Genomic DNA, 56,944 nt, shown 5'->3' on the forward strand with positions numbered 1-56,944 from the left:
CAGCGCCTGGGGCTTCTGGGTGGTGGCGGCGCTGTCCAGGTAGACCTGGTCTTGCCGTTGCAGGGCGGCGATGGCCGGGAAATCGGCGCGCCAGGGAGAAGGTATCAACATGGTGTTCGGCCCTGGTGAGCGTGGGCGAGGGGGCGCGAAACCTGTAGGCACTGGTCTGGCTCGTGAAGTTTTTGCCGACCTTGAAGACCTCTTCGCGGGCAAGCCCTGCTCCTACAGTAGGGCGCCGGGCACAGGTTTTGCGTACGACATAAACCTGTAGGAGCAGGGCTTGCCCGCGAAGGCGGCCTCACAGGCACCCCCGCCAGCAAGCCGGCCCCTACAACAATCCTGCTCAGTTATGCGCGTGCAGGGCTTCGTTCAGCGCAATGGCCGACTTATGGCTCTTGCATTCCACCGCACCGGTTTCCGAGTTGCGACGGAACAGCAGGTCCGGCAGGCCGGCCAGGTCGCGGGCCTTGAGCACCTTGACCAACTGGTTGTTTTCGTCGAGCAGCGCCACTTTTGTCCCGGCGGTCACGTACAGGCCCGATTCCACGGTGTTGCGGTCGCCCAACGGAATGCCGATACCGGCGTTGGCGCCGATCAGGCAGCCTTCGCCGACCTTGATGACGATGTTGCCGCCGCCGGACAGGGTACCCATGGTCGAGCAACCGCCGCCCAGGTCCGAACCCTTGCCGACGAAGACACCCGCCGAAACGCGGCCTTCGATCATGCCCGGGCCTTCGGTACCGGCGTTGAAGTTGACGAAACCTTCGTGCATCACGGTGGTGCCTTCGCCGATGTAGGCACCCAGGCGAATCCGCGCGCTGTCAGCGATACGCACGCCGCTCGGCACCACGTAGTCGGTCATTTTCGGGAACTTGTCCACCGAGAACACTTCCAGCAGCTCGCCACGCAGGCGCGCTTCCAGTTGGTGGGCGGCCAGCTCCGACAGGTCGATGGCGCCCTGGCTGGTCCAGGCCACGTTCGGCAGCAGCGGGAACACGCCCGCCAGGCTCAGGCCGTGGGGCTTGACCAGACGGTGGGAGAGCAGGTGCAGCTTGAGGTAAGCCTCAGGGGTAGACGTCAGCTGGACGTCTTCTGCCAATACGGTGGCGACCAACGGCTTGTGGCTTTCGGCCAGGCGGGTCAGCAGGGCGGCCTGGGCGGCGTCGACGGTTTTCAGGGCGTCGGCCAGTTGCGAGGCCTGGGCGGTGCTGAAGGTGATCGCCTGGTTGCCGCCGGTGTAACCGAGGATCGGCGCGATGGCGGCGACCAGCTCGGCCGACGGCTGAATCAGGGGTTGGGCGTAGAAAACTTCCAGCCAGGCACCTTGACGATTCTGGGTGCCAACGCCGAAGCCCAGGCTGAACAGAGTAGTGGACATGCAGTTACCTCTTGCAAAATGAGTGGGGGCCTTGAGCGCTCTGGCTCAGTTGAGGGCCGCCGCATAAATATCTGGCTTGAAGCCAATCAGGGTTCGGTCACCGAGATCAAGCACCGGGCGCTTGATCATCGAGGGTTGTGCCAGCATCAGTTCAATCGCTTTCGCCTGGTCGAGATCGGCTTTACGTTCGTCGTCGAGTTTGCGAAAGGTGGTTCCGGCGCGGTTCAGCACCACTTGCCAGCCGTGCTCGTTGCACCACTGGGTCAGGTGTTCGCGGTCGATGCCGGCGGTCTTGTAGTCATGGAACGCGTAGGGCACGGCCTGTTCGTCAAGCCAGGTACGGGCCTTTTTCATGGTGTCACACGCCTTGATTCCGAAAAGGTGCAACGTTTTGCTCGAAGCGGTCACAGCAATTGCCTCCCCTTTGGAGATGCGAGGGATGAAAGGTTGAAGATTATGCCATGACCGGGCCGCTTAGGCGCCTTAGTCGTGTGCGGTTACATCTTCCCCTGCCGACTGCGACTTTGGTGCAGCGTCCGGGCGGCAGCATAAGCGGCTAATATGGCACTTCGACGGCAAACCGCTGCCAGAGATATGCTTTAAACGATTGGGAATGCCTTTTATGCAGACGGCCTACACCGTTCTGATTCTGCTGATGCTGGTCGGTGTCTCGCGTTTGCTCTGGCGGGTGATCTCGCTGCCGCTGCCTCTGGTGCAGATTGCGGCGGGGGCGCTGCTGGCCTGGCCGACCCTGGGCCTGCATGTGGCCCTGGACCCGGAATTGTTTCTGTTCCTGTTTCTGCCGCCGTTGCTGTTTTCCGATGGTTGGCGCATGCCCAAGCGCGAGCTGTGGCGCCTGCGCGGGCCGATCCTGACCCTGGCCGTGGGGCTGGTGCTGTTCACCGTGGTCGGTGCCGGCTATTTCATTCACTGGCTATTGCCGGCCATTCCCTTGCCGGTGGCCTTCGCCCTGGCCGCCGTGTTGTCACCAACCGACGCCGTGGCGGTTTCCGCCATTGCCCAGAACCGTCTGCCGACGCCGCTGATGCATATGCTCCAGGGCGAGGCGCTGATGAATGATGCGTCGGGCCTGGTGACCTTCAAGTTCGCCCTGGCGGCGGCCGTGACCGGTGCCTTCTCCCTGGCCAATGCGAGCCTGACCTTTGTCCTGGTGGCGGTCGGTGGCCTGGCCGTCGGCGTGGCGCTGAGCTGGCTGGTGGGGCGCTTTCGGGTGTGGATGATCGCCCGTGGCTGGGACGATCCGGCGACCCACGTGGTGTTCATGTTGCTATTGCCGTTCGCCGCCTATGTGCTGGCCGAGCGCCTCGGGGTGTCGGGAATCCTCTCGGCGGTGGCGGCGGGGATGATGCAGAGCTGGCTCGACCTGTTGCCGCGCCAGACCAGCACCCGGCTGCTCAACCGCAGTGTCTGGTCGCTGTTGGAGTTCGCCTTCAACGGGCTGATCTTCCTGCTGCTGGGCTTGCAGTTGCCGGATATCGTCAAGGCGGTTGCCAGTCATGAGACTTCGTTGTGGCCGACCTTGCCTTACCGCTGCCTGGAAGTGCTGGCGATCTTTCTGGCCCTGGTGGCGTTGCGTTTTGTCTGGGTGCACAGCATCTGGCGCTTGTCGGAGCTGCTGCGGCACTGGCGTGGCAAAGATCCGTTGTCAGGGATGGCCAAGGGGCGTTCCTGCTGGTTGCTGACGGTAGGTGGTGTACGTGGGGCGGTGACGTTGGCGGGTGTGATGTCGGTGCCGCTACTGATCGCACCCGGGGTGGATTTTCCCGAGCGTGACTTGCTGATTTTCATCGCCGCCGGGGTGATCCTGCTGTCGTTGGTGACGGCCAGTGTTGTCCTGCCGCTGCTGTTGCGCGACTTGCCGAAAAGCCAGGATGACAGGCACCGCGGCGAAGTGCGCGAAGCCTGGAAGAAGACCGCCGAAGCGGCGATCCATGTGCTGGAGGCCGAGGAGTTGGGCGTACCGCAGGACGCGGCCCAGGATGCGACCCAGGCCGCGTTGGCCACCGAGTTGAAAGCGCAGTTGATGGCCGAATACCGGCATCATTTGGAGGTGTTCAACGACTCCACCGAAGCCCAGGCGCTGGCATTCCAGATGGACCAGTTGGACCGCCGCTTGCGCTTGAAGGCACTGCGGGCGCAGCGCCTGGAGTTGTACCGGCTCAGTCGCCAGCACCAGATCGGCGACGATGTGTTGCGCGAGGTGCTGGCGGAGCTGGATCTGAGCGAGGCGAACCTCGGCTCGGTGAAGTAGCCGGGGTTACTGGCGGTGCTGGATGAACGCGCGAATCCGCTCGGCGGCCTCGACACACTCTGCCAACGGCGCAACCAGGGCCATGCGCACGCGCCCGGCCCCGGGGTTGACGCCGTCCACTTCGCGGGACAGATAGGAGCCCGGCACCACGGTCACATGTTCCTCGGCAAACAGATCGCGGCAGAACGCCGCATCATCGCCCTGCACATTCGGCCACAGGTAGAAGCTGCCATCCGGGCGTTGCACATCCAGCACCGGCGCCAGAATCTCCAGCACCGCATCGAACTTCTCGCGATACAACGCACGGTTGGCGCGCACATGGATCTCGTCGTTCCAGGCCGCGACGCTGGCCAGCTGGGTTTGCACCGGCATCGCGCAGCCGTGGTAGGTGCGATACAGCAGGAAGGCCTTGAGAATATCCGCGTCACCGGCCACGAAGCCCGAGCGCAGCCCCGGCAGGTTGGAGCGCTTGGACAGGCTATGGAACACCACGCAACGCTTGAAGTCCTTGCGGCCCAGCGCCACACAGGCACTGAGCAGGCCCGGCGGTGGAGTCTGCTCATCGAAGTACAGCTCGCTGTAGCACTCGTCGGCGGCGATCACGAAGTCATGCTCGTCGGCCAGGGCGATCAGCTTTTTCAAGGTCTCCAGCGGGATCAGCGCCCCGGTCGGGTTGCCCGGCGAGCACAGGAACAGGATCTGGCAACGCTGCCAGATCTCCGCCGGCACGGCGTCGAAGTCCGGGTTGAAGCCGTTTTCGTCCAGGCACGGCAGGTAGTGCGGCTTGGCCCCGGCGAGGAAGGCCGCGCCTTCGTAGATCTGATAGAACGGGTTGGGGCTGACCACCAGGGCGTCGTCGCCACGGTTGACCACGGTCTGGGTAAAGGCGAACAGCGCCTCACGGGTGCCATTGACCGGCAGGATATTGCGCGCCGGGTCGATCCAGCCGCTCGGCACGCCGAAACGTCGCTCGCACCAGCCGGCAATGGCTTCACGCAGGGCCGGTACGCCGAGGGTGGTCGGGTACACGGCCATCTGTTCCAGGTTGGCGGTCAGGGCTTCGGCGACAAACGCCGGCGAGCGGTGCTTCGGTTCGCCGATGGACAGGGCGATCGGCCGCTTGTCCGCATTCGGCGTCACGCTGCCGAGCAGGGCGCGGAGTTTCTCGAACGGATAGGGCTGCAACTGGTTCAGGGCGTTGTTCATCGGTAACGGGGCTCGCTTCATTCAGGTGTCGGCGCGTCAGATACTCAGGCGCATCGTTTCAAGGGGCGGTTCGGCGTTGACGCTCAACTGTTCGACGATGGCGTCCTGCAATCGGCTGCACAGCTGCGGGTCGGACAGCGGTTGGTTGTCGGCGTCGGTAATGAAGAACACGTCTTCCACCCGCTCGCCGAGGGTGGCGATCTTGGCGTTCTGCAGCGACAGGTCGAACTCCAGGAAGATCTTTCCAATCCGTGCCAGCAGCCCGGGACGGTCCGGCGCGCTCAGCTCCAGCACCGTCACCGGACGCTGGGCGTCGTTGTGGATGGTGACCTGGGGCGCGAAGGCGAAGTGCTTGAGCTGGCGCGGGACCCGGCGCTGGATGATGGTCGGATAGTCGTCCGGGTTGCGCAGGGCTTCGGTCAGGCCGTCGCGGATCTGCTTGATGCGCTTCGGATTGTCGCCGATGGAGCCGCCGTCGTTGTCCAGCACGATGTAGGTGTCGAGGGTGAACTGGCTGCTGGAGGTGATGACCCGGGCGTCGTGGATGTTCAGGTTGAGCTGGTCCATCGCGGCCACGGTCACGGCGAAGAAGTCGTGCTGGTCCGGGGCGTAGATGAAAATCTGCGTGCCGCCTTCGAATTCGCGCTGGGTGGTTTCCTTGATCAGCACCAGCGGGCCGCCATCGGCCGGCTGCTGGAGGATCGCGTCGCTGTGCCAGGCGACGTCGCCGGCGGTGTGGCGCAGGAAGTAGTCATCGCCCAGTTGCGACCAGAGCTGCTCGACATCGTCCGGGTCGGTACCGGCGCGCACCAGGATATCCAGGGCGGCGCTCTGGGTCTGGCGAATCTGCTCCTCGCGGTCCACCGGGTTTTCCAGGCCACGGCGCAGGGCGCGCTTGGTCTCGGTGTAGAGCTGGCGCAACAGGCTGGCGCGCCAGGAGTTCCACAGGCTCGGGTTGGTCGCGTTGATGTCGGCGACGGTCAGCACATAGAGGTAGTCCAGGTGCACCTGGTCGCCGACGGTCTGGGCGAAGTCGTGGATGACCTGCGGGTCGGACAGGTCCTTGCGCTGGGCGGTGGTGGACATCACCAGGTGGTTCTGCACCAGCCAGACGATCAGGCGGCTGTCCCACGGCGGCAACTGGTGACGGGCGCAGAAGGCCTCGGCATCCACTGCGCCGAGTTCCGAATGGTCGCCGTGGCGGCCCTTGCCGATGTCGTGATAGAGCCCGGCCATGTAGATCAGTTCGGGCTTGGGCAGCTTGGCCATCAGCTTGGCGGCCAGCGGGAATTTCTCCGAGACCTGGGTGTACTGCAGTTTGCGCAGGTGCTTGATCAGGTTCAGGGTGTGGGCATCGACCGTATAGATATGGAACAGGTCGTGCTGCATCTGCCCGACGATATCGCCGAATTCCGGCAGGTAGCGTCCGAGGATGCCGTAGCGGTTCATCCGGCGCAGGTTGCGATGGATGCCGATCTTGCACTTGAACAGCTCGATGAACAGGCTGGTGTTGCGGATATCGTTGCGGAAGTCGTCGTCGATCAGATGACGGTGTTCCCGCAGCAGGCGGATGGTGTCGGCGCGCACACCCTTGATTTCCGGCTGCTGGGCCATCAGCACGAAGATTTCCAGCATGGCGAACGGCGTACGCCGGAAGACATTCGGGTTACTCGCCTCGATATAGCCGTCGTGCAACTGGAAACGCGAGTTCAACGGCTGCGGCGGCGCTTCGTCTTCCGGGGCGAGGATGATTTCCTCGAAGTGCTGGATGATCAGGTCGCTGAGCTGGGCAATGCTCATGACCACCCGGTAGTACTGCTGCATGAAGTTTTCGATGGCCTGTTTCGCATCGTCGCCCTTGAAACCCAGCAGTCCGGCGATGCTGCGCTGGTGGTCGAACAGCAGGCGGTCTTCGGCGCGGCCGGCGAGCATGTGCAGGGCGTAGCGGACTTTCCAGAGGAACTCCTGGGATGAGGCCAGCAGGGCGTTTTCGCTCTCCACCAGAAAGCCTTCGCCGGCCAGGGCCCGCAGGTTCAGGGTGCCGTACTGGCGGCGGGCGACCCAGAGGATCGTCTGGATATCCCGCAGGCCGCCGGGCGAGCCCTTGACGTTGGGTTCCAGGTTGTATTCGGTGTCGTTGTACTTGTGGTGGCGGGCCTTCTGTTCGGCGCGCTTGGCCAGGAAGAAGTCCTTGCTCGGCCACATGTGCGCCGTGCTGGTGACATCGAGCATGCGCTGGCGCAGGCGCTCGGGACCGGCGACGGTGCGACTCTCCATCAGGTTGGTGATGATCGTCAGGTCGGCCCGGGCTTCCTCGGCGCACTCGTCGACCGAACGCACGCTCTGGCCGACTTCCAGGCCGATGTCCCAGAGCAGGGTGAGGAAACGTTCTATGGAGTCGCGAAAGATCTCGTGGTCGGCGCTGTCGAGCAGGATCAGCAGGTCGATGTCCGAGTAGGGGTGCAGTTCGCCGCGACCGTAGCCGCCGACCGCCACCAGGGCGATATCGGCGTCTTCGCTCCAACTGAACTGGTCCCAGGCCTGTTGCAGGATGTTATCGATGAACCAGGCGCGGTCTTCGATCAGTCGGCGGATATCACGCCCGGCGCGAAAGCGCTCGTCGAGCACCTCGCGGGCGTGGCGAATGGCCTTCTTGAAGGCGGCGATGGGGCTGGCCTTCAGTGCCAGTTCCGCCTGGAACTGGCCGCGGTCGAAGAGTTCGGGGTCCACCTGCGGCATCGATTGGCTTTCCTTGGGTTCTGATAGGCGTTCTGTACAGAGCGGCAGGTGCAAGCGATCAGGCCGAGACGCGCGGGATGGTCTCATCGCTGCGCAGGGTGAAGATCTCGTAGCCGGTGTCGGTGACCAGCAGGGTGTGCTCCCACTGGGCCGACAGCTTGCGGTCCTTGGTGATCGCGGTCCAGCCGTCGCCCAGCACCTTGGTGTCGGCCTTGCCCTGGTTGATCATCGGTTCGATGGTGAAGGTCATGCCGGCCTTGAGTTCCATGCCGGTACCGGCGCGGCCGTAGTGCAGGATCTGCGGTTCTTCGTGGAACACCTTGCCGATACCGTGGCCACAGAACTCACGCACCACCGAGAAGCCGTTTTTTTCCGCGTGCTTCTGGATGATTTCACCGATGTCGCCCAGGCGGCAGCCGGGTTTGACGATCTCGATGGCCTTGTACATGCATTCCTGGGTGATCTGCGACAGGCGCTCGGCCCAGACCGGCACGGTGCCGACGTGGAACATCTTGCTGGTGTCGCCGTGGTAGCCATCCTTGATGACGGTGACGTCGATGTTCACCGTGTCACCATCCTTGAGTGGCTTGTCGCCCGGGATGCCGTGGCAGACCACGTGGTTGACCGAGGTGCAGATCGACTTCGGGAAACCCTTGTAGTTGAGCGGGGCGGGGATGGCCTGCTGCACGTTGACGATATAGTCGTGGCAGATACGGTCCAGCTCCTCGGTGGTGACACCGGGCTTGACGTGTTCACCGATCATTTCCAGTACATCGGCAGCCAGGCGGCCAGCGACACGCATTTTTGCGATGTCCTCGGGGGTTTTGAGGGTGACGGTCATACAGGCTCTCTTTTACGCGCCGGGCGCGAATAAACACGGAATGGGGCGAAAACGGCGGGGCCGCGATGGCTGGCCCAGGGTTTCAGTACCCTTAAAAGCGTGATTCTACCAGACGCAAGGGGTAAACCATGAGCATCCGGCTATCGCTTCTCTCTATAAGCTGGGGCCATTCTGGCCCGAATCCAGGGCGCGCGCAAAAGCCCGGGAGGGGAAATGCGAATGCAGGTTTCGTTTTGGCCGTTCTTGTGGTATAAAATGCGCCGCTTTCCGGGGATAGCCCCGCGAAGCTTAAATCCACACACGTGTCGACACGATGACCTGGGTGCCTTCAGCTGATGCTGCTGGTTGGTCATTGGGATACGTGGAGGCCAAACCCGACTTATCAAGGAACTATCATGTCCCAAGTCAACATGCGCGATATGCTGAAGGCCGGTGTGCACTTCGGTCACCAGACCCGTTACTGGAACCCGAAAATGGGCAAGTACATTTTCGGCGCGCGTAACAAGATCCACATCATCAACCTTGAAAAAACCCTGCCGATGTTCAACGAAGCTCTGACTTTCGTAGAGCGCCTGGCCCAGGGCAAAAACAAGATTCTGTTCGTCGGCACCAAGCGTTCCGCCGGCAAGATCGTTGCTGAAGAAGCAGCACGTTGCGGTTCGCCGTACGTCGATCACCGCTGGTTGGGCGGCATGCTGACCAACTTCAAAACCATCCGTGCTTCGATCAAGCGTCTGCGTGACCTGGAAATCCAGGCCGAAGACGGTACTTTCGCCAAGCTGACCAAGAAAGAGGCGCTGATGCGCACTCGCGACCTGGAAAAGCTCGATCGTTCCCTGGGTGGTATCAAGGACATGGGCGGTCTGCCTGACGCACTGTTCGTGATCGACGTTGACCACGAGCGCATCGCGATCACCGAAGCCAACAAGCTGGGCATCCCGGTTATCGGCGTAGTCGATACCAACAGCAGCCCGGAAGGCGTTGACTACATCATCCCAGGCAACGATGACGCCATCCGCGCCATCCAGTTGTACATGGGTTCGATGGCTGACGCTGTGATCCGTGGCCGCAACAACAACGGTGGCGGTACCGTCGAGTTCGCTACTGAAGAAGCTCCGGTCGCCGCAGCTGAGTAATTGACGCCCTGGCGTTGACTCAGTAAGCAAAAAGGGGGCTTGGCCCCCTTTTTGCCACCTCGAAAACCGTTGGTTGCTGGTACCGCTACAGCCTTTGTAATGTGTAGCCGCTACAACGGGATCGGGAAGAATTGAACGCCCGTTCGATCGGGTGGAATGGTTGATAACCTATCCAAGAGGAATTTTGAAATGGCAGAGATTACTGCAGCGTTGGTCAAAGAACTGCGCGAGCGTACCGGCGAAGGCATGATGGACTGCAAGAAAGCCTTGACCAAGGCTGGCGGCGACATCGAAAAAGCCATTGATGACATGCGCGCTTCGGGCGCCATCAAGGCTGCCAAGAAAGCCGGCAACATTGCCGCTGAAGGCGCCATCGCAATCAAGGGCGACGGCACTGCTGCCGTGATCCTGGAAGTGAACTCGCAGACTGACTTCCTGGCTCTGCAAGACGACTTCAAGGGCTTCGTTGCTGCCAGCGTTGAAAAAGCCTTCGCTGACAAGCTGACCGACGCAGCTCCGCTGATCGCAGCTCAAGAATCGGCACGTGAAGCACTGGTTGCCAAAGTGGGCGAAAACGTCAACATCCGTCGCCTGGCGCGTATCGAAGGTGATGTGGTCGGCGCTTACCTGCACGGCAACAAGATCGGTGTGGTTGTGGCCCTCAAAGGCGGCAACGAAGACCTGGCCAAAGACGTTGCCATGCACGTTGCGGCAACCAACCCTGAGTTCCTGCTGCCATCGCAGGTCTCCGCTGAAGCCATTGAGCGCGAAAAAGGCGTTTTCCTGAGCCTCAACGAAGACAAGATCAAAGGCAAGCCAGCTGAAATCGTTGAAAAAATGGTCAGCGGCCGTATCAGCAAGTTCCTGGCCGAAGCCAGCCTGGTTGAGCAAGCTTTCGTCAAGAACCCGGAAGTCACCGTCGGTGCCCTGGTCAAGAAAGCCGGCGCTGAAATCGTTTCCTTCACTTACTTCAAAGTAGGTGATGGCATCGAGAAGCCAGTGGACAACTTCGCTGAAGAAGTTGCTGCTCAGCTGGCTGCCAACAAGTAAAAGACGGTTTTCAACTGTCGACCCAAGAGGCTGCCCGCTCACGCGCGCAGCCTCTTTTCAAATGGGAGGAGAGGTTTCTCTTTTTCCATTCGGAACCGACTTACAAGGTTGTGTTCTGATGGCGCTGTAGCAGCGCCAAGCTAGAGTAAGCGCAGGCTGCAAACAGCTCGCAAGTTTTTTTTAAACGCCGCAGGAGAGATTCGCAATGGCTCAGCAGGGCAGTGGCTATCAAGCTCGCTATAAACGCATTCTACTCAAACTTAGCGGCGAGGCCCTGATGGGCTCGGAAGAGTTCGGGATCGACCCGAAGGTTCTGGATCGCATGGCGCTGGAAGTCGGCCAACTGGTTGGCATCGGTGTCCAGGTCGGTCTGGTGATTGGCGGTGGTAACCTGTTCCGCGGCGCCGCCTTGAGTGCCGCCGGGATGGACCGTGTCACCGGCGACCACATGGGCATGCTGGCCACCGTGATGAATGCACTGGCGATGCGCGACGCGCTGGAACGTGCGAATATCTCGGCCATCGTGATGTCGGCTATTTCCATGGTCGGCGTGACCGATCACTATGATCGCCGCAAGGCCATGCGTCACCTCAACGCCAAGGAAGTGGTGATCTTCGCGGCTGGTACCGGCAATCCGTTTTTCACCACGGATTCGGCAGCCTGCCTGCGTGCGATCGAAATCGACGCCGATGTGGTGCTCAAGGCGACCAAGGTCGATGGCGTTTACACCGCGGACCCATTCAAAGACCCGCATGCCGAGAAGTTCGATCATCTGACCTACGATGAAGTGCTGGATCGCAAGCTGGGTGTCATGGACCTCACCGCTATCTGCCTGTGCCGCGATCACAAGATGCCGCTGCGCGTATTTAACATGAACAAGCCCGGCGCCCTGCTGAACATCGTGCATGGCGGCGCTGAAGGAACCCTGATCGAGGAAGGCCAACAATGATCAACGAAATCAAGAAAGACGCTCAAGAGCGCATGAAGAAGTCCCTGGAATCCCTGGCCCATGCATTTGGCCGGATTCGTACCGGGCAGGCTCACCCAAGCATCCTGGAAGGCGTCATGGTGCCTTATTACGGCACTGACACCCCGATCAAGCAGGTCGCCAACATCACCGTCAAGGACGCGCGCACCCTGCAGGTCGTGGCGTTCGAGCGCAACATGCTCGGTGCCGTGGACAAGGCGATCGGCAGCGCCGGCCTGAACCTCAACCCGACCAACCTGGGCGAGCTGCTGCTGATCTCGATGCCGGCGCTGACCGAAGAAACCCGTCGTGGTTTCACCAAGCAAGCGCGCGAAGAAGCGGAAAACGCTCGCATTGCCGTGCGTAACATTCGTCGCGATGTGCTGGGTGACCTGAAGGATCTGGTCAAGGAAAAAGAGATCAGTGAAGACGAAGAGCGTCGTGCGGCTGACGATATCCAGAAGCTGACCGACAAGTTCGTGGCGGAAATCGAAGTGGCCGTGAAGCAAAAAGAAGCGGACCTGATGGCCGTTTAAGGGTCAGGACGCTTCCATGGAAAAGACCAAGCAGGTTGTGCCGTCCTCGGTGCCGCGCCATGTTGCAATCATCATGGACGGCAATAACCGCTGGGCCAAGAAACGCTTTTTGCCCGGTGTTGCCGGGCACAAGGCTGGCGTCGACGCGGTGCGCGCCGTCATTGAAGTGTGTGCCGAGGCCGGGGTCGAGGTATTGACCCTGTTCGCGTTCTCCAGCGAGAACTGGCAGCGTCCCGCCGACGAAGTCAGCGCCTTGATGGACCTGTTCTTCAAGGCGCTGCGCCGCGAGGCCAAGCGTCTCAACGAGAACAATATAAGCCTGCGGATCATTGGCGACCGCTCGCGCTTTCACCCCGAGCTGCAAGCGGCGATGCGCGAGGCGGAAGCGGCGACGGCCGGCAGCAATCGCTTCATTCTGCAGATTGCCGCCAACTACGGCGGGCAGTGGGATATCGCCCAGGCGGCTCAGCGTCTGGCTCGTGAAGTACAGGCCGGGCATCTGCGGCCGGACGATATTACCCCCGAGCTGCTGCAGACCTGTCTGGCCACCGGCGACCTGCCGTTGCCGGATCTGTGCATCCGTACCGGTGGCGAACATCGCATCAGCAATTTCCTGTTGTGGCAGTTGGCCTATGCCGAGCTGTATTTCTCCGACCTGTTCTGGCCGGACTTCAAACACGAAGCCATGCGCAACGCGCTGGCCGATTTTGCTTCCCGCCAGCGTCGTTTCGGTAAAACGAGCGAACAGGTCGAAGCAGGAGCCCGGGTTTAATGCTCAAGCAACGCATCATCACGGCACTCATTCTCCTGCCCATTGCCTTGTGCGGGTTCTTCCTGCTCGAGGGCGCAGGCTTTGCGCTGTTCATCGGCCTGGTCGTCACCCTCGGCGCCTGGGAATGGGCGCGCCTGGCGGGGTTTGAAGCGCAGCCGGCCCGTGTGGCCTATGCGGCGCTGGTCGCGGTGCTGTTGTTCTTCATGTACATCCTGCCCAACCTCGCACCCTGGGTGCTGGGGGCGGCGGTATTGTGGTGGGGGTTGGCGGCGTTCCTGGTGCTGACCTACCCGCGCACCAGCGCGCACTGGTCGACCACCGCCAGCAAGCTGGTGATCGGTTTCCTGATCCTGCTGCCGGCCTGGCAAGGCCTGATCCTGATCAAGCAGGAGCCGTTGGGCAACTGGTTGATCATGGCGGTGATGGTCCTGGTCTGGGGCGCCGATATCGGTGCCTACTTTTCTGGCAAGGCCTTCGGCAAGCGCAAGCTGGCGCCGTCGGTCAGCCCGGGCAAGAGTTGGGAAGGCGCCTACGGCGGCCTGGCCTTGAGCCTGGTGATCACCGCGGTGGTCGGGGTCGTGCGCGGTTGGGGCGTCGGGCAGATGATTGCCAGTCTGCTTGGGGCGGCGCTGATCGTGGTGATTTCGGTGGTCGGTGACTTGACCGAAAGCATGTTCAAGCGTCAGTCGGGGATCAAGGACAGCAGCAACCTGCTGCCCGGGCATGGCGGCATTCTTGATCGGATCGATAGCCTGACGGCGGCGATTCCGACCTTTGCCGTACTCCTGTGGATCGCTGCATCGTGAGCCGCCCACAGCAAATTACCGTACTCGGTGCCACCGGCTCCATCGGCCTGAGCACCCTGGATGTCATCGCGCGTCACCCGCAGCGTTACCAGGCCTTTGCCTTGAGCGGTTTCAGCCGCCTGGCGGAACTCTTTGCCCTGTGCATGCGGCATCGCCCGCGCTATGCGGTGGTGCCCGAGGCGTCCGCGGCGCGTGGTTTGCAGCAACAACTGCGTGACGCGGGCCTGGCGACCGAAGTGCTGGTGGGGGAGGCGGGCCTGTGCCAGATCGCCGCTGATCCCGAAGTTGATGCGGTGATGGCGGCGATCGTCGGCGCGGCCGGTTTGCGTCCTACGCTGGCGGCGGTCGAAGCCGGCAAGAAGATCTTGCTGGCCAACAAGGAGGCGCTGGTGATGACTGGTGCACTCTTTATGCAGGCGGTGCGCAAGAGCGGTTCGGTGCTGTTGCCGATCGACAGTGAACACAATGCGATTTTCCAGTGCCTGCCCCAGGATCACGCCCGTGGCCTGGCGGCGGTCGGCGTGCGGCGAATCCTGCTGACCGCCTCGGGTGGTCCGTTCCGGCAGACGCCGCTGGGTGAGCTGGCCGATGTCACCCCCGAGCAGGCGTGCGCCCATCCCACCTGGTCGATGGGGCGCAAGATCTCGGTCGACTCGGCGAGTATGATGAACAAGGGGCTGGAACTGATCGAGGCTTGCTGGCTGTTCGATGCCAAACCGTCCCAGGTCGAAGTGGTGATCCACCCGCAGAGTGTGATTCACTCCCTGGTCGACTACGTGGATGGTTCGGTTCTGGCCCAATTGGGGAACCCGGACATGCGCACGCCGATCGCCAATGCCCTGGCCTGGCCTGAGCGGATCGACTCCGGCGCGGCGCCGCTGGACCTGTTTGCCGTGGCGCGCCTGGACTTCCAGGCCCCGGATGAGCAGCGTTTCCCTTGTCTGCGCCTGGCCCGTGAATCTGCCGAGGCCGGAGGCAGTGCGCCGGCGATGTTGAATGCGGCGAATGAGGTGGCGGTAGCGGCATTTCTCGAACGGCGCATCCGCTACCTTGAGATCGCGAGTATCATCGAGGACGTTTTAAACCTGGAGCCGGTGGTTGCGGTCAATGAGCTCGACGCGGTATTCGCGGCAGACGCCAAGGCCAGGACTCTGGCCGAGCAATGGCTGAGTCGCCACGGGCGATGAATCTGGCGTAGCCTTCGGGGCTGTCGGCACCTGGGATTGCGGAGAAAGTAAATGAGCGCGCTCTATATGATAGTCGGCACCCTGGTGGCCCTGGGTGTGCTGGTGACCTTCCACGAATTCGGCCATTTCTGGGTGGCCCGTCGTTGCGGCGTCAAGGTCCTGCGTTTTTCCGTGGGCTTCGGCATGCCGCTGCTGCGTTGGCACGATCGCCAGGGCACCGAGTTCGTGGTCGCCGCGATTCCGTTGGGCGGCTACGTGAAAATGCTCGACGAGCGCGAGGCTGAAGTCCCGCCGGAGCTGCTCGACCAGGCCTTCAATCGCAAGTCGGTGCGCCAGCGTATCGCAATCGTCGCCGCCGGCCCGATTGCCAACTTTCTCCTGGCCATCGTGTTTTTCTGGGGCCTGGCGATGCTGGGCAGCCAGCAGGTGCGTCCGGTCATCGGTACCGTGGAAAGCGGTAGCCTGGCCGAGAAGGCCGGGTTGAGCAGCGGTCAGGAAATCGTCGCCGTCGATGGCGAGCCGACCACCGGTTGGGGCGCGGTCAATCTTCAGTTGGTGCGTCGCCTGGGGGAAAGCGGCACCCTGCAGTTGCGGGTCCGTGAGCCTGGCTCGACGGCCGACTCGCCCCGCGAACTGGCACTGGACCATTGGCTGCAAGGCGCCGACGAGCCCGATCCAATCAAGTCTCTGGGGATTCGCCCATGGCGTCCGGCGCTGGCGCCGGTGCTGGCCGAACTCGATCCGAAGGGCCCGGCCCAGGCCGCCGGCCTCAAGACCGGCGACCGCCTGTTGGCGGTGAATGACCAGCCCCTGAACGATTGGCAGCAGGTGGTGGATTGGGTCCGTGTACGTCCTGATACCAAAATTGTGCTGCACGTCGAGCGTGATGGTGCTCAAATCGACGTCCCGCTGACCTTGGCCAGCCGCGGCGAAGGCAAGGCGGCGAGCGGTTACCTGGGGGCCGGCGTCAAGGCGGTGGACTGGCCGCCGGAGATGGTTCGAGAGGTCAGCTACGGGCCTCTGGCGGCGATTGGCGAAGGTGCTCGACGCACTTGGACCATGAGCGTCCTGACCCTGGACTCGCTGAAGAAAATGTTGTTCGGCGAGCTCTCGGTAAAAAACTTGAGTGGACCGATAACCATTGCTAAAGTGGCGGGCGCTTCGGCCCAGTCGGGCGTCGCTGATTTCCTGAATTTCCTGGCTTATCTGAGTATCAGCCTCGGGGTTCTGAATTTGTTGCCCATCCCGGTACTGGATGGGGGGCATTTGCTGTTTTATCTGATCGAGTGGGCGCGTGGTCGTCCCTTGTCGGATCGGGTGCAAGGTTGGGGGATTCAGATCGGTATCAGTTTGGTGGTTGGGGTGATGTTGCTTGCCCTGGTCAACGATCTGGGTCGACTGTAACGCTTCGCGAAAATTGCGAATCTGCCGCATTGTGCGGCAGTTTGTTTATTGCCAGTTGGAATAAGAAAGGACTTCATGAAACGTCTGCTGCTAACTGCGGTTCTCACCGTATTGATGATCGCCGAAGTTCACGCCGAGTCCTTCACTATCTCCGATATTCGTGTCAATGGCCTCCAGCGGGTATCCGCTGGTAGCGTGTTTGGCGCGTTACCGTTGAATGTCGGGGAGCAAGCGGATGACCGTCGCCTGGTGGAATCCACTCGCGCGCTGTTCAAAACCGGTTTCTTCCAGGATATCCAGCTGGGGCGCGAAGGTAACGTCCTGGTCATCACGGTCGTTGAACGACCTTCGGTGGCCAGCATCGATATCGAAGGCAACAAGGCGATCTCGACTGACGACTTGATGAAGGGGCTGAAACAGTCCGGCCTGGCCGAGGGTGAAATCTTCCAGCGTGCGACCCTTGAAGGCGTGCGTAACGAACTTCAGCGTCAGTATGTGGCCCAAGGCCGCTACTCGGCCGAGGTCGAGACCGAAGTCGTTCCCGAGCCGCGTAACCGCGTGGGCTTGAAGATCAAGATCAACGAAGGCACCGTCGCCGCGATCCAGCACATCAACGTGGTGGGTAACTCGGTATTCAAGGACGAAGACCTGATCGATCTGTTCGAACTCAAGACCACCAACTGGCTGTCGTTTTTCAAGAACGATGACAAGTATGCCCGCGAAAAGCTCTCCGGTGACCTGGAACGCCTGCGCTCCTACTACCTGGACCGCGGCTATATCAACATGGATATCGCCTCGACCCAGGTGTCCATCACCCCGGACAAGAAAAGCGTCTATATCACGGTCAACGTCACCGAAGGCCAGAAGTACAAGGTCCGCGACGTGAAGCTCAGTGGTGACCTGAAGGTGCCGGAAGACCAGGTCAAGTCCCTGCTGCTGGTGGAGAAGGGCCAGGTGTTCTCGCGCAAGCTGATGACCACCACCTCGGAACTGATCACCCGCCGCCTGGGTAACGACGGCTACACTTTCGCCAACGTCAACGGCGTACCGACGCCGCACGATGACGATCACACCGTCGATATCACCTTCGTGGTCGACCCGGGCAAGCGTGCCTACGTCAACCGTATCAACTACCGTGGCAACACCAAGTCCGCGGACGAAGTGCTGCGTCGTGAAATGCGTCAGATGGAAGGCGGTTGGGCTTCCACCTACCTGATCGACCAGTCCAAGACCCGTCTTGAACGCCTGGGCTTCTTCAAGGAAGTCAACGTCGAAACCCCGGCTGTTCCGGGTGTCGATGACCAGGTTGACGTGAACTACACCGTGGAAGAGCAAGCCTCGGGTTCGATTACCGCCAGCGTCGGTTTTGCCCAGAGCGCCGGTCTGATCCTGGGCGGTTCGATCACCCAGAACAACTTCCTCGGTACCGGTAACAAGGTCAGCATCGGCCTGACCCGCAGCCAGTACCAGAGCCGCTATAACTTCGGTTATGTCGACCCCTACTGGACGCCGGACGGTGTCAGCCTGGGCTACAACGTGTTCTACCGCACCACTGACTACAGCGAACTCGATGTCAGCGTTGCCAGCTATGCCGTGGACAGCCTGGGTGCTGGCGTCAGCGTCGGTTACCCGATCAGCGAGACATCGCGCCTGACCTTCGGCCTGACGGCCCAGCAGGACAAGATCCAGACCGGCCAGTACACCGTCGACGAAATCTTCAACTTCGTTAACACCCAGGGCGACGAGTTCCTGAACTACAAGGCCTCCCTCGGCTGGTCGGATTCGACCCTGAACAAAGGCGTCCTGGCGACCCGTGGTCACTCCCAGAGCCTGACCCTGGAAAGCACCATCCCAGGCAGTGACCTGTTGTTCTTCAAGCTCGACTACCGTGGTCAGGTATTCCAGCCGTTGAGCGACACCTACACCATGCGTTTCCATACCGAATTGGGTTACGGCGACGGCTATGGTTCGACCAACGGCCTGCCGTTCTATGAGAACTACTACGCTGGTGGTTTCAACTCGGTACGTGGTTTCAAGGACAGTACCCTGGGCCCACGTGGTACGCCAAGTCGCGGTGTGGATGTGACCGGTAACGCCGGTACGATTGCCGATACCAGCACGAATCCATTGCCGTTCGGTGGTAACGTACTGATTCAAGGTGGTGCGGAGCTGTTGTTCCCGCTGCCATTCGTGAAAGACCAGCGTTCGCTGCGCACCTCGCTGTTCTGGGACGTGGGTAACGTATTCGACTCCAAGTGCGAACAGGTCCGTAACACCAATGGCACGCTGTCGCAGACGCAGTGCAACGACATCAGTTTCAGCAATATGGCCAGTTCCGTGGGTGTTGGCGTGACCTGGGTAACCGCCCTGGGGCCATTGAGTTTTGCCCTGGCCGTGCCGGTCAAAGAGCCTAGTAACGCTGAAACCCAGGTGTTCCAATTCTCCCTCGGTCAGACCTTCTAACGGCCTGCCCCTAGATAACGACAACGGATTTTGTAGGAGTTTATTGTGCGTAAGTTGACTCAACTGGTTCTGCTGGCCACTGTTCTGGTAGCGACCCCGGCCTTTGCCGAAATGAAAATCGCGGTCCTGAACTATCAGATGGCCCTGCTGGAATCCGACGCAGCCAAGAAGTACGCCGTCGATGCCGAGAAGAAGTTCGGTCCGCAACTGACCAAGCTCCAGGCCCTGGAAAGCAGTGCCAAGGGTATCCAGGATCGTCTGGTGGCCGGTGGCGACAAGATGCAGCAGGGCGAACGCGAGCGTCTGGAGCTGGAATTCAAGCAAAAGGCCCGTGACTTCCAGTTCCAGTCCAAGGAACTGAACGAGCAAAAAGCCGTTGCTGACCGCGAGATGCTCAAGCAGCTCAAGCCCAAGCTGGATAGCGCCGTGGAAGAAGTCATCAAGAAAGGTGCCTTTGACCTGGTGTTCGAGCGTGGCGCCGTGATCGATGTCAAACCGCAGTACGACATCACCCGCCAGGTGATCGAGCGCATGAACCAGCTGAAGTAATCCATGACAGCGACCATCAAGCTCGGCCAATTGGCCGAGATCCTCGGTGCCACCCTACGTGGCAACGAGGAGAAACAAATCACTGGGCTAGCCACCTTGCAGGAGGCTGGCCCAGCTCAGTTGAGCTTTCTGGCAAATCCCCAGTACCGCAAATACCTCACTGACAGCCAGGCCGGCGCCGTGTTGCTCAAGGCCGCCGACGCCGAAGGTTATGCCGGCGATGCGCTGGTGGTGGCTGATCCTTACCTGGCCTATGCGCGTATTTCGCACCTGTTCGATCCCAAGCCCAAAGCGCCTGCCGGGATTCACCCGAGCGCGGTGGTGGCTGCCGATGCCCAGGTCGATCCGACCGCCAGTATCGGTGCCTTTGCGGTGATCGAGAGCGCTGCGCGGATTGGTGCTGGCGTGACCATCGGCGCCCAGTGTTTTGTCGGTGCTCGCTGTGAAATCGGCGAAGGCGGCTGGCTGGCGCCACGGGTCACGCTTTACCACGACGTGCGCATCGGCAAGCGGGTGGTGATCCAGTCTGGTGCCGTGCTCGGCGGTGAAGGCTTCGGCTTCGCCAATGAAAAGGGTATTTGGCAGAAAATTGCCCAGATCGGTGGCGTGACCGTCGGTGATGATGTGGAGATCGGCGTCAATACCGCCATCGACCGCGGTGCCCTGGCCGACACGATCATTGGCAACGGGGTCAAGCTCGACAACCAGATTCAGATCGCCCACAACGTTCAGGTCGGCGATCACACGGCCATGGCCGCCTGCTGCGGGATTTCCGGCAGCACCAAGATCGGCAAGCACTGCATGCTCGCCGGTGGCGTCGGCCTGGTGGGGCATATCGAGATTTGCGACAACGTCTTCCTGACCGGGATGACCATGGTCACCCACTCGATTACCGAGCCGGGTGCCTATTCTTCCGGTACGGCGATGCAGCCGGCCGCCGAGTGGCGCAAGAGCGCGGCGCGTATTCGCCAGCTCGACGACATGGCCCGGCGCCTGCGGCAGCTGGAAAAGCGGGTAGGCGACGTGACCCCGGACGGTAATGCTTCATCAGATGGCTGATACCATTTTCCATATCAAGTAGCCGCCTGGGTTTGTACGCAAGCTGCCTTCTTGATTTGCTAGAGGAGCCGCGCGTGGCGCGCTCCCACTCTTTACTACAGGCTTCCCCACGAAATGATGGACATCAAAGAGATTCGCGAATACCTGCCTCACCGTTACCCGTTCCTGCTGGTGGACCGGGTGGTGGAACTGGATGTCGAGGCCCAGCGCATTCGTGCCTACAAGAATGTCAGCATCAACGAGCCTTTCTTCAACGGCCACTTCCCGGCGCATCCGATCATGCCGGGCGTGCTGATTATCGAAGCCATGGCCCAGGCTGCCGGCATCCTCGGTTTCAAGATGCTCGACGTGAAGCCTTCCGACGGCACCCTGTACTACTTCGTCGGCTCCGACAAGCTGCGTTTCCGCCAGCCGGTACTGCCGGGCGACCAGTTGATCCTCGAAGCCAAGTTCATCAGCTGCAAGCGCAAGATCTGGAAGTTCGAGTGCCAGGCTTCGGTTGACGGCAAGCCGGTCTGCTCGGCCGAGATCATCTGTGCGGAACAGAAAGTATGAGTTTGATTGACCCTCGCGCAATCATCGATCCCACGGCCGTACTGGCCGAGGGCGTTGAGGTCGGCCCCTGGTCGATCGTCGGCGCAGGTGTGGAAATCGGCGAGGGGACAGTGATCGGGCCGCATGTGATTCTCAAGGGCCCGACCCGGATCGGCAAACACAACCGCATCTACCAGTTTTCCTCGGTAGGCGAAGACACGCCCGATCTCAAGTACAAAGGCGAAGAGACGCGCCTGGTCATTGGTGACCACAACGTTATCCGCGAAGGTGTGACCATCCACCGGGGCACGGTACAGGATCGCTCGGAAACCACCCTGGGCGACCACAACCTGATCATGGCCTACGCCCATATCGGTCACGACAGCGTGATCGGCAACCACTGCATCCTGGTCAACAACACCGCGTTGGCCGGGCATGTGCACATGGGGGATTGGGCGATCCTCTCGGGGTTCACCCTGGTCCATCAGTTCTGCCATATCGGTGCCCACAGCTTTTCCGGCATGGGCACCGCCATCGGCAAGGATGTTCCTGCCTATGTCACGGTCTTCGGCAACCCCGCTGAAGCCCGCAGCATGAACTTCGAAGGCTTGCGTCGGCGTGGTTTCAGCGAGGAAGTGCTCCACGCCCTGCGCCGGGCCTACAAGGTGGTGTACCGCCAGGGGCTGACGGTGGAACAAGCCATCGCCGAGCTGGCCGAACCTGCCGCGCAGTACCCGGAAGTGGCGGTGTTTCTCGATTCGATCCAGTCCTCGACCCGCGGCATCACCCGCTGATCATGGCGACTTTGCGAATTGCGCTGGTCGCCGGGGAAGCCTCCGGCGACATTCTCGGCTCTGGTCTGATGCGGGCGCTCAAGGCCAGGCATCCTGAAGTCGAGTTTATCGGGGTCGGTGGCCCGCTGATGCAGGCCGAAGGCCTGGTTTCCTATTTCCCCATGGAGCGGCTGTCGGTGATGGGCCTGGTGGAAGTGCTCGGCCGTCTGCCTGAGCTGCTCAAGCGCCGCAAATTGCTGATCCAGACGCTGATTGCCGAAAAGCCCGATGTGTTTATTGGCATCGATGCGCCGGATTTCACCCTGAATATCGAACTCAAGCTGCGCCGTGCCGGGATCAAGACCGTGCATTACGTCAGCCCGTCTGTCTGGGCCTGGCGGCAGAAGCGGGTGCTGAAGATCCGCGAAGGCTGTGACCTGATGCTGACGCTGTTCCCTTTCGAAGCGCGCTTCTATGAAGAGAAGGGCGTGCCGGTGCGGTTTGTCGGACATTCCCTGGCCGACGCCATCCCCTTGCAGGCCGACCGTGGGCAGGCGCGGGCCGAACTCGGCTTGCCGGACGGTCCGTTGGTGGCGCTGATGCCGGGCAGTCGTGGCGGCGAAGTCGGGCGCCTGGGCGGCTTGTTCCTCGATACCGCGCAACGCCTGCGGGAGATGCACCCCGCTATCCGTTTTGTCATGCCCTGCGCCAGCCCGCAGCGGCGTACCCAGATCGAGGCCTTGCTGGTGGGGCGCGACCTGCCGCTGACCCTGCTCGACGGCCAGTCCCACAAGGCCCTGGCCGCCTGCGACGCGGTGTTGATCGCCTCGGGTACGGCGACGCTGGAGGCCCTGCTGTACAAGCGTCCGATGGTGGTCGCCTATCGTCTGGCGCCACTGACCTTCTGGATTCTCAAGCGGCTGGTAAAAAGCCCCTACATCTCCTTGCCCAACCTGCTGGCCCAGCGTTTGCTGGTGCCCGAGCTGTTGCAGGATGACGCAACCCCCGAGGCCCTGGCGCAGACCCTGTCGCCGCTGATCGAGGGCGGCGAAGAGCAGACCCGGGGCTTCGACGAAATCCATCGCGCCTTGCGCCTGGATGCCTCGAACCAGGCCGCCGACGCAGTGTTGAAGCTGATCGGCAAAACCGTATGAGTAGCGTGAAAATGCAGATGGGATTGGACTTCACCCTGGTGGCCGATGCCGAAGACCTGGTGGCCGGTGTCGACGAAGTCGGTCGTGGCCCGCTTTGCGGCGCGGTTGTGACTGCGGCGGTGATCCTCGATCCCAAGCGCCCGATCCTCGGCCTCAACGACTCGAAGAAACTCACCGAGGCCCGGCGTGAAAAGCTCTACGACGAAATCCGCGAAAAGGCCCTGAGCTGGTGTATCGCCCGCGCCGAAGTCGAGGAAATCGATGAACTGAACATTCTGCATGCCACCATGCTGGCAATGCAGCGGGCGGTTGAAGGCCTGCATATCCAGCCCAAGCTGGCGATGATCGACGGCAACCGTTGCCCGAAGTTGCCGATGCCAGCCGAAGCGGTGGTCAAAGGCGATAGCAAGGTGCCGGCGATCGCGGCGGCGTCAATCCTGGCCAAGGTCAGCCGTGATCGTGAAATGGCAGCTGTCGAATTGATCTACCCGGGTTATGGCATCGGCGGGCATAAGGGCTATCCGACACCGGTGCACCTGGAAGCCTTGCAGCGGCTGGGGCCGACACCGATTCACCGACGCTCCTTCGCGCCGGTACGGCTGGCCTATGAGAGTCATGGGCGGTCCGGCGAACTTTAACGCTGCTGATGTTTTAGCCAAGGCCCGGTACAATCCGGGCCTTGTTGTTTCTACAGATTAGACAGGATCACTATGCCGGCTTCATTCGTTCATCTACGCCTGCACACTGAGTACTCCCTGGTCGACGGCCTGGTTCGGATCAAGCCGCTGGTCAAGGCCCTGAACGGCCTGAACATGCCCGCCGTGGCGGTGACCGACCAGAACAACATGTGTTCCCTGGTCAAGTTCTACAAGGCCGCCATGGGCGCCGGGATCAAGCCGATCTGCGGCGCCGACCTGTGGCTGTCGAACAAGGATCCCGATGCCCCGCTGAGCCGCATCAGCCTGCTGGCGATGAACGGCGTCGGCTACCGCAACATCACCGAGCTGATTTCCCGTGGCTATATCGATGGCCAGCGCAACGGCATGGTCATCATCGAGCGCGAGTGGGTGGCCGAGGCCAGCGAAGGCGTGATCATGCTTTCGGCGGCCAAGGAGGGCGAGATCGGCATGGCCCTGCTCGGCGACAACGCCGCTGAAGCCGAAGCCCTGGCCCGCGAATGGATGGCGGTGTTCCCGGACCGTTTCTACCTGGAAGTCCAGCGCACCAACCGTCCCAACGACGAAGAGCAGTTGCACGGCGCCGTGGCCCTGGCCGACAAGCTGGGTGCGCCGCTGGTGGCGACCAATGATGTGCGCTTTATCAAGCAGGAAGACTTCGAGGCCCACGAAACCCGCGTCTGCATCGGTGAGGGCCGGGCCCTCGACGATCCGCGCCGTTCGAAGAACTACAGCGACCAGCAATACCTCAAAAGCGCCGAGGAAATGGCCGAGCTGTTCAGCGACCTGCCCGACGCCCTGGAAAACAGCGTCGAGATCGCCAAGCGCTGCAATATCGAAGTGAAGCTGGGCAAGCACTTCCTGCCCAACTTCCCGATCCCCGATGGCATGACCATCGACGAATATTTCCGCAAGGTGTCCTTCGACGGCCTCGAAGAACGCCTGTCGGTCCTGCTGCCCAGGGACACCACCGAAGACTATGAAGCCAAGCGCCAGGTCTATGTCGACCGGCTGAATTTCGAGCTGGATATCATTATCCAGATGGGTTTCCCCGGTTACTTCCTGATCGTGATGGACTTTATCCAGTGGGCCAAGAGCAACGGCGTGCCCGTTGGTCCTGGCCGGGGGTCGGGTGCCGGTTCCCTGGTGGCCTACGTACAGAAGATCACCGACCTCGACCCGCTGGAATATGACCTGCTGTTCGAACGTTTCCTCAACCCGGAGCGGGTTTCCATGCCCGACTTCGACGTCGACTTCTGCATGGATGGTCGCGACCGGGTGATCGACTACGTGGCCGAGAAGTACGGCCGCAACGCCGTGAGCCAGATCATCACCTTCGGTTCCATGGCCGCCAAGGCGGTGGTGCGCGACGTGGCGCGGGTCCAGGGCAAGTCCTACGGCCTGGCGGATCGCCTGTCGAAGATGATCCCCTTCGAAGTCGGCATGACCCTGGAAAAAGCCTACGAGCAGGAAGAGATCCTGCGCGACTTCATCAAGGTCGATGAAGAAGCGGCGGAAATCTGGGAGATGGCGCGCAAGCTCGAAGGCGTGGTGCGTAACGTCGGTAAACACGCCGGTGGCGTGGTGATCGCGCCGACCAAGCTGACCGACTTCTCGCCGATCTACTGCGACGAGGAAGGCGACGGCCTGGTGACCCAGTTCGACAAGGACGACGTGGAGGCGGCCGGCCTGGTGAAGTTCGACTTCCTCGGCCTGCGGACCCTGACGATCATCGACTGGGCGCTGAAGACCATCAACCGTGATCGCGCCAAGGTCAACGAGCCACCGCTGGATATCGCCTTTATCCCGCTGGACGACAAGCCGACCTACAGCCTGTTGCAGAAGGCCGAGACCACGGCGGTTTTCCAGCTGGAATCCCGTGGCATGAAGGAGCTGATCAAGAAGCTCAAGCCCGACTGCCTGGAAGACCTGATCGCACTGGTGGCCCTGTTCCGTCCGGGCCCGCTGCAGTCCGGCATGGTGGACGACTTCATCAACCGCAAGCACGGCCGCGCCGAACTGGCGTACCCGCACTCCGATTACCAGTACGAAGGCCTCAAGCCGGTGCTGGCGCCGACCTACGGCATCATCCTGTATCAGGAACAGGTGATGCAGATCGCCCAGGTCATGGCCGGCTACACCCTCGGTGGCGCGGATATGCTGCGCCGGGCCATGGGTAAGAAAAAACCCGAGGAAATGGCCAAGCAGCGTGGCGGTTTCATCGAGGGTTGCGCCACCAACAATATTGATGCGGATCTGGCGGGTAACATCTTCGACCTGGTGGAGAAATTCGCCGGTTACGGTTTCAACAAATCCCACTCCGCCGCCTACGGCCTGGTTTCCTACCAGACCGCCTGGCTGAAGGCCCACTACCCGGCGCCGTTCATGGCCGCGGTACTGTCGGCGGATATGCACAACACCGACAAGGTCGTGACCTTGATCGAGGAAGTGCGCACCATGAAGCTGCGCCTCGACGCGCCGGACGTGAACGCCTCGGAGTTCAAGTTCACGGTGAACGACGAAGGCCGGATCATCTATGGCCTCGGCGCGATCAAAGGCGTCGGCGAAGGGCCGGTGGAGGCGATCACCGAAGCACGCCAGGAGGGTCCGTTCAAGGACCTGTTCGATTTCTGTGCCCGGGTCGACCTCAAGCGTATCAACAAGCGCACCCTCGACGGCTTGATCCGTAGCGGGGCGCTGGATCGCCTTGGCCCGTATTTCCATGACGAGACCAAGGCCTACCAGGCCAATATCGACCGTAACCGCGCGGTGTTGCTGGCGGCGATGGAAGAGGCGATCAAGGCCGCCGAGCAGACCGCGCGGACCCACGACAGCGGCCATGCCGACCTGTTTGGCGGGCTGTTCGTCGAAGAAGATGCCGATGTCTACGCCAATCACCGCAAGGCCAAGGAACTGACCCTCAAGGAGCGGCTGAAGGGCGAGAAAGATACCCTCGGCCTCTACCTCACCGGTCACCCGATCGACGAGTACGAAGGCGAGATCCGCCGCTTTGCCCGTCAGCGCATCATCGACCTGAAGCCGGCCCGGGATACCCAGACAGTCGCCGGGATGATCATCAACCTGCGGGTGATGAAAAACAAAAAAGGCGACAAGATGGGCTTTATCACCCTCGACGACCGTTCGGCACGGATCGAGGCCTCGTTGTTCGCCGATGCCTTCATGTCGGCCCAGTCGCTGTTGCAGACCGATGCCATGGTGGTGGTCGAAGGCGAGGTCAGCAACGACGACTTCTCCGGCGGCCTGCGCCTGCGGGTCAAGCGGGTGATGAGCATGGAAGATGCGCGCACCAACCTGGCCGAAAGCCTGCGCCTGAAGCTGCAAAGTGCCGCGCTCAAGGGCGATCAACTGCGCTGGCTGGGGGAATTGCTCGGCAAGCACCGGGGGGCCTGCCCGATCACCCTGGAGTACACCGGCAGCGACGCCAAGGCCTTGTTGCAGTTCGGCGAGAGCTGGCGGATCGACCCGGCGGACAGTCTGATTCAGGCATTGCGTGACCAGTTCGGGCGAGACAACGTCTTCCTCCAATACCGTTAGGACGGTGGCGCACTTGGTGCGCGCCGACCTTGACCCTATTTTTAATCTCGACCTGAGCGCGCCATATCCCGTAAGGTAGGGCGCGATACAGATCAATCGGCCGGCCAGGCTGTGTAAAAACTACTGTGCTCGACCCAAGACGGATGCTTATGAACCCGAATTTTCTTGATTTCGAACAGCCGATCGCTGACCTGCAAGCCAAGATCGAAGAGCTGCGCTTGGTCGGTAACGACAATTCGCTGAATATCGGCGATGAGATCTCCCGCCTGCAGGACAAGAGCAACACGCTGACCGAAGATATCTTCGGCAAGCTGACCAGCTGGCAGATCGCGCGTCTGGCGCGTCACCCGCGTCGTCCGTATACCCTGGACTACATCAACCACATTTTCACCGAGTTCGACGAACTGCACGGCGATCGGCATTTCTCCGACGACGCGGCGATTGTCGGCGGTATTGCCCGCCTGGACGACCAGCCGGTGATGATTATCGGCCACCAGAAGGGCCGTGAAGTGCGCGAGAAGGTCCGTCGCAACTTCGGTATGCCGCGTCCGGAAGGCTACCGCAAGGCTTGCCGCCTGATGGAAATGGCCGAGCGCTTCAAGATGCCGATCCTGACCTTTATCGACACCCCGGGTGCCTACCCGGGCATCGACGCCGAAGAGCGCAACCAGAGCGAAGCGATTGCCTGGAACCTGCGGGTGATGGCGCGGCTGAAAACGCCGATCATCGCCACCGTGATCGGTGAGGGTGGTTCCGGCGGTGCCTTGGCCATCGGCGTGTGCGACCAGTTGAACATGCTGCAGTACTCGACTTACGCGGTGATTTCCCCGGAAGGCTGTGCTTCCATTCTGTGGAAAACCGCCGATAAAGCCCCGGACGCCGCCGAAGCCATGGGCATCACGGCCGAGCGCCTCAAGGGCCTGGGGATCGTCGACAAGGTGATTTCCGAGCCCCTGGGCGGCGCCCATCGCGATCCGGCCACGGCGGCGGCCTCGATTCGTGCCGAACTCAGCACGCAGTTGGCTATGCTGAAGAAGTTCGACAACGATGCGCTGCTGGCTCGTCGTTACGAGCGTCTGATGAGCTACGGTCTCTGATAGCGCGCGTTATCGTTCGTGAGCCAGCGCGGGGGGCAACCCATGCGTCAGCCTGATATCGATCTGCCTTCCAGGCTGCTCGAAGCCCTTTCGCCCTGGCGTAATGCCCAGACCTGGCGGATCGGCTTCTCCGGCGGCCTGGACTCCACCGTGCTGCTGCACCTGCTCGCCAGCCTGGCGAAAACCCGGCCCCTGCCCAGGATTGCCGCCTTGCATGTCCATCACGGACTGCAGGCGGCGGCCGACGGCTGGCCGGCACATTGCCAGGCCGTCTGTGATGAACTCGGGATACCTTTGCAGGTGATCCGTGTCAGCGTGCAATTGGGCGCCAGTCTTGAGCGCGCCGCCCGCGATGCGCGTTACCTGGCCTTTGCCGGGGTCACCCAGTTGCACGACGTACTGCTCACCGCCCAGCATCGCGAAGACCAGGCCGAAACCCTGCTCTTTCGACTGCTGCGCGGCGCCGGGGTGCGTGGCCTGGCGGCCATGCCGGCGCAGCGCGAGGTCGGCGGTGGCTATCTGGTGCGGCCTCTGCTGGACGTTTCCCGGGCCGAGCTCGAGGGTTATGCCCGTCAGCACAAGCTGCGCTGGATCGAAGACCCGTCCAACAGTGACCAGCAGTTCTCGCGCAACTTCCTCCGTCACCGGGTTTTTCCCGGACTGACCGAGCGCTGGCCGCAAGCGGTGAGCAGCATGGTGCGCAGCGCCGCGCACCTGCGCGAGGCCCAGGAGCTGCTCGACGAACTGGCCGAAGTCGACCTTGACGATGCCCTGGCGCATTCCCGGCACGTCTGGCTTGGCATACCGTCGCTGGCCCTCGACGCCTTGATCGACCTGTCTCCGGCCCGGCAGCGCAACGCCCTGCGGCATTGGCTGGCACCGCTGACCCGGCTGCCGGACAGCGACCATTGGGCCGGTTGGGACGATCTGCGCGATGCCGCCCATGATGCCCGGCCGAAATGGCGCCTGGCCGAGGGCGAGCTGCACCGTGCCGACGAACATTTATGGTGGTTGAGCGGGTCCTGGTTGCGCCAGCCGTCGGCGGATATCGCCTGGAGCTGCCCGAATCGACCGCTGGAGCTGCCGGACAATGGCGAACTGCTGGTGGTCGGCGAGGCACCGGCCGGTCCCTTGGAGGTTCGCTATCGTCAGGGGGGGGAGGTTTTGCACCTGCCGGACCGCGGACACCGCGATCTGAAGCGCCTGCTTAACGAAAGTGGGGTACCCTGGTTTGTCCGCGGCCGATTGCCGCTGCTCTATCGAGGCGACGAATTGCTGGCCGTGGCGAACCTGCCGGGCCTGGACGGCGGGGCGTTGGGTGACTGGCATTTGCATTGGCAGCCACCTTCGAGCGATCAAGGTTTGAGCTGAAAGGCGCTTTCCGGTAGACTACGCTCCCTTCTTGATACAACTTCTGTGGATTGCCAGCAATTGCAGGAGTTGCCGATTACCAGGCTGTCTTTGCCGGGCGATTCCAAAAAATGTGTAGCGCGCACCGTACCGCGGGTTCAACCCTGCGGACCGTCTCAACGCAGCAGTTTTTCGAAAGGTGCACTGTGATGATCGCAGGTAATCGGGGGCTTCGGCCTTCCTTCGCTTTCCCCGGCGGCTCGGACCGCTTTAACGCAGACTTCTAGGGTTTTTCATGACGCGCTACATATTCGTCACGGGCGGTGTTGTTTCTTCATTGGGGAAAGGCATTGCCTCGGCTTCATTGGCGGCCATCCTGGAGGCGCGGGGACTGAAAGTCACCATGCTCAAGCTGGATCCGTACATCAACGTCGATCCGGGCACCATGAGCCCGTTCCAGCACGGTGAAGTCTTCGTCACCCACGACGGTGCCGAGACCGACCTGGACCTGGGTCACTACGAGCGGTTCATCCGCACGACCATGACCCAGAACAACAACTTCACCACGGGCCGTGTCTACGAGCACGTGCTGCGCAAGGAGCGTCGTGGTGATTACCTGGGCGCCACCATCCAGGTGATCCCGCACATCACCGACGAGATCAAGCGCCGCATCATCAAGGGCGCCGGCGATGCCGACGTGGCCCTGGTGGAAATCGGCGGCACGGTCGGCGACATCGAGTCGCAACCGTTCCTCGAGGCCATCCGCCAGTTGCGTTTCGAAGTCGGCGCCAAGCGCGCGATGCTGATGCACCTGACCCTGGTGCCGTACATCGCCACCGCCGGCGAAACCAAGACCAAGCCGACCCAGCACTCGGTCAAGGAGCTGCGCTCCATCGGCCTGCAGCCGGACGTGCTGGTCTGCCGTTCCGACCACCCGATCGATATCTCGTCGCGTCGCAAGATCGCCCAGTTCACCAACGTTGAAGAGCGTGCGGTGATTGCGCTGGAAGACGCCGATACCATCTACAAGATCCCCGGCATCCTGCACTCCCAGGGCCTGGATGATTTCGTCGTCGAGCGTTTCGGCCTGCAATGTGGCGGTGCCGACCTGTCCGAGTGGGAAGCGGTGGTCGACGCCAAGCTGAACCCGGAACACGAAGTCACCATCGCCATGGTCGGCAAGTACATGGAGCTGCTGGATGCCTACAAATCGCTGATCGAAGCGATGAGTCACGCCGGCATCACCAACCGTACCAAGGTCAACCTGCGTTATATCGACTCCGAAGACATCGAAAACCAGGGCACCGCGCTGCTCGAAGGCGTTGATGCCATCCTGGTTCCTGGTGGTTTCGGCCTGCGTGGCGTGGAAGGCAAGATCACCGCCGTCCAGTACGCTCGCGAGAACAAGGTGCCGTACCTGGGTATCTGCCTGGGCATGCAAGTGGCGGTCATCGAGTTCGCCCGTAACGTGATGGGCTGGAAAGACGCCAACTCCACCGAGTTCGATCGCACCAGCGGTCACCCGGTGGTCGGCCTGATCACCGAGTGGGAAGATGCCACCGGCGTGGTCGAGACCCGTAGCGAAAGCTCCGACCTGGGCGGCACCATGCGCCTCGGTGCCCAGGATTGCCTGCTCGAAGCCGGATCCCTGGTGCACGATTGCTATGCCAAGGACGTGATCGTCGAGCGTCACCGTCACCGTTACGAAGTGAACAACAAGTTGCTGCCGCAGATCATCGAAGCCGGCCTGAAGATTTCCGGTCGCTCCGGTGATGGCTCGTTGGTGGAAGTGGTCGAGGCCCCGGATCATCCATGGTTCGTCGCTTGCCAGTTCCACCCCGAGTTCACCTCGACCCCGCGCGACGGCCATCCGCTGTTCAGCGGTTTCGTCAAGGCGGCGTTGGCTCAACACCAGAAGAACGCGTGATCTCGGAGAGATAAGAGCATGGCCCAAAAGATCATCCGCGTAGGCGACATCGAGATTGCCAACGACAAACCGATGGTGCTGTTCGGCGGCATGAACGTACTGGAAAGCCGGGACATGGCGATGCAGGTCTGTGAAGAGTACGTGAAAGTGACCGAGAAACTCGGTATTCCTTACGTATTCAAGGCCAGCTTCGACAAGGCCAACCGTTCGTCCGTCACCTCCTACCGTGGCCCCGGCCTGGAAGAAGGGATGCGGATTTTCCAGGACATCAAGCAGGCGTTTGGCGTGCCGATCATTACCGACGTCCACGAGCCGGCCCAGGCCGCCGTGGTCGCCGAGGTCTGCGACATTATCCAGTTGCCGGCCTTCCTGTCGCGCCAGACCGACCTGGTGGTGGCCATGGCCAAGACCGGCGCGGTGATCAACATCAAGAAGGCCCAGTTCCTCGCGCCCCAGGAAATGAAACACATCCTGAGCAAGTGCGTGGAAGCGGGCAACGACCAGTTGATCCTCTGCGAGCGCGGTTCGAGCTTCGGCTACAACAACCTGGTGGTGGACATGCTCGGCTTCGGCATCATGAAGCAGTTCGAATACCCGGTGTTTTTCGACGTGACCCACGCCCTGCAGATGCCGGGCGGTCGCTCGGACTCCGCCGGTGGTCGTCGGGCCCAGGTCACCGACCTGGCCAAGGCCGGCATGAGCCAGGGGCTGGCCGGGCTGTTCCTGGAAGCGCATCCGGACCCGGACAACGCCAAGTGCGACGGGCCTTGTGCCCTGCGTCTGGACAAGCTGGAACCGTTCCTGGCCCAACTCAAGGCTTTGGACACACTGGTGAAGAGTTTTCCGACGGTAGAAACCGCGTAATCCTTAAATCTCCGGTAAAGTACCGCACGATTCAAGGCTCTGGACTCGGGTTCAGAGCCTTTTCGTCTGCAAGGCTGCCCATTTTTCATTCGCTTGCCGACGATCAAAGATTTCCTTCAGCTGCGTCGTTTTCGTCAACTTTGGAGTGTTTACAACAATGGCAAAAATCGTCGACATCAAAGGTCGTGAAGTTCTCGACTCCCGTGGCAACCCCACCGTGGAAGCGGACGTGCTTCTGGACAACGGCATCATCGGCAGCGCTTGCGCGCCGTCCGGTGCTTCCACCGGTTCGCGTGAAGCGCTGGAACTGCGTGATGGCGACAAGAGTCGTTACCTGGGCAAGGGCGTGCTGAAGGCCGTCGGCAACATCAACGGCCCGATCCGTGAGCTGCTGCTGGGCAAGGACCCTTCCGACCAGAAGGCCCTGGACCACGCGATGATCGCCCTGGACGGTACCGAGAACAAGGCGACCCTGGGCGCCAACGCCATCCTTGCCGTGTCCCTGGCCGCCGCCAAGGCTGCTGCCCAGGACCAGGACCTGCCGCTGTACGCACACATCGCCAACCTCAACGGCACGCCGGGTGTCTACTCCATGCCGGTGCCGATGATGAACATCATCAACGGCGGCGAGCATGCCGACAACAACGTCGACATCCAGGAATTCATGGTTCAGCCGGTTGGCGCCAAGACCTTCTCCGAAGGCCTGCGCATGGGCACCGAGATTTTCCATCACCTCAAAGCCGTGCTGAAGGCTCGTGGCCTGAGCACCGCTGTCGGTGACGAAGGTGGTTTCGCGCCGAACCTGGCGTCCAACGAAGACGCTTTGAAAGTGATCTCCGAAGCCGTGGCCAATGCCGGTTACAAGCTGGGCACCGACGTGACCCTGGCCCTGGACTGCGCGGCCAGCGAATTCTACGAAGACGGTAAATACAACCTGTCCGGCGAAGGCCAGGTGTTCACCGCCGAAGGTTTCGCCGACTACCTGAAAGGCCTGACCGAGCGTTACCCGATCATCTCCATCGAAGATGGCCTGGACGAGTCCGACTGGGCTGGCTGGAAGATTCTCACCGACAAGATCGGCGAGAAGACCCAACTGGTGGGCGACGACCTGTTCGTCACCAACACCAAGATCCTGAAGGAAGGCATCGACAAGAAGATCGCCAACTCCATCCTGATCAAGTTCAACCAGATCGGCACCCTGACCGAAACCCTGGAAGCCATCCAGATGGCCAAGGCCGCCGGCTATACTGCGGTGATCTCGCACCGTTCCGGTGAAACCGAGGATTCGACCATTGCCGACCTGGCCGTGGGTACCGCCGCGGGCCAGATCAAGACCGGTTCGCTGTGCCGCTCCGACCGCGTCTCCAAGTACAACCAACTGCTGCGTATCGAAGAGCAACTGGGCGCCAAGGCCAAGTACAACGGTCGCTCCGAGTTTCGCGGTTAAGCCGTAGATGGTAAAAAGACACCAGATTGTGTCGGAAAAGTCGCTATCGCGAGTTTTTTAGCACTAATCTGATGCTTTGAGAGCACAAGCCTGGTTCTTCCAGGCTTCGTGCTATCAGTCGGTTCGAAATGGTTGGCATGGCTGTCTTTTCCACTGGATAACTGAAATTCGATGCGCAGTCCCAATTGGTTGTTCCTCGTTCTGCTCTTGCTGCTGGCTGGCCTGCAGTACCGCCTTTGGGTGGGCAATGGGAGCCTGGCGCAGGTAGCCGACCTGACACAGCAAATTGCCGAACAGCATGCCGAAAACGAGCGTCTGCTGGAGCGTAATCGCGTGCTTGACGCGGAAGTTCTTGAACTGAAGAAAGGCATGGAGACCGTTGAGGAACGTGCTCGCCATGAACTGGGCATGGTCAAGGACGGTGAAACCCTTTATCAGCTGGCGCAATGACTGAATTCTCTCTACCGGCCTTCTGGGCCGTGATTCCTGCCGCGGGCGTCGGTGCCCGTATGGCCGCGGACCGTCCCAAGCAGTATCTGTCCCTGGGCGGACGCACGATTCTCGAACATAGCCTTGGCTGTTTCCTCGATCATCCGGGCTTGAAGGGCCTGGTGATTGCCCTTGCCGCCCACGATCCCTACTGGCCGGGCCTGGCCTGTGCCACGGATTCGCGTATCCAGCGGGTCGACGGTGGCGGCGAACGGGCCGATTCGGTACTCAATGCCTTGCTGCACCTGCATACCCTGGGGGCGGTGGAGGACGATTGGGTGTTGGTCCATGATGCGGCGCGGCCCAATTTGTCCCGTGGCGATCTCGATACCTTGCTCGGTGAGTTGGCCGATGACCCGGTGGGTGGGCTACTGGCCGTGCCGGCGCGGGACACGCTCAAACGCGTCGACAAGCACGGGCGGGTCCTGGAAACCATCGACCGCAGTTTGATCTGGCAGGCCTATACGCCGCAGATGTTCCGCCTGGGTGCCTTGCACCGGGCCCTGGCGGATAGCCTGGTGGCCGATGCAACCATCACCGATGAAGCCTCGGCGATGGAATGGGCGGGCCAGGCGCCGCGCCTGATCGAAGGGCGTTCGGACAATATCAAGGTCACTCGCCCTGAAGACCTGGAGTGGTTGCGTTTGCGCTGGGCTAATCGTCGCTGAGGGCACCCCGGTCAAACGCTGTACTCGGGCCGTTTGGCCAATCCTTCCTTGAGATGATCCACCAGCTTGCGCACTTTTGGCGACAGGTGCCGCTGTTGCGGATACAGCGCCCATACCGCCGTATTCGGTGGCTGATGGGCTTCGAGCAAGGAGATCAGTGTGCCATTGTGCAAATGCTCCAGCACGTAATAGTCCGGCAACTGACACAACCCAACCCCCTGCAGCGCCGCATCCAGCACCGCCTGCCCACTGTTGCAGCGCCAATTACCCTGTACCCGCTGAGAAAACTCCCGCCCGTCCTGCTCCAGTTGCCAGATATCCGAACTGCCGATCAGGCAGTTATGCCGGCTCAATTCCGACAGGCTATGGGGGCGACCATAACGTTCCAGGTAGGACGGTGACGCGCACAGGTACATCCGCCGTGGCGCCAGCCGGGTCGCCACCAGCCGCGAATCCTGCAAACGGCCCAACCGAATCGCCAGGTCCAAGCCCTCATGTACCAGGTCCAGGGTGCGGTTGCTCAACTCGATATCCACCCGCAACTGCGGATGCAGCCCCATGAAACTGGTCACCAGCGGCACGATAAAACGTTCGCCGTAAGCCACGGCGCAGGTCATGCGCAACATGCCCTTGGGTTCGCTGGTCAGGTCGCCCACCGCGCGCAGGGCTTCCTCGCGGCCGTCCTGCAGACGCTGGCAATGCTGCAGGAACGTCTGCCCGGCTTCGGTCAGGGTCACCCGCCGGGTGCTGCGATAGAGCAGACGGGTTTGCAGGCGCTCTTCCAACCGGGCGATTTGCCGGCTGATATGGGACGAGGACACCCCGAGGCGCTCCGCCGCCGCCGTGAACTGGCTGCATTCGGCCACCGCGACGAACTCGTCGATGCCTTCCCAGCGGTTGTCATTCATTGGATTGTCCCTGTACAGCAATAATGTTTTGCTTTTGACTGGATTATTAATCAATCAAGGCTGATTTACACTCAGGTTTTCGTTGTTCACTTTTCAGGAGTTGCTGGATGATCAAGTCACGTGCTGCCGTTGCCTTCGAGGCCAAGAAACCCCTCGAGATCGTCGAAGTCGATGTCGCCATGCCCAAGGCCGGCGAAGTGCTGTTGCGTGTCGTGGCCTCCGGCGTTTGCCACACCGACGCCTACACCCTGTCCGGCGCGGACCCGGAAGGTATCTTTCCGTCGATCCTCGGCCACGAAGGCGGCGCGATTGTCGAGGCGATCGGCGAGGGTGTGACCTCGGTGGCGGTGGGCGACCACGTCATCCCGCTCTACACCCCGGAATGCGGCAAGTGCAAATTCTGCCTGTCGGGCAAGACCAACCTCTGCCAGGCCATTCGCGCCACCCAGGGCAAGGGCCTGATGCCGGACGGCACTTCGCGTTTCTCCTACAAGGGCGAGACGATTTTCCACTACATGGGCACCTCGACCTTCTCCGAGTACACCGTGCTGCCGGAAATCTCCGTGGCCAAGATCTCGAAAGACGCACCGCTGGAGAAGGTCTGCCTGCTCGGTTGCGGCGTCACCACCGGGATCGGCGCGGTGCTCAACACCGCCAAGGTCAAGCCGGGTGACACCGTGGCGATCTTCGGCCTCGGCGGTATCGGCCTGTCGGCGGTGATCGGTGCGGTCAAGGCCAAGGCGGCGCGGATCATTGCCATCGACATCAACCCGGCCAAGTTCGAAATCGCCCGGCAACTGGGCGCCACCGATTGCGTCAACCCGAAAGATTTCGATCGTCCGATCCAGGAAGTGATTGTCGATATGACCGATGGCGGCGTGGACTTTTCCTTCGAGTGCATCGGCAATGTGCAATTGATGCGTGCGGCCCTGGAGTGCTGCCACAAGGGCTGGGGTGAGTCGGTGATCATCGGCGTCGCCGGTGCTGGCCAGGAAATTTCCACCCGTCCGTTCCAATTGGTGACCGGTCGCGTCTGGCGTGGTTCGGCCTTTGGTGGCGTGCGCGGGCGCAGCGAGCTGCCGAGCTACGTGGAAATGGCGCAGAAGGGCGAGATCCCGCTGGATACCTTCATCACCCACACCATGGGCCTGGAAGATATCAACAAGGCGTTCGACCTGATGCATGAAGGCAAGAGCATTCGCACCGTCATTCATTTCTGAGGTCGGTCATGAGCCTGGAAAACCTGTCCTGCCAGAAAAGCTTCGGCGGCTGGCACAAACGCTACAAGCACCATTCCGAAGTCCTCGGCTGCGACATGGTGTTCGCTGTCTATCTGCCGCCACAGGCCGAGCAGGGCGGCAAGCTGCCGGTGCTGTACTGGCTGTCCGGCCTGACCTGCACCGACGAGAACTTCATGCACAAGGCCGGTGCCCAGCGCCTGGCTGCCGAGCTGGGGCTGATCATCGTCGCGCCGGACACCAGTCCGCGCGGCGCCGACGTGCCCGGTGACCCCGACAAGGCCTGGGACTTCGGCCTGGGTGCCGGTTTCTATCTCAATGCGACCCAGCAACCCTGGGCCCAGCACTACCGGATGCACGATTACGTGGTGCATGAGCTGCCGGCGCTGGTCGAGGCGCACTTCCCGGCCTCGGACAAGCGCGGTATCAGCGGTCATTCCATGGGCGGGCATGGCGCGCTGGTCTGCGCCTTGCGCAACCCCGGGCGCTATCAGTCGTTGTCGGCATTCGCGCCGATCAGCAATCCGATGGATTGTCCCTGGGGGCAAAAGGCTTTTTCCCGTTATCTAGGGGAAGAACGCTCGCGCTGGCGTGAGTGGGATGCTTGCGTGCTGATCGCCGAGGCCACTGAAAAGCTGCCGATCCTGGTGGATCAGGGCGATCGCGACGATTTCCTGGCCAACCAGCTCAAGCCCGAGGCGCTGCAACAGGCGGCGAAGCTGGCGCAACATCCGCTGACGTTGCGGCTGCAACCGGGCTACGACCACAGCTATTTTTTCATCGCCAGTTTCATTGATGACCACCTGCGTCACCACCACGCAGCTCTTAGCGGTTAATCTCTCGCAAAATAGGTAGAATCACGCCCTGACTTACATCGGGGCGTTTTTTTATGCGTATTGGCCACGGCTATGATGTGCACCGTTTCGCCGAAGGCGACTTCATCACCCTGGGCGGCGTGCGGATTGCACACCACCACGGGCTGCTCGCCCATTCCGACGGCGACGTGCTGCTGCATGCCTTGAGCGATGCGCTGCTGGGAGCGGCGGCCCTGGGCGATATCGGCAAGCACTTCCCGGACACCGACCCGACCTACAAGGGCGCCGACAGCCGGGTGCTGCTGCGTCATGTGGTGTCGTTGATCAAGGCCCTGGGCTGGAAAGTCGGCAACGTCGATAACACTATCGTTGCCCAGGCGCCGAAAATGGCGCCGCATATCGAATCGATGCGCGCGCTGATTGCCGCGGATCTTGAAGTTGAGTTGGATCAAGTGAACGTCAAAGCCACCACCACTGAAAAGCTCGGTTTCACCGGCCGTGAAGAAGGCATCGCTGTGCACAGCGTCGCCTTGTTGCTACGCGCATGACTGAACTGGAACTGCTGGGCCCGCGTGCCTACGGCGATGTCCTCGGGAGCGCGGTGCTCAAGGCCACGGCCGAAGACTTCCAGGTCGATGAAGTCCTCGATATCCCGCTGAGCGGCGAGGGCGAGCACCTGTGGTTGTGGGTGGAGAAGCGCGGCCTGAATACGGAAGAGGCTGCCCGGCGTATCGCCAAGGCCGCCGGCGTGCCGTTGCGTACCGTCAGCTATGCCGGTCTCAAGGACCGCCAGGCCCTGACGCGCCAGTGGTTCAGCGTACAACTGCCGGGCAAGGCCGATCCGGACCTGTCGGCGGCCCAGAACGACAGCCTGCTGATCCTCAAGAGTGCGCGGCACAAGCGCAAGCTGCAACGCGGCGCCCATGCCGCCAACGGCTTCACCCTGCGCCTGACCCAATTGAACGCGGACAAGGACGGCTTGCAGCAACGCCTCGAACAGATCGCCGCGCAAGGTATTCCGAATTATTTCGGCGCCCAGCGTTTCGGTCACCTCGGCGGCAACCTCGGCGAGGCCCGTTCCTATGCGGCGCGCCAGGCCTTGCCCGAGCAGCGCAATGTGCGTTCGCGGTTGCTGTCCACGGCCCGCAGCTACCTGTTCAACCAGGTGCTGGCGGCGCGTGTCGCCGACGGCAGCTGGAACCGGGCCCAGGTCGGCGACCTGCTGGCCTTCACCGACAGCCGCAGTTTCTTCCCGGCCGGTGAGGCCGAATGCAGCGATCCGCGCCTGGCCATTCTCGATCTGCACCCCACCGGTCCGCAGTGGGGCGAAGGTCCGTCACCGGCGGCGGGTGCGACTTTTGCCCTGGAGCAAGCGGTTGCCGAGCGCGAGGCCGAGCTCTGCCAATGGCTGGTCAAGGCGACCATGGAACACGAACGACGCATCCTGCGGCTGCCCATTGGCCGGTTGTCGTGGCATTATCCGGAGTCTGACATTCTGCAACTGGAATTCATCCTGCCGGCCGGATGCTTCGCCACTGCTTTGGTGCGCGAACTCGTCGATCTGGTGCCGGTAGGACAGACGGACAGCTCATGCGTATTCTGATTTCGAACGACGATGGGGTTTTCGCACCCGGTCTCGCCGCGCTTCATGCTGCGCTGGTGGACTATGCCGAGTGCACGGTGATTGCCCCGGACCAGGACAAAAGTGGCGCCAGCAGCTCGCTGACCCTGGATCGCCCGCTACACCCACATACATTGCCCAACGGCTTTATCAGCCTGAACGGCACACCCACCGACTGCGTGCACCTGGGGCTCAATGCCTTGTTGGCGCAGGAGCAGGACATGGTGGTGTCCGGTATCAACCTGGGGGCCAACCTGGGGGATGACGTGCTGTATTCCGGTACGGTGGCGGCCGCCCTGGAGGGGCGCTTCCTCGGGCGTACTTCGTTCGCTTTTTCGCTGGCCTCGCGCCAGGTCGACAACCTGGCCACCGCCGCGCATTTCGCCCGCCTGCTGGTGCAGGCCCATGAAGGCCTGGCGCTGCCCGCGCGCACGGTGCTCAATGTGAATATTCCCAATCTGCCCCTGGAGCGCATTCGCGGTATCCAGCTCACGCGCCTGGGCCATCGGGCCCGGGCCGCGGCGCCGACGCGGGTGGTCGACCCACGGGGCAAGGCCGGTTACTGGATCGCCGCCGCCGGAGACGCCGAAGACGGTGGCCCGGGGACGGACTTCCATGCCGTGATGCAAGGGTTTGTCTCGGTGACGCCGCTGCAACTGGATCGCACCTTCAATGGTGCCTTCCAGTCGCTGGGCGGTTGGCTGGAGGGGCTTGCTTGATGACCCGTGAGCAAGACGAACTGATGCGTCGCGGTATCGGCATGACCTCCCAGCGAACCCGCGAACGCTTGATTCAGCGACTCTATGAAGAAGGTGTGACCAACGCCCAGGTGTTGGAAGTGATCCGTCGCACGCCGCGTCATCTGTTTGTCGACGAGGCACTGGCCCATCGTGCCTACGAAGATACGGCGCTGCCGATCGGCCACAACCAGACCATTTCCCAGCCTTATATGGTGGCGCGCATGAGCGAGCTGCTGCTGGAGGCCGGGCCGCTGGACAAGGTGATGGAGATCGGTACCGGCTCCGGTTACCAGACGGCGGTGCTGTCGCAGCTGGTGGAGCGGGTGTTTTCGGTGGAGCGGATCAAGGTCCTGCAGGATCGCGCCAAGGAGCGTCTGGTCGAGCTCAACCTGCGCAACGTGGTGTTCCGTTGGGGCGATGGCTGGGAGGGCTGGCCGGCACTGGCGCCGTACAACGGCATTATTGTCACCGCCGTCGCCACGGATGTGCCCCAGGCCTTGCTCGATCAATTGGCCCCGGGCGGTCGCCTGGTGATTCCGGTGGGTGCCGGTGAAGTCCAGCAGTTGATGCTGATCGTGCGCGAAGAGCAGGGTTTTTCCCGTCATGTATTAGGCGCGGTACGTTTCGTTCCGCTGCTTAACGGACCGTTGGCCTGAACATTTGTTGAACGGCAATGAATTCTGTTTAAGGTCGTAGGTCTTAGAGCGGGACTGGTACGGCACCCATGTTTAAAATGTGTCGGGTTTTCGACTTGGCTTTGTTGTCAGTGAAATTCCAACAGCCAGTTATACTTACGTCACATTACCGCCTGTACAGGCACTCTTATTTCAGCCACCACAAAGGGAGCGGCGGGTGAGTCTCACAGTCATTCGGCAGCGTATGGGTAAAGCAAGCGTTCAGCGCCTGATGATCGGCCTTGCCCTCAGTGCTTTACTGGCTGGTTGCTCCAGTGCTCCAAAGAACGGCGTGCGCGTCGTTGATCGTAACGGCAACGCTACAACGACAGCCGCCAGCGCGACGCCACAGAAACCGATGACCACCACCGGCCAGCATGTGGTCACCCGTGGTGATACCCTGTTTTCGATCGCCTTCCGCTACGGTTGGGACTGGAAAGCCCTGGCCGCGCGTAACAATATTCCCGAGCCTTACACCATCCACGTGGGTCAGGCGATTCGCTTCGACAGCCGTTCAAATTCAACACCGACGGCTGTCGCCTCGACGTCGTCGAGCGCTTCGCCTTCGAGCAAGTTCACCATCACCCGGCGTCCGGCCAACGGCGCGTCTGGCATTGCAACCACCTCGCAACCCTCGGCCCAGGCACCTGCGGCAGCGGCGCCGATGCCGCCGGCCGGTCCCGCGCCGAAGGGTTGGGCGTGGCCTTCAAACGGTATTCTGATTGGAAAATTCTCTTCAAACGGTAGTTTGAATAAAGGTATTGATATCGCCGGAGATTTGGGACAGCCTGTTTTAGCTGCATCTGATGGGTCAGTGGTTTACGCCGGGAGTGGGTTGCGGGGCTACGGCGAGCTGGTCATCATCAAACACAGTGATACCTACGTCAGTGCTTACGGTCACAACCGTAGGCTGTTGGTTCGGGAGGGTCAGCAGGTCAAGGTCGGACAGACAATTGCCGAGATGGGATCAACTGGTACGGACCGGGTGAAACTGCATTTTGAGATTCGCCGCCAGGGGAAACCCGTAGACCCACTGCAATTCCTGCCACGTCGTTGATCCGTTTTCCAGCCTGTTCTCCTGACTGTAGTGGGAACAGGTTCCAGCGTTGCCAAGGATAAAGGCGCCGCTCGAGCTTGAGGTCGAACTCACCAAAGGACTATAACAATGGCTCTCAGTAAAGAAGCGCCGGGGTTTGACATCGATGATGAGGTGCTCCTTATGGACTCCGACATCGTCATGGATATGATGCCGGAGGACGACAGTTCTCCACCCCCAGTTCGTGCCAAGACCAAGAATGCTGCTGCGCTCAAGCAGCACAAGTACATTGACTACACGCGGGCGCTGGATGCGACCCAGTTGTATCTCAATGAAATCGGTTTTTCCCCCTTGTTGTCCCCGGAAGAAGAAGTTCATTTTGCGCGCCTGTCGCAAAGTGGCGATCCCGCGGGCCGCAAGCGCATGATCGAAAGCAACCTGCGCCTGGTGGTGAAAATCGCCCGACGTTATGTCAACCGCGGTCTTTCCCTGCTGGACCTGATCGAAGAGGGCAACCTCGGCTTGATCCGGGCGGTGGAGAAATTCGATCCGGAACGTGGCTTTCGCTTCTCAACCTATGCCACCTGGTGGATCCGCCAGACGATTGAACGGGCGATCATGAATCAGACCCGGACCATTCGCCTGCCTATTCACGTGGTCAAGGAACTGAACGTCTATCTGCGGGCGGCACGGGAGCTGACCCAGAAACTCGATCATGAGCCTTCCCCTGAAGAAATCGCCAACCTGCTGGAAAAACCGGTGGGTGAGGTCAAGCGCATGCTCGGCCTGAATGAGCGGGTGTCTTCGGTGGACGTGTCCCTGGGGCCGGATTCCGACAAGACGTTGCTCGATACCCTCACCGATGATCGACCTACCGATCCCTGCGAGTTGCTTCAGGACGACGACCTGTCCCAGAGTATCGACCAGTGGTTGTCGGAATTGACCGACAAGCAGCGTGAGGTGGTTGTACGGCGCTTTGGCCTGCGCGGGCATGAGAGCAGTACCCTGGAGGATGTCGGTCTGGAGATCGGCCTGACCCGCGAGCGCGTTCGGCAGATCCAGGTCGAGGGACTCAAGCGCCTGCGCGAGATCCTCGAGAAGAATGGCCTGTCCAGCGAGGCGCTGTTCCAGTAGCGCGCTCCTGCACCTGCCCATAAAAAATCCCCGATCTGGTCGGGGATTTTTTTTTGCATTGAAATGGGTTCAATGCGTTCCTGCGGGGGCGTTACTGGCAGAAAGCCTCAGGCCCCGTGGCACTTCTTGAATTTCTTGCTGCTGCCGCACGGGCACGGATCGTTGCGACCCACGTCCTTCAGCGCGTTGCGTACCGGCTCCTGGTGAGCGTGACCGCAGTTCGGGCCGTGGACATGACCATGGTCGTGATCGTGCTGCTCATGCTCGTGATCGTGGTTGCAATCAGGGCCGTGGACATGGGGTTGCTGGGTCATGCTGGTGTCACTCCGGAATAATTTCGGCGGGAATTATCTCGCCTTTACGCTCCAGGTGCACGTCATGGCTGAGGAATAGTCCGGTTTCCAGTTCGCCCTCCAGTCGGTAGGGGATCGGATCATGGGGGTGTTTCAGGCGCTTGGTCAGGTCGCGCAGGTGTTCCCAGAGGTTGGTCCTGACTGGAATGACCAGGGACGCGTGGCTGTTGGCTTCCACGGTGAACCAGCCGGTGTCGGACTCGCCTTCGCTCAGCAGCCAGCCGTCGAGGTAGAGACGATAATGCAGGCTGCGTACGGTCAGGCTGTCGTCGTTGGGGTTGTCGACACGAAAGTGCAGGCGAAATTTCTGTTGTACCAGGCGCGCCTTGATCAGTTCGACCCGCACCAGGCGAACCTCGGGCTCGCGGGTACCGCTGTCGAACCAGGACGCACAGCCGGAAAGCGTCAACAGCATAAGCAGGCCGAGCGTGCCAAGTGTCCGTGAGTGCATGGGGTTCCTCCCGCCGAGGCCCCAGCATAGCAAGCCTGTGACAGAAAAAGCTCATGGTTGTGGCGGTAAATCCACTGGGTGATACTGCTGAGCATTCGCGCAACGGATCAGGTCGGCGCACAGGAGTGTGATCATGACGCTTTACGAGATTGTCTTTAGTGGCGAATCGCTACCCGGTGCTGCGCCCGATCAGGTCAAAAGCAACCTGGCCCGGCTGTTCCAGGCCGATGCCCAGCGCGTCGAACTGCTGTTCTCCGGACGGCGCCTGGTGCTCAAGAGCAATCTCGATGCCGCGGCGGCGGAAAAGTATAGGGTCACCCTCGAGCGTGCCGGGGCTCTGGTCGCGGTGGTCGAGATGGCCGTCGAAGAGATCGAGATGACGGCCCCGGTCCCAGCGCCGGGCCGTGCCCAGGTGGCGCCGCGGGATGCCTATATGGCCGCGTTCAGCGAGGTCGATGCGCCGGACTTCGGCATCGCCGAGGTCGGCAGCGATATGCAGGATGCCAAGCCCGAGCCCGTCGCGTTGGCCCTGGATCTGTCGGCCTTCAGCGTGGCGCCGGTCGGTGCCGACATGGGCCAACTGTCGGTGGCAACCGTCGTCACGGTGCCGGATATCTCACACCTGCGCCTCAGCTGAGCAGGTAGCCGGAACAGCACTTCTTGTATTTCTGCCCGCTGCCGCAGGGGCAGGCGTCATTGCGCCCGGCCTTGAGGGGCACGGTGGGGTCGATGAAATACCAGCGCCCATCGGTTTGTACGAAGGACGACTTTTCCCGGTGGCTGTGTTCGCCATTGCTGTCGTGCCAACGCGCGGTAAAGGTCACGAAGGCATGCTCGGGCTGGCCGCCAAAGACTTCCGAGCTTTCCACCTCCAAGCCCAGCCAGGTGCTTTGCGCGCTCCATTCGCCGATGGCCTGGCGGTCCAGCCCCGGTTGTTGAATGGGCAGCGTGGTGTTCACCAGGTAGTCGACCAGCCCCAATACATAGGCGCAGTAGCGCGAGCGCATCAGGGCTTCGGCGCAGGGGGCCGGATGGCCCGCGTGATAATGGCCGCAGCAGGCCTCCAGCAGGTTGCCGCTACCACAGGGACAGATGGATGTGCTCACGGGAATCACCACCAGTACTTGCCGAAATTTTCCGGGTTGGCCCAGAACTTGGCGTTCAGCCAGTCCGGTACCTGTTTGTATTCCTTCAGATCATAGGTGAACAACGTCAGTACCTGATCGTCGCGGGCAAAGCGTTCGCTGTTTTGCAGGGCCAGGGCGAAGAAGTCGCTGTCCTGCCAGCCGCTGGCGGCCATGTCCACCAGCACCGCGATGCGGCTGGCGTTGAGGTTGCGAATGCCACCGAGCAACTGCCGGCCGTCACGCTTGGGCAGGTGCTCCAGACAGTCGACCACCAGCGCCAGGTCGAAACGCCGGGCGGCCAGTGCGGCCGACAGCGGGCCAGGTTCGGCGAAGGCCACCTGGGTTTCGGGATGGGCGGCCTGGAACGCCTCGAGTGCCGGGAAGCTGCCGGCCCCGACGAGCAGCAGGTTTTGCGGGGCGTAACGGTCCAGCAGGGCCGCCAGCGCTTGCTGGGGCGTGCGGGCGGAAAGGCTTTCAGGCATCGGGATTCCTCGGTCGGAGCGGCAAACACGGGCGAATTTTCAACGGCCTCTGGCAAACTGCCCTGACTCGCCTTACTGTGCGCCAAAGAATAACTCATCAGGGGGGCGTATGAAGGTGCTTTGGGGGCTGGGGAAGGTGTTGACGCTGATGTTCTGGCTGGTGGTGCTGGTCAATCTGGTGCATCCGCTGATCAGTCCGTTCCGGGTCCTGGTGGATCTGGCCGGGAGCATGCTGCTGTTGACACATTTGTTGGAGATCATGCTGTTCAATGGCAGCCTGCAGGGCCGCGCCCATCCCTGGCGCGACCGGGCGCAGATCCTGCTGTTCGGCATGTTCCATCTGCAAATCCTGCCTTTGCCCACCCGTGAGGAACACCAGCATGCGTAGCCTGTGTCTGTTGGCTGCCCTGTGCAGCCCCCTGGCGTTTGCCCAGGTCGTGACCGTCGAAACCAATTCCATGCTGCGCCTGCCCGCCAGCACCTCGGTGCTGCAACTGGAACGTCTGGATGTGGCCGACTTTGGTACCTTGCTGGTGCCCGCCAGCGTCACGCAACTGAATATCGGTGAACTGCACCTGGGCAAGTCGGCGCGTATCGCCATTGTACCGAGCGAGCAGGGGTTCGCACTCAAGGCCACGCGTGCCGAGCTGGGTAGCGGTAGCCAGATCAGCGCGGTTGGAGCACCGGGCACCTATCAGCGAGCCCCTTCGCCGGGACGGAACCTGGATCTGCGCATCGACGCGCTCAGCGGTCCATTGCTGTCGATCGATGCCCGGGGTGGCGCGGGTGTGCCGGGGTTTGTCGGGCTCGATGGGGCCAATGGCGATGAGCCGGGTTGTACCTGGGGCGCGGCCGGTCAAGGCGCGGACGGCGACAATGGCGGCGATGGCCATCCGGGCGCGGCGGGGGCACAGGTTCGGTTGCAGTTGCCACGGGATTATCCTGCGGCGCAGATCCAGGTGCTGGTCGATGGCGGTAACGGCGGTATTGCCGGCGCGGCGGGGCGTCCGGGCGCGGGCGGCAAGTCCAAGGGTTGTTTTGTCTACGACACAGACGGTGGCAAGTCCGGTCGTCCGGGTCTGGCGGGCAAGCCGGGGCCGGTTGGTCCCGCGGGCAGCGTGACGGTTCAGCGGCTGTAACAATATCGTGAAAACGCTACAAACCCTGTAGGAGCTGGCTTGCCGGCGATAGCGACCGATCATGCCAGGCTTGCTGACCTCATCGCCGGCAAGCCGGCTCCTACACGGTCCGTGGCAGGCCCGGCTCCTGCGTCCAGCCAGCCTCCGCATTCAAAACATCGGACGTGCCGCCGCAACGGCCACCAGCACCAGTCCGATCAGCAGATTGATCCCCACCAGCCGCCGAATCCGTCCCAGCGTCGCCGCACCCGCAGGCCAGTCCTGGGCCTCTACCGCCTGGCGCAGATCCGGCAATTGCAACGACTGGATACGAATAAAGACTGCAACCATGACGATGTACAGGCCCATCATGACCTGTACATAACGCGGTGCGGTCTCGAATCCGCTGAAGCGCAACTGGATCAGCCCCACGCCGCTGATCGGCAGGAGCACCACCGCGACCCAGACCCAGACGAAGAAGCGCTGGAACACCTGAAGCCACAGCTTCAGCCGGGCCGGGCCTTCCAACGCGGCCATGGCCGCCGGACGGAGGATCATCCAGGCGAAGAACATACCGCCGACCCAGACCAGCGCGGCCAGGACGTGGAGGGTGTAGACAAGGGCAAAAACGGTCATTCGGGTACTCCGTGCGGCGCGCGAGGGTTTAGCGGGGTATGATAGCCGTCCATTCGAACCACTGAAAATTTATCCAGCGTTTCTTGCGCCTGAAGACTCATGATCAGCACCGAACTCAAAACCACGATCCAGGGCGCCTACTCGCGTTTTCTCGAAGCCAAGAGCCTCAAGCCGCGTTACGGCCAGCGCCTGATGATCGCCGAAGTGGCCAAGGTCCTCGGCGATATCGACACCGATGACGAAGGCCGACGCAGTGGCGATCCGGCCGTGGTCGCCGTGGAGGCGGGTACCGGTACCGGCAAGACCGTGGCCTACAGCCTGGCGGCGATTCCCACCGCCAAGGCCGCCGGCAAGCGTCTGGTGATCGCCACCGCCACCGTCGCGCTGCAGGAGCAGATCGTCTACAAGGACCTGCCCGACCTGATGCGCAACAGCGGTTTGAACTTCAGCTTCGCCCTGGCCAAGGGCCGCGGGCGCTATATGTGCCTGTCCAAGCTCGACATGCTGTTGCAGGAGGGTCATGCGCAGACCGCCACCGCGCAGTTGTTCGAAGAGGAAGGTTTCCGCATCGAGGTCGATGAGGCCAGCCAGAAGCTGTTCACCAGCATGATCGAGAAGCTCGCCGGGAACAAATGGGACGGCGATCGCGACAGCTGGCCCAACGCCCTGGAAGACGCCGATTGGGCGCGCCTGACCACCGATCACAGCCAGTGCACCAACCGCCATTGCCCGAACTTCGGCCAGTGCGCCTTCTACAAGGCTCGCGAGGGCATGGGCAAGGTCGACGTGATCGTCACCAACCATGACATGGTGCTCGCCGACCTGGCCCTGGGTGGTGGCGCGGTGCTCCCCGACCCACGTGACACCCTCTATGTGTTCGACGAAGGCCATCACCTGCCGGACAAGGCCATCGGCCACTTCGCCCACTACACCCGGCTGCGCTCCACCGCCGACTGGCTGGAGCAGACCGCCAAGAACCTGACCAAGCTGCTGGCCCAGCATCCGCTGCCCGGTGACCTGGGCAAGCTGATCGAGCAGGTGCCGGAGCTGGCTCGGGAGATCAAGACCCACCAGCAGTTCATGTTCAGCGCCTGCGAGCAACTGGCCGACTTCAAGACCGGTGAAGACACCGAGGGCCGCGAGCGGCCGCGCCATCGTTTTGTCGGCGGGGTGATCCCGGAGCATATCCGCGAGATGGGCATCGAGCTGAAGAAAGGCTTCGCCCGCCTCAACGACCTCTTCACCCGCCTGACCGAGTTGCTCAAGGAAGGCATGGATGGCGAGGTCAATATCGGCATCGCCAGCCACCAGGCCGAGGAATGGTACCCGCTGTTCGGCAGTTTGCTGTCCCGCGCCCAGGGCAACTGGGAGCTGTGGACCGCCTTTACCGCCGAAGACCCGGAAGACAATCCGCCCATGGCCCGCTGGTTGAGCCTGGCCGAGAGCGGTGTGTTGTTTGACATCGAGGTCAACGCCAGTCCAATCCTCGCCGCTGAAATGCTCCGGCGCAATCTGTGGAACGTGGCCTACGGCGCCCTGGTGACCTCGGCAACCCTCACCGCGCTGGGGACCTTCGACCGTTTCCGCATGCGTGCCGGCCTGCCGAAAAAAGCCGTGACCGCAGTGGTGCCGAGCCCCTTCCATCACGCCGATGCCGGTGTGCTGCGGGTACCGAATCTCAACGCCGACCCTCGCGATGCAGTGGCGCATACCGCCGCGATCATTCGCGACCTGCCGGAACTGGTGGAAGGCTCCAAGGGCACCCTGGTGCTGTTTTCCTCACGCAAGCAGATGCAGGACGTGTTCGACGGCCTGGACCGCGACTGGCGCAAGCAGGTATTCATCCAGGGCAACCTGTCGAAGCAGGAGACCCTCAACAAGCACAAGGCCCGGGTCGATGGCGGTGATTCCAGCGTGTTGTTCGGCCTGGCGAGCTTTGCCGAAGGGGTGGACTTGCCCGGCGCCTACTGCGAGCACGTGGTGATCGCCAAGATTCCCTTCTCGGTCCCGGACGATCCGGTCGAGGCGGCACTGGCCGAATGGATCGAAGCCCGTGGCGGCAACCCGTTCATGGAGATCTCCGTGCCGGACGCTTCCCTCAAGCTGGTCCAGGCCTGCGGGCGGCTGCTGCGTACCGAGGAAGACCGCGGCATCATCACCTTGCTCGACCGGCGCCTGGTCACCCAGCGCTACGGAAAAGCTATCCTCAATGCCTTGCCGCCGTTCCGGCGGGAAATTTCTTGATGTGATGCAGGTTAAATAACTAACTTCGTTGTCTACGGATGGCGCCGCTTGGCGTCACGCTGGCCTCTGACTGGCCGTAAGGGAGAGTTTGATTCATATGATTGGCCGTACGCTGCCCGCCGTTTTCGCCTTGTTGTTCGCCGCGCCGCTCTGGGCCGCGCCTGCCGGGCAACAGACGCTGTTCAACTTCGTTCGTCCCGCCGATGTGGTGCAGGTGGTCACCGTGGATGCGAGCCTGCCGCAATACAACGCGGAGCAGACGGCCGAAGGCGAAGTGCTGCGGCGGGTCACCTTCAACCCTGCAGCGCAGCCGAGCCTGCGTCTCACGCCGCAGACCGGCGCCTGGGACTGGTCGCAGGCGGGGGCCATGAGCCTGCGGATCCAGAGTGCGATGGATTGGGCGCTGACCCTCAACGTGACGATCCAAAGCAGCGACGGCAAGACCCTCACCAGTCGCGTCGACCTGCCGGCCGGTCCCGCGCAGACCTTGCTGGTGCCACTGCAGGCCAGTTCGCCGTTGAGCCAGGGCATGCGTGCCGGGCCGCCGATGCCGACCACGGTGGATGGCCAGCGGGTGTTGCTGGCCAGCAGCCAGGGCGAATTGAATCGCCAGCAGGTGGTGTCGGTGACCCTGTCGATGGACGCCCCCAAAGTGCCTCAGAACATCCTTCTGGAACGTTTCGGCGTGCAGGCCGGTGACGATGTGGTCAAGGCCGTCTATAGCTCACTGGTGGATGGCTACGGCCAGTCGACCCGTGCCAAGTGGCCGGAAAAAATCAGCAGCGACGATCAGCTCAAGGCCGCCGCGAGCAAGGAAAGCCAGCAACTGAAGACCTGGCTGACCGAGCGCGAGCGCAGTGCCCGGGACAAGTTCGGCGGTTCGCTCAAGGGCCCGCTCTTCGACGCCACGGGTTTCTTCCGTACCGAAAAGCACGACGGCCGCTGGTACCTGGTGACGCCGGAGGGGCATCCGTTCTACTCCCTGGGTGTGAATACCGTCAGCGCTCACGACCAGCAGACCTATGTCGAAGGTCGTGAAGGCATGTTCAGCGACCTGCCCAAGGATGGTGAGCCCCTGGCCGCCTACTATGGCAAGGCCGACAACAGCATCACCAGCGGGGCTTCCCAGGGCCGGGCCTTCAAGTCCGGGCGCTGGTTCGATTTCTACGGCGCCAACCTGGAACGCACCTACGGTTCGCCGTGCGCGACCACCGCGCCGGCTGAACCCAAGGTGCCCTGCGCCCCGGGTCTGGACGAGCAACGCTGGCAGAAGCACACCCTGGACCGCTTGCAGGCCTGGGGCTTCAACACCATCGGTAACTGGAGCGATCCGGCCCTGGGCCTGAACGACCGTGTGCCTTACACCTTGCCACTGTCCATCGTCGGCGATTATGCGAGCATCAGCACTGGCAGCGACTGGTGGGGCGGCATGCCCGATCCGTTCGACCCGCGTTTTGCCATGGCCACCGAGCGCGCGGTGGCGATTGCCACACGTGATCATCGCGACGATCCTTGGCTGGTGGGTTACTTCGCCGACAACGAACTGGCCTGGGCCGGTCCCGGCGACGATCCGAAATCCCGTTACGCCCTGGCCTACGGCACGTTGCGCATGACCACCGACGTACCGGCCAAGCGCGCCTTCCTCAAGCAGTTGCGCGACAAGTACCGCAACCAGCAGGGCCTGTCCAAGGCCTGGGGCGTGGAGATTCCGACCTGGGAGCAGATGGAAGACCCGGGTTTCGAGGCGCCGCTGCCCAATCCCGCCCACCCACAGATCGAAGCGGACCTGAAGTATTTCCAGAAGGTGTTTGCCGATACCTACTTCAAGACCATTTCCGACTCGCTGAAATGGCATGCGCCGAATCACCTGCTGCTGGGCGGTCGTTTTGCCGTCAGCACGCCCGAGGCCGTGGCGTCCTGTGCCCAGTACTGCGATGTGTTGAGCTTCAACTTCTACACCCTCAAGCCCCAGGACGGATACGACTTCGATCAACTGGAGGCATTGAACAAACCGGTGCTGATCACCGAGTTCAACTTCGGCTCGAAGGACCGTGGCCCATTCTGGGGGGGCGTGACGGAACTGGCCCGGGAAGAAGATCGGGGCCCGGCCTATGCCGCGTTCCTCAAGCAGGCGGTGGCCCAGCCGTCGATCGTCGGCGTGCACTGGTTCCAGTACCTCGACCAGCCGGTCAGCGGTCGTCTGCTGGACGGTGAAAACGGCCATTTCGGCCTGGTGGGCATTACCGATGTGCCATTCCAGGGCTTTGTCGAGAGCGTGCGCAAGAGCAACCTGCAGGCCCTGGCTTTGCTCAACAAGGAAGCCGAGAAAGCCAAGGTGGAGGCGCAGCAGAAGGCCGCGAAGGGCATCGGCCAGGATGACAATGGTGGCAACGGTCGTTCGGGCAGTGCTAGCGGGGAGGGCGCTGGGCATCCCGGCGGTCATTCCGGTAACGGTTACTGATTCCTACAGCGTTTCGCGCAGCGTCTGACAATTCTTGCAAGGTGTTACGAATTGTCTGATTCAGGTCTGTTCCCAAACCTGCCAATCGCTGGAACAATGCAGGCCACTTTGGAAGGTGTTGCGGCGGGAGAGTCACGGGTGCAGATTCAGGGTCATTTCGAACTTCAATTCGAGGCGGTGCGCGAAGCCTTCGCGGCCCTTTTCGACGATCCCCAGGAGCGCGGCGCCGCGCTCTGTATCCAGATCGGCGGTGAAACCGTGGTCGATCTCTGGGCCGGCTCCTCCGACAAGGATGGCGCCGAGGCCTGGCACAGCGACACCATCGCCAACCTGTTTTCCTGCACCAAGACCTTTACCGCTGTCACCGCGCTGCAACTGGTGGCCGAGGGTAAGCTGCAACTGGATGTTCCGGTTGCCCAGTATTGGCCCGAGTTCACCGCCGCCGGCAAGTCCGGTATCACCCTGCGCCAGCTGCTCTGCCATCAGGCCGGCTTGCCGGCCTTGCGCCAGTTGCTGCCTCCCGAGGCGCTCTACAACTGGCAGACCATGGTCGACGCCCTGGCGGCCGAAACCCCCTGGTGGACGCCCGGCGAGGGCCATGGCTACGCCGCGATCACCTATGGCTGGCTGGTCGGCGAGTTGTTACGACGCGCCGATGGCCGTGGGCCGGGCGAGTCCATCGTGGCGCGGATTGCCCGGCCGCTGGGCCTGGACTTCCATGTTGGCCTGGCGGACGAAGAATTCCATCGCGTCGCCCATATCGCCCGGGGCAAGGGCAATGTCGGCGATGCGGCGGCCCAGCGCCTGCTGCAAGTGACGATGCGCGAACCCGAGGCGATGAGCACCCGGGCGTTCACCAACCCACCGTCGATCATGACCAGCACCAACAAGCCGGAGTGGCGGCGCATGCAGCAACCGGCCGCCAACGGGCATGGCAATGCACGCAGCCTGGCGGGCTTCTATAGCGGCCTGCTCGACGGGCGCCTGCTGGAAGCCGACATGCTCGAGGAACTGACCCGCCAGCACAGCCTGGGCATGGACAAGACCCTGCTGACCCAGACCCGTTTCGGCCTGGGCTGCATGCTCGATCAGCCGGAGGTTCCCAACGCCACGTTCGGCCTCGGGGCCAAGGCCTTCGGCCACCCGGGTGCCGGCGGTTCCGTCGGCTTTGCCGACCCCGAATACGATGTCGCGTTTGGCTTCGTTACCAATACCCTCGGCCCTTATGTCTTGATGGACCCACGGGCACAGAAGCTAGTACGGATTCTTGCCGGCTGTCTGTAGAATGCTCGGATAAAGTCGTAGGCCGGAACCCTGTGACTTTTTTGCTTTCTAATACACTGTTTCATGGGGCCTGAAGGCCCTCGTTTCTCTATCTCATTTTGTGGATATCCAATGTCATCGAACAAGTCTCTCGCCCTGGCCCTCTGCCTGACCGTGACCGGTTGTGCGCAACTTCCACAAAGTGCGGACAAGGACATTGCTCAAGCCCCGGCGACAGCTAACGCGGGTACACCCGCCGCTCCTGCGGCAGCCGTAGCCACGTCCAAGGATGCTGCCAAGCTCCCGGCCAAACCTGCTGCACCCGCGCCCGCCGCCAAGGCCGGTGCTCCGGTAGCGCCTGTCGTGGCACCCGCAGCTCCAAGCGTTGCAGTCGCGCCGACAGCCAGCGCGGATACCGGCAGCAGCTGGTGGTGGCCGTTCGGTTCGTCCGACAAGGCTGCCGTGAAAGACCCGGCCCAGGCTGCTGCGCCGGCCGCCAAGCCACAGGACAAGCCCGTGCCACTGGCCACGGCGGTTGCCGCCGCAACGACGCCAGCACCGCAGACCGATCCTGCTACCCACTGGTGGTGGCCGTTCGGCAGCTCGGACAAGGCCAAGGAAACCGCCCCGCCGCCGGTCAAGGCCGTGCCGATGCCCGATCCGAAAATCACCCAGGCCTGGCTCGACGACTATGAGCCGCGCCTGCGTGTCGCCATCCAGGACAGCTCCCTGAAGCTGGAGCGGCGTGAAAACGTGCTGGTGGTCATTGCCCCCGTGGACGGTTTCTACAACCCCAAACGCCCGGAAATGTTGCTGCCGGTCACCCTCGGTCCTTTCAGCCGAATCGCCAAGACCGTCGAGGGCGATCCCAAGACCGCCGTGCTGATCCTCGGCCATGGTGACAACAGCACCAGCGCCGAGTCGACCCAGGCCTTGAGCCAGCAACGGGCTCAGTCCGTTGCCGCGATCTTCGGTCTCAGCGGCCTGCATCGTGATCGCCTGATGCTGCGTGGCATGGGCGCGGACATGCCGCGTGCCGCCAACGACAGCAGCGAAGGCCGTGCCCTGAACCGTCGTGTGGAAATCATCCTGACGCCGCAGAACACCATGGTTGCGCTGTTGAGCAAATACAGCATTCCGATGCCGGCTCCGCTTCCGGTCACCCAGGTGGCGGCTGCTGACGTCAAGCCGGCAGTGGCTGCGCCTGTGGCGAAGAAAGCGGCTGCCAAGGGCAAGGCCGTGGCCAAGAAAGCCCCGGTGCACAAGAAGGCCCCGGTCAAGAAAGCGGCGGCCAAGCCCGCGGCGGACAAGGCTGCAGCGCCGGCGAAGAAAGACGCCAGCACCGACAGCTCGACCAAGAACTGACCTGACGATCGAGAGGGAACGCGCCATGACTCAAGCCCTGGCGGATATGCGCCGAGACTACACCCGTGACGGTCTCACCGAGGCCCTGGCCCCGGCCGAGCCGTTTGCGCTGTTCCACCAGTGGTTCGCCGAGGCGGTGAAAACCGAGCAGGCGCCTGTCGAGGCCAATGCCATGACCCTGGCAACGGTGGACGAGGAAGGGCGCCCGCATTGCCGCATCCTGTTGCTCAAGGGCCTGGACGAGGCGGGTTTTACCTTCTTCACCAACTATGAGAGCGACAAGGGCCGGCAACTGGCGGCCCGTCCCTTTGCCGCGATGACCTTCTTCTGGCCGACCCTGGAACGCCAGGTGCGGATCGAGGGGCGGGTGGTCAAGGTCTCGGCGCAGGAGTCGGATGCCTACTTCCAGGTGCGCCCGTTGGGCAGTCGGTTGGGGGCCTGGGCTTCACCGCAAAGCCGAGTGATTGCCGATCGCGGGGAACTCGAGGGCTTGCTCCAGAACACCGAAGCGCGTTTCAGCGATACCCGGCCCGACTGCCCTGAGCATTGGGGCGGTTATCGTTTGCTACCGGAGCGCATCGAATTCTGGCAAGGTCGCGCCAGTCGCCTGCATGACCGGCTCGACTACCGCCTGCTTGGCGCGGACTGGACACGTCGGCGCCTGGCACCTTGATCTGACCTGGATTTCCCGGGGCAGTGGTTTCAAACCACTGCCGCCAAGCCAGATGCTTGATAAGCTTCCCCCAGAATTTGCGCAGAAGTTCAGATATGAACTTTTTGTGTATTGCACTGTCTCCCGGTAGCCGTAGCGCCAGATCACGTTCCATCGAGTGTCTGATGTGCTCCGAATTCCCGGGCGCCGAGGCTGTACTGGCGCTGAATGAACATCATTTTATCCGTGCGGTGCCGTGACAGGGATCAAGCTGCGGAGTTTAATTAAAGTCATATCTTTTGGAGTTGATCCTATGCGTAAGTCTGTTTTGTTGATTGCTTCCTTCTCCACGATGGCGATGTTGCTGGGTGGTTGCACCAACAGCCTGACCGGCGATTCCTATTCCCGTGACGAAGCGCGTCGCGTGCAGACCATTCGCATGGGCACCATCGAGTCGCTGCGTCCAGTGAAAATCGAAGGCAGCAACTCGCCTATCGGTGCCGGTGCCGGTGCTATTGTCGGTGGCGTCGGCGGCAGTGCCATCGGCGGTGGTCGTGGCAGTATCGTGACGGCGGTGATTGGTGCGGTCGCTGGTGGCGTGCTGGGCAACATGGCTGAAAAAGGCCTGACCAGCGCCCAGGGTGTTGAAATCACCGTACGTGAAGACGACGGCAGCATGCGTGCCTATGTGCAGGAAGTTCAGCCGAACGAAATCTTCCGGGTTGGTGAGCGCGTGCGTATTTCCACCGTGGGTGGCACCAGCCGCGTTTCCCACTGATTTCGCAATCAGCCTTAAAAAGAAACCCCGGCCAGGTAACTGGTCGGGGTTTTCTTTTTCTGGTGTTCGCTGATTAGGCGATCACCACGAACCTGTAGAGCAGAGCTTGCTCGCGAAGAGGTCCGTGAGACCGCCAAAACTTTTGTCGGAACGCTACACGGACGCCTTGGGCTTGCGACTGGCCCCCGCCATCACGGCATAGCCGATCACCGCCGCCAGGATCGAACCGGTGAGAATCCCCATGCGGTCCATGCCGGCGTAGTCGCTGCTGCCCGGTATAAAGGCCAGGGAGCCGACAAACAGGCTCATGGTGAAACCGATGCCGCAGAGGATCGCCACGCCGAACACCTGCCCCCAGTTGGCGCCGTGGGGCAGCGCCGCGAGGCCCGCGCGGACCGCCAGCCAGGTCAGGCCGAAGACGCCCACCGTCTTGCCGATCAGCAGGCCGGCGGCGATGCCCATCGGCACAGGGTGGGTGAAGCTTTCCAGGTTCACGCCTGCCAGGGACACGCCGGCGTTGGCAAAGGCGAACAGCGGCAGGATGCCGAACGCCACCCAGGGATGCAGCGCATGCTCCAGGCTCAGCAATGGCGAGGCTTCGGCGTTGTGGGTGCGCAGCGGAATGCAGAACGCCAGGGTCACGCCGGCCAGCGTCGCATGCACGCCGCTCTTGAGCACGCAGACCCAGAGGATCAGGCCGATCACCATATAGGGCCCGAGCTTGACCACCCCCAGGCGATTCATCGCGATCAGCGCCACCAGGCAGGCCCCGGCCAGCGCCAGCGACAATGTCGACAGTTCATGGGAATAGAAGATTGCAATGACGATGATCGCGCCCAGGTCGTCGATGATCGCCAGGGTCATCAGGAACAGCTTCAGCGACACCGGCACCCGCTTGCCGAGCAAGGCCAGCACCCCGAGGGCGAAGGCGATGTCGGTGGCCATGGG

The 56,944-nt window shown here is 62.0% G+C and carries 54 protein-coding genes (2 of these 54 running past the window's edge); 41 read left to right on the top strand and 13 right to left on the bottom strand.

Annotation, left to right across the window (positions count from 1 at the left end; all coding sequences use genetic code 11):
• From M5C01_RS20260 to M5C01_RS20270, 3 genes are all read right to left on the bottom strand, one after another.
• On the bottom strand, positions 1-111 hold the 5' end (the start) of the coding sequence (locus M5C01_RS20260) for a cysteine desulfurase (protein WP_103497396.1). 1,095 nt of this gene lie to the left of the window's left edge; 111 of the gene's 1,206 nt are visible here — the first part of the coding sequence; the start codon lies at positions 109-111; its stop codon lies beyond the left edge, outside the window.
• Between the two features lie 232 nt (positions 112-343).
• Positions 344-1,378: a 2,3,4,5-tetrahydropyridine-2,6-dicarboxylate N-succinyltransferase gene (gene dapD / locus M5C01_RS20265; RefSeq protein WP_103496372.1), complete on the bottom strand. Its 1,035-nt coding sequence runs from the start codon at positions 1,376-1,378 to the stop codon at positions 344-346.
• A gap of 45 nt (positions 1,379-1,423) precedes the next feature.
• Positions 1,424-1,786 (bottom strand): ArsC family reductase, encoded by a 363-nt coding sequence (locus M5C01_RS20270; RefSeq protein WP_103496373.1) that lies wholly within the window; start codon positions 1,784-1,786, stop codon positions 1,424-1,426.
• A gap of 214 nt (positions 1,787-2,000) precedes the next feature.
• Between M5C01_RS20270 and M5C01_RS20275 the strand changes: the two genes are divergently transcribed.
• Positions 2,001-3,650 carry a Na+/H+ antiporter gene (locus tag M5C01_RS20275; RefSeq protein WP_152740266.1) on the top strand — a complete coding sequence of 550 codons (1,650 nt, stop codon included), beginning with the start codon at positions 2,001-2,003 and terminating at the stop codon, positions 3,648-3,650.
• Positions 3,651-3,656: 6 nt separating this feature from the next.
• Here the strand turns inward: M5C01_RS20275 and dapC are convergent, their stop codons facing one another.
• From dapC to map, 3 genes are read right to left on the bottom strand one after another with little or no spacing between them, the layout of a single operon-like run.
• Positions 3,657-4,856 carry a succinyldiaminopimelate transaminase gene (dapC, locus tag M5C01_RS20280; protein ID WP_152740222.1) on the bottom strand — a complete coding sequence of 400 codons (1,200 nt, stop codon included), beginning with the start codon at positions 4,854-4,856 and terminating at the stop codon, positions 3,657-3,659.
• A 36-nt stretch (positions 4,857-4,892) separates the two neighbouring features.
• Positions 4,893-7,595: a [protein-PII] uridylyltransferase gene (locus tag M5C01_RS20285; protein ID WP_103496375.1), complete on the bottom strand. Its 2,703-nt coding sequence runs from the start codon at positions 7,593-7,595 to the stop codon at positions 4,893-4,895.
• A gap of 58 nt (positions 7,596-7,653) precedes the next feature.
• A complete protein-coding gene (map, locus tag M5C01_RS20290) occupies positions 7,654-8,436 on the bottom strand; it encodes a type I methionyl aminopeptidase (RefSeq protein WP_103496376.1) in 783 nt (260 codons plus the stop codon).
• 395 nt (positions 8,437-8,831) lie between these two features.
• On the opposite strand from map, the gene rpsB reads away from it, so the two are divergent.
• The 23 genes from rpsB to ispD all read left to right on the top strand — a co-directional run bounded on the left by rpsB (position 8,832) and on the right by ispD (position 34,900).
• Positions 8,832-9,572: a 30S ribosomal protein S2 gene (gene rpsB / locus M5C01_RS20295; RefSeq protein WP_100938580.1), complete on the top strand. Its 741-nt coding sequence runs from the start codon at positions 8,832-8,834 to the stop codon at positions 9,570-9,572.
• 189 nt (positions 9,573-9,761) lie between these two features.
• Positions 9,762-10,622 (top strand): translation elongation factor Ts, encoded by an 861-nt coding sequence (gene tsf, locus M5C01_RS20300; protein ID WP_152740267.1) that lies wholly within the window; start codon positions 9,762-9,764, stop codon positions 10,620-10,622.
• A gap of 205 nt (positions 10,623-10,827) precedes the next feature.
• The gene (pyrH, locus tag M5C01_RS20305) at positions 10,828-11,571 is read left to right on the top strand and encodes a UMP kinase (protein ID WP_003172271.1); all 744 of its coding nucleotides are present in this window, start codon (positions 10,828-10,830) and stop codon (positions 11,569-11,571) included.
• Positions 11,568-12,125, top strand: a complete 558-nt coding sequence (gene frr, locus M5C01_RS20310) for a ribosome recycling factor (protein WP_100938582.1) — start codon at positions 11,568-11,570, stop codon at positions 12,123-12,125. The genes pyrH and frr overlap by 4 nt, the downstream gene beginning before the upstream one ends.
• A gap of 16 nt (positions 12,126-12,141) precedes the next feature.
• Complete coding sequence (gene uppS / locus M5C01_RS20315; protein ID WP_152740223.1) at positions 12,142-12,897, top strand: polyprenyl diphosphate synthase; 756 nt, start codon at positions 12,142-12,144, stop codon at positions 12,895-12,897.
• Positions 12,897-13,703, top strand: coding sequence for a phosphatidate cytidylyltransferase (locus M5C01_RS20320; RefSeq protein ID WP_103496378.1), 807 nt, complete (start codon positions 12,897-12,899; stop codon positions 13,701-13,703). The genes uppS and M5C01_RS20320 overlap by 1 nt, the downstream gene beginning before the upstream one ends.
• Positions 13,700-14,890, top strand: a complete 1,191-nt coding sequence (gene ispC / locus M5C01_RS20325) for a 1-deoxy-D-xylulose-5-phosphate reductoisomerase (RefSeq protein WP_103496379.1) — start codon at positions 13,700-13,702, stop codon at positions 14,888-14,890. The genes M5C01_RS20320 and ispC overlap by 4 nt, the downstream gene beginning before the upstream one ends.
• A 51-nt stretch (positions 14,891-14,941) precedes the next feature.
• On the top strand, positions 14,942-16,294 hold the full coding sequence (gene rseP, locus M5C01_RS20330) for a sigma E protease regulator RseP (RefSeq protein ID WP_103496380.1): 1,353 nt from the start codon (positions 14,942-14,944) through the stop codon (positions 16,292-16,294).
• A 75-nt stretch (positions 16,295-16,369) separates the two neighbouring features.
• On the top strand, positions 16,370-18,757 hold the full coding sequence (gene bamA / locus M5C01_RS20335; protein ID WP_152740224.1) for an outer membrane protein assembly factor BamA: 2,388 nt from the start codon (positions 16,370-16,372) through the stop codon (positions 18,755-18,757).
• A gap of 45 nt (positions 18,758-18,802) precedes the next feature.
• Complete coding sequence (locus M5C01_RS20340; RefSeq protein ID WP_103496382.1) at positions 18,803-19,306, top strand: OmpH family outer membrane protein; 504 nt, start codon at positions 18,803-18,805, stop codon at positions 19,304-19,306.
• Between the two features lie 3 nt (positions 19,307-19,309).
• Complete coding sequence (lpxD, locus tag M5C01_RS20345) at positions 19,310-20,365, top strand: UDP-3-O-(3-hydroxymyristoyl)glucosamine N-acyltransferase (protein WP_103496383.1); 1,056 nt, start codon at positions 19,310-19,312, stop codon at positions 20,363-20,365.
• Between the two features lie 114 nt (positions 20,366-20,479).
• The gene (fabZ, locus tag M5C01_RS20350) at positions 20,480-20,920 is read left to right on the top strand and encodes a 3-hydroxyacyl-ACP dehydratase FabZ (protein ID WP_040064770.1); all 441 of its coding nucleotides are present in this window, start codon (positions 20,480-20,482) and stop codon (positions 20,918-20,920) included.
• The gene (gene lpxA, locus M5C01_RS20355) at positions 20,917-21,693 is read left to right on the top strand and encodes an acyl-ACP--UDP-N-acetylglucosamine O-acyltransferase (protein ID WP_103496384.1); all 777 of its coding nucleotides are present in this window, start codon (positions 20,917-20,919) and stop codon (positions 21,691-21,693) included. The genes fabZ and lpxA overlap by 4 nt, the downstream gene beginning before the upstream one ends.
• 2 nt (positions 21,694-21,695) lie before the next feature.
• Positions 21,696-22,826, top strand: coding sequence for a lipid-A-disaccharide synthase (gene lpxB / locus M5C01_RS20360; protein WP_152740225.1), 1,131 nt, complete (start codon positions 21,696-21,698; stop codon positions 22,824-22,826).
• Positions 22,827-22,837: 11 nt separating this feature from the next.
• A complete protein-coding gene (gene rnhB / locus M5C01_RS20365; protein ID WP_248745273.1) occupies positions 22,838-23,464 on the top strand; it encodes a ribonuclease HII in 627 nt (208 codons plus the stop codon).
• Between the two features lie 72 nt (positions 23,465-23,536).
• A complete protein-coding gene (dnaE, locus tag M5C01_RS20370) occupies positions 23,537-27,058 on the top strand; it encodes a DNA polymerase III subunit alpha (RefSeq protein ID WP_152740227.1) in 3,522 nt (1,173 codons plus the stop codon).
• A gap of 149 nt (positions 27,059-27,207) precedes the next feature.
• Entirely contained in the window at positions 27,208-28,155 is a 948-nt protein-coding gene (locus M5C01_RS20375; protein ID WP_103496388.1) for an acetyl-CoA carboxylase carboxyltransferase subunit alpha, read from the top strand.
• A gap of 42 nt (positions 28,156-28,197) precedes the next feature.
• The gene (gene tilS, locus M5C01_RS20380) at positions 28,198-29,526 is read left to right on the top strand and encodes a tRNA lysidine(34) synthetase TilS (RefSeq protein ID WP_152740228.1); all 1,329 of its coding nucleotides are present in this window, start codon (positions 28,198-28,200) and stop codon (positions 29,524-29,526) included.
• 274 nt (positions 29,527-29,800) lie between these two features.
• Positions 29,801-31,432 carry a CTP synthase gene (locus M5C01_RS20385; protein ID WP_103496390.1) on the top strand — a complete coding sequence of 544 codons (1,632 nt, stop codon included), beginning with the start codon at positions 29,801-29,803 and terminating at the stop codon, positions 31,430-31,432.
• Positions 31,433-31,450: 18 nt separating this feature from the next.
• Positions 31,451-32,296, top strand: coding sequence for a 3-deoxy-8-phosphooctulonate synthase (gene kdsA, locus M5C01_RS20390; RefSeq protein WP_100938597.1), 846 nt, complete (start codon positions 31,451-31,453; stop codon positions 32,294-32,296).
• 157 nt (positions 32,297-32,453) lie between these two features.
• Positions 32,454-33,743 carry a phosphopyruvate hydratase gene (gene eno, locus M5C01_RS20395; RefSeq protein ID WP_103496391.1) on the top strand — a complete coding sequence of 430 codons (1,290 nt, stop codon included), beginning with the start codon at positions 32,454-32,456 and terminating at the stop codon, positions 33,741-33,743.
• Between the two features lie 171 nt (positions 33,744-33,914).
• Positions 33,915-34,193, top strand: coding sequence for a cell division protein FtsB (ftsB, locus tag M5C01_RS20400; protein WP_017906255.1), 279 nt, complete (start codon positions 33,915-33,917; stop codon positions 34,191-34,193).
• Positions 34,190-34,900: a 2-C-methyl-D-erythritol 4-phosphate cytidylyltransferase gene (ispD, locus tag M5C01_RS20405; RefSeq protein WP_152740229.1), complete on the top strand. Its 711-nt coding sequence runs from the start codon at positions 34,190-34,192 to the stop codon at positions 34,898-34,900. The genes ftsB and ispD overlap by 4 nt, the downstream gene beginning before the upstream one ends.
• Positions 34,901-34,911: 11 nt before the next feature.
• On the opposite strand, the gene M5C01_RS20410 is transcribed toward ispD, so the two are convergent.
• Positions 34,912-35,808 carry a LysR substrate-binding domain-containing protein gene (locus M5C01_RS20410; RefSeq protein ID WP_103496393.1) on the bottom strand — a complete coding sequence of 299 codons (897 nt, stop codon included), beginning with the start codon at positions 35,806-35,808 and terminating at the stop codon, positions 34,912-34,914.
• 107 nt (positions 35,809-35,915) lie between these two features.
• Here M5C01_RS20410 and M5C01_RS20415 point away from each other — a divergent pair, with 107 nt between their 5' ends.
• The 8 genes from M5C01_RS20415 (at position 35,916) to rpoS (ending at position 43,066) form a co-directional block, all read left to right on the top strand.
• The gene (locus tag M5C01_RS20415) at positions 35,916-37,028 is read left to right on the top strand and encodes an S-(hydroxymethyl)glutathione dehydrogenase/class III alcohol dehydrogenase (protein ID WP_103496394.1); all 1,113 of its coding nucleotides are present in this window, start codon (positions 35,916-35,918) and stop codon (positions 37,026-37,028) included.
• Positions 37,029-37,036: 8 nt separating this feature from the next.
• On the top strand, positions 37,037-37,882 hold the full coding sequence (gene fghA / locus M5C01_RS20420) for an S-formylglutathione hydrolase (protein ID WP_103496395.1): 846 nt from the start codon (positions 37,037-37,039) through the stop codon (positions 37,880-37,882).
• A gap of 53 nt (positions 37,883-37,935) precedes the next feature.
• Positions 37,936-38,409: a 2-C-methyl-D-erythritol 2,4-cyclodiphosphate synthase gene (gene ispF / locus M5C01_RS20425; RefSeq protein ID WP_103496396.1), complete on the top strand. Its 474-nt coding sequence runs from the start codon at positions 37,936-37,938 to the stop codon at positions 38,407-38,409.
• Positions 38,406-39,464, top strand: coding sequence for a tRNA pseudouridine(13) synthase TruD (gene truD, locus M5C01_RS20430; protein WP_152740230.1), 1,059 nt, complete (start codon positions 38,406-38,408; stop codon positions 39,462-39,464). The genes ispF and truD overlap by 4 nt, the downstream gene beginning before the upstream one ends.
• Complete coding sequence (gene surE, locus M5C01_RS20435; RefSeq protein WP_152740231.1) at positions 39,452-40,201, top strand: 5'/3'-nucleotidase SurE; 750 nt, start codon at positions 39,452-39,454, stop codon at positions 40,199-40,201. The genes truD and surE overlap by 13 nt, the downstream gene beginning before the upstream one ends.
• Positions 40,202-40,242: 41 nt before the next feature.
• A complete protein-coding gene (locus M5C01_RS20440) occupies positions 40,243-40,878 on the top strand; it encodes a protein-L-isoaspartate(D-aspartate) O-methyltransferase (RefSeq protein WP_177100209.1) in 636 nt (211 codons plus the stop codon).
• Between the two features lie 196 nt (positions 40,879-41,074).
• The gene (locus M5C01_RS20445; protein ID WP_178129900.1) at positions 41,075-41,953 is read left to right on the top strand and encodes a peptidoglycan DD-metalloendopeptidase family protein; all 879 of its coding nucleotides are present in this window, start codon (positions 41,075-41,077) and stop codon (positions 41,951-41,953) included.
• A 108-nt stretch (positions 41,954-42,061) separates the two neighbouring features.
• Positions 42,062-43,066, top strand: a complete 1,005-nt coding sequence (gene rpoS / locus M5C01_RS20450; RefSeq protein WP_103496401.1) for an RNA polymerase sigma factor RpoS — start codon at positions 42,062-42,064, stop codon at positions 43,064-43,066.
• Positions 43,067-43,173: 107 nt separating this feature from the next.
• On the opposite strand, the gene M5C01_RS20455 is transcribed toward rpoS, so the two are convergent.
• Together M5C01_RS20455 and M5C01_RS20460 are read right to left on the bottom strand one after the other, a co-directional pair.
• Positions 43,174-43,380 carry an SEC-C metal-binding domain-containing protein gene (locus M5C01_RS20455; protein ID WP_103496402.1) on the bottom strand — a complete coding sequence of 69 codons (207 nt, stop codon included), beginning with the start codon at positions 43,378-43,380 and terminating at the stop codon, positions 43,174-43,176.
• Positions 43,381-43,387: 7 nt separating this feature from the next.
• Positions 43,388-43,870 (bottom strand): LEA type 2 family protein, encoded by a 483-nt coding sequence (locus tag M5C01_RS20460; protein WP_152740232.1) that lies wholly within the window; start codon positions 43,868-43,870, stop codon positions 43,388-43,390.
• A gap of 133 nt (positions 43,871-44,003) precedes the next feature.
• On the opposite strand from M5C01_RS20460, the gene M5C01_RS20465 reads away from it, so the two are divergent.
• Entirely contained in the window at positions 44,004-44,507 is a 504-nt protein-coding gene (locus M5C01_RS20465) for a hypothetical protein (protein ID WP_152740233.1), read from the top strand.
• On the opposite strand, the gene M5C01_RS20470 is transcribed toward M5C01_RS20465, so the two are convergent.
• A complete protein-coding gene (locus M5C01_RS20470) occupies positions 44,500-44,976 on the bottom strand; it encodes a YchJ family protein (protein WP_103496426.1) in 477 nt (158 codons plus the stop codon). The genes M5C01_RS20465 and M5C01_RS20470 overlap by 8 nt on opposite strands.
• Positions 44,977-44,981: 5 nt before the next feature.
• Entirely contained in the window at positions 44,982-45,479 is a 498-nt protein-coding gene (locus tag M5C01_RS20475) for a DUF6231 family protein (RefSeq protein ID WP_152740235.1), read from the bottom strand.
• A gap of 109 nt (positions 45,480-45,588) precedes the next feature.
• Between M5C01_RS20475 and M5C01_RS20480 the strand changes: the two genes are divergently transcribed.
• Complete coding sequence (locus M5C01_RS20480) at positions 45,589-45,867, top strand: DUF1145 domain-containing protein (RefSeq protein WP_152740236.1); 279 nt, start codon at positions 45,589-45,591, stop codon at positions 45,865-45,867.
• The gene (locus tag M5C01_RS20485) at positions 45,860-46,618 is read left to right on the top strand and encodes a collagen-like protein (RefSeq protein WP_152740237.1); all 759 of its coding nucleotides are present in this window, start codon (positions 45,860-45,862) and stop codon (positions 46,616-46,618) included. Before M5C01_RS20480 ends, M5C01_RS20485 begins: the two co-directional genes overlap by 8 nt.
• A gap of 150 nt (positions 46,619-46,768) precedes the next feature.
• Here the strand turns inward: M5C01_RS20485 and M5C01_RS20490 are convergent, their stop codons facing one another.
• Positions 46,769-47,233, bottom strand: coding sequence for a CopD family protein (locus M5C01_RS20490; protein WP_103496408.1), 465 nt, complete (start codon positions 47,231-47,233; stop codon positions 46,769-46,771).
• A gap of 99 nt (positions 47,234-47,332) precedes the next feature.
• Between M5C01_RS20490 and dinG the strand changes: the two genes are divergently transcribed.
• The 6 genes from dinG to M5C01_RS20520 all read left to right on the top strand — a co-directional run bounded on the left by dinG (position 47,333) and on the right by M5C01_RS20520 (position 55,996).
• Positions 47,333-49,477 carry an ATP-dependent DNA helicase DinG gene (gene dinG, locus M5C01_RS20495; RefSeq protein WP_103496409.1) on the top strand — a complete coding sequence of 715 codons (2,145 nt, stop codon included), beginning with the start codon at positions 47,333-47,335 and terminating at the stop codon, positions 49,475-49,477.
• Between the two features lie 97 nt (positions 49,478-49,574).
• The gene (locus M5C01_RS20500; protein WP_152740238.1) at positions 49,575-51,938 is read left to right on the top strand and encodes a beta-galactosidase; all 2,364 of its coding nucleotides are present in this window, start codon (positions 49,575-49,577) and stop codon (positions 51,936-51,938) included.
• Between the two features lie 138 nt (positions 51,939-52,076).
• Positions 52,077-53,222, top strand: a complete 1,146-nt coding sequence (locus M5C01_RS20505; RefSeq protein WP_178129904.1) for a serine hydrolase domain-containing protein — start codon at positions 52,077-52,079, stop codon at positions 53,220-53,222.
• A gap of 111 nt (positions 53,223-53,333) precedes the next feature.
• Complete coding sequence (locus tag M5C01_RS20510; protein WP_152740240.1) at positions 53,334-54,566, top strand: OmpA family protein; 1,233 nt, start codon at positions 53,334-53,336, stop codon at positions 54,564-54,566.
• Positions 54,567-54,591: 25 nt separating this feature from the next.
• Entirely contained in the window at positions 54,592-55,239 is a 648-nt protein-coding gene (pdxH, locus tag M5C01_RS20515) for a pyridoxamine 5'-phosphate oxidase (RefSeq protein WP_152740241.1), read from the top strand.
• A 292-nt stretch (positions 55,240-55,531) separates the two neighbouring features.
• Complete coding sequence (locus M5C01_RS20520; RefSeq protein ID WP_103496413.1) at positions 55,532-55,996, top strand: glycine zipper 2TM domain-containing protein; 465 nt, start codon at positions 55,532-55,534, stop codon at positions 55,994-55,996.
• Between the two features lie 153 nt (positions 55,997-56,149).
• On the opposite strand, the gene nhaA is transcribed toward M5C01_RS20520, so the two are convergent.
• On the bottom strand, positions 56,150-56,944 hold the 3' portion of the coding sequence (nhaA, locus tag M5C01_RS20525) for a Na+/H+ antiporter NhaA (protein WP_103496414.1). The gene runs 390 nt beyond the window's last position; 795 of the gene's 1,185 nt are visible here — the last part of the coding sequence; the start codon falls outside the window, past its right edge — the gene reads right to left on this strand; it ends in the stop codon at positions 56,150-56,152.

This window comes from Pseudomonas sp. MWU12-2319, assembly GCF_023242525.1.
Lineage (GTDB): Bacteria > Pseudomonadota > Gammaproteobacteria > Pseudomonadales > Pseudomonadaceae > Aquipseudomonas > Aquipseudomonas gingeri_D.

Bases quoted from the DNA above. Each gene is read 5' to 3' on its own strand.
- dapD (WP_103496372.1), bottom strand. From the start codon at position 1,378: ATGTCCACTACTCTGTTCAGCCTGGGCTTCGGCGTTGGCACCCAGAAT.
- M5C01_RS20275 (WP_152740266.1), top strand. From the start codon at position 2,001: ATGCAGACGGCCTACACCGTTCTGATTCTGCTGATGCTGGTCGGTGTC.
- dapC (WP_152740222.1), bottom strand. From the start codon at position 4,856: ATGAACAACGCCCTGAACCAGTTGCAGCCCTATCCGTTCGAGAAACTC.
- M5C01_RS20285 (WP_103496375.1), bottom strand. From the start codon at position 7,595: ATGCCGCAGGTGGACCCCGAACTCTTCGACCGCGGCCAGTTCCAGGCG.
- map (WP_103496376.1), bottom strand. From the start codon at position 8,436: ATGACCGTCACCCTCAAAACCCCCGAGGACATCGCAAAAATGCGTGTC.
- rpsB (WP_100938580.1), top strand. From the start codon at position 8,832: ATGTCCCAAGTCAACATGCGCGATATGCTGAAGGCCGGTGTGCACTTC.
- tsf (WP_152740267.1), top strand. From the start codon at position 9,762: ATGGCAGAGATTACTGCAGCGTTGGTCAAAGAACTGCGCGAGCGTACC.
- pyrH (WP_003172271.1), top strand. From the start codon at position 10,828: ATGGCTCAGCAGGGCAGTGGCTATCAAGCTCGCTATAAACGCATTCTA.
- frr (WP_100938582.1), top strand. From the start codon at position 11,568: ATGATCAACGAAATCAAGAAAGACGCTCAAGAGCGCATGAAGAAGTCC.
- uppS (WP_152740223.1), top strand. From the start codon at position 12,142: ATGGAAAAGACCAAGCAGGTTGTGCCGTCCTCGGTGCCGCGCCATGTT.
- M5C01_RS20320 (WP_103496378.1), top strand. From the start codon at position 12,897: ATGCTCAAGCAACGCATCATCACGGCACTCATTCTCCTGCCCATTGCC.
- rseP (WP_103496380.1), top strand. From the start codon at position 14,942: ATGAGCGCGCTCTATATGATAGTCGGCACCCTGGTGGCCCTGGGTGTG.
- bamA (WP_152740224.1), top strand. From the start codon at position 16,370: ATGAAACGTCTGCTGCTAACTGCGGTTCTCACCGTATTGATGATCGCC.
- lpxD (WP_103496383.1), top strand. From the start codon at position 19,310: ATGACAGCGACCATCAAGCTCGGCCAATTGGCCGAGATCCTCGGTGCC.
- fabZ (WP_040064770.1), top strand. From the start codon at position 20,480: ATGATGGACATCAAAGAGATTCGCGAATACCTGCCTCACCGTTACCCG.
- lpxA (WP_103496384.1), top strand. From the start codon at position 20,917: ATGAGTTTGATTGACCCTCGCGCAATCATCGATCCCACGGCCGTACTG.
- lpxB (WP_152740225.1), top strand. From the start codon at position 21,696: ATGGCGACTTTGCGAATTGCGCTGGTCGCCGGGGAAGCCTCCGGCGAC.
- rnhB (WP_248745273.1), top strand. From the start codon at position 22,838: ATGCAGATGGGATTGGACTTCACCCTGGTGGCCGATGCCGAAGACCTG.
- dnaE (WP_152740227.1), top strand. From the start codon at position 23,537: ATGCCGGCTTCATTCGTTCATCTACGCCTGCACACTGAGTACTCCCTG.
- M5C01_RS20375 (WP_103496388.1), top strand. From the start codon at position 27,208: ATGAACCCGAATTTTCTTGATTTCGAACAGCCGATCGCTGACCTGCAA.
- tilS (WP_152740228.1), top strand. From the start codon at position 28,198: ATGCGTCAGCCTGATATCGATCTGCCTTCCAGGCTGCTCGAAGCCCTT.
- M5C01_RS20385 (WP_103496390.1), top strand. From the start codon at position 29,801: ATGACGCGCTACATATTCGTCACGGGCGGTGTTGTTTCTTCATTGGGG.
- kdsA (WP_100938597.1), top strand. From the start codon at position 31,451: ATGGCCCAAAAGATCATCCGCGTAGGCGACATCGAGATTGCCAACGAC.
- eno (WP_103496391.1), top strand. From the start codon at position 32,454: ATGGCAAAAATCGTCGACATCAAAGGTCGTGAAGTTCTCGACTCCCGT.
- ftsB (WP_017906255.1), top strand. From the start codon at position 33,915: ATGCGCAGTCCCAATTGGTTGTTCCTCGTTCTGCTCTTGCTGCTGGCT.
- ispD (WP_152740229.1), top strand. From the start codon at position 34,190: ATGACTGAATTCTCTCTACCGGCCTTCTGGGCCGTGATTCCTGCCGCG.
- M5C01_RS20410 (WP_103496393.1), bottom strand. From the start codon at position 35,808: ATGAATGACAACCGCTGGGAAGGCATCGACGAGTTCGTCGCGGTGGCC.
- M5C01_RS20415 (WP_103496394.1), top strand. From the start codon at position 35,916: ATGATCAAGTCACGTGCTGCCGTTGCCTTCGAGGCCAAGAAACCCCTC.
- fghA (WP_103496395.1), top strand. From the start codon at position 37,037: ATGAGCCTGGAAAACCTGTCCTGCCAGAAAAGCTTCGGCGGCTGGCAC.
- ispF (WP_103496396.1), top strand. From the start codon at position 37,936: ATGCGTATTGGCCACGGCTATGATGTGCACCGTTTCGCCGAAGGCGAC.
- truD (WP_152740230.1), top strand. From the start codon at position 38,406: ATGACTGAACTGGAACTGCTGGGCCCGCGTGCCTACGGCGATGTCCTC.
- surE (WP_152740231.1), top strand. From the start codon at position 39,452: ATGCGTATTCTGATTTCGAACGACGATGGGGTTTTCGCACCCGGTCTC.
- M5C01_RS20440 (WP_177100209.1), top strand. From the start codon at position 40,243: ATGACCTCCCAGCGAACCCGCGAACGCTTGATTCAGCGACTCTATGAA.
- rpoS (WP_103496401.1), top strand. From the start codon at position 42,062: ATGGCTCTCAGTAAAGAAGCGCCGGGGTTTGACATCGATGATGAGGTG.
- M5C01_RS20455 (WP_103496402.1), bottom strand. From the start codon at position 43,380: ATGACCCAGCAACCCCATGTCCACGGCCCTGATTGCAACCACGATCAC.
- M5C01_RS20460 (WP_152740232.1), bottom strand. From the start codon at position 43,870: ATGCACTCACGGACACTTGGCACGCTCGGCCTGCTTATGCTGTTGACG.
- M5C01_RS20465 (WP_152740233.1), top strand. From the start codon at position 44,004: ATGACGCTTTACGAGATTGTCTTTAGTGGCGAATCGCTACCCGGTGCT.
- M5C01_RS20475 (WP_152740235.1), bottom strand. From the start codon at position 45,479: ATGCCTGAAAGCCTTTCCGCCCGCACGCCCCAGCAAGCGCTGGCGGCC.
- M5C01_RS20480 (WP_152740236.1), top strand. From the start codon at position 45,589: ATGAAGGTGCTTTGGGGGCTGGGGAAGGTGTTGACGCTGATGTTCTGG.
- M5C01_RS20485 (WP_152740237.1), top strand. From the start codon at position 45,860: ATGCGTAGCCTGTGTCTGTTGGCTGCCCTGTGCAGCCCCCTGGCGTTT.
- M5C01_RS20490 (WP_103496408.1), bottom strand. From the start codon at position 47,233: ATGACCGTTTTTGCCCTTGTCTACACCCTCCACGTCCTGGCCGCGCTG.
- dinG (WP_103496409.1), top strand. From the start codon at position 47,333: ATGATCAGCACCGAACTCAAAACCACGATCCAGGGCGCCTACTCGCGT.
- M5C01_RS20500 (WP_152740238.1), top strand. From the start codon at position 49,575: ATGATTGGCCGTACGCTGCCCGCCGTTTTCGCCTTGTTGTTCGCCGCG.
- M5C01_RS20510 (WP_152740240.1), top strand. From the start codon at position 53,334: ATGTCATCGAACAAGTCTCTCGCCCTGGCCCTCTGCCTGACCGTGACC.
- pdxH (WP_152740241.1), top strand. From the start codon at position 54,592: ATGACTCAAGCCCTGGCGGATATGCGCCGAGACTACACCCGTGACGGT.
- M5C01_RS20520 (WP_103496413.1), top strand. From the start codon at position 55,532: ATGCGTAAGTCTGTTTTGTTGATTGCTTCCTTCTCCACGATGGCGATG.